42 protein-coding genes are annotated in these 40,606 nt (G+C 64.4%); 17 read left to right on the top strand and 25 right to left on the bottom strand.

Going from position 1 to position 40,606, the window contains the following annotated elements; all coding sequences use genetic code 11:
- A partial coding sequence (locus WAN02_RS13485) for an alcohol dehydrogenase catalytic domain-containing protein (protein WP_422264693.1) occupies positions 1-477 on the bottom strand: 477 nt, incomplete at its 3' end.
- A 69-nt stretch (positions 478-546) separates the two neighbouring features.
- Here WAN02_RS13485 and WAN02_RS13480 point away from each other — a divergent pair.
- Genes WAN02_RS13480 through WAN02_RS13470 form a run of 3 tightly spaced genes read left to right on the top strand, consistent with a single transcriptional unit; the run spans position 547 to position 3,394 of the window.
- Positions 547-1,749: a thiolase C-terminal domain-containing protein gene (locus tag WAN02_RS13480; protein ID WP_422264692.1), complete on the top strand. Its 1,203-nt coding sequence runs from the start codon at positions 547-549 to the stop codon at positions 1,747-1,749.
- 8 nt (positions 1,750-1,757) lie between these two features.
- Positions 1,758-2,180, top strand: coding sequence for a Zn-ribbon domain-containing OB-fold protein (locus WAN02_RS13475; RefSeq protein WP_422264690.1), 423 nt, complete (start codon positions 1,758-1,760; stop codon positions 2,178-2,180).
- Complete coding sequence (locus WAN02_RS13470) at positions 2,177-3,394, top strand: CaiB/BaiF CoA transferase family protein (protein WP_422264689.1); 1,218 nt, start codon at positions 2,177-2,179, stop codon at positions 3,392-3,394. Before WAN02_RS13475 ends, WAN02_RS13470 begins: the two co-directional genes overlap by 4 nt.
- Positions 3,395-3,423: 29 nt before the next feature.
- Here WAN02_RS13470 and WAN02_RS13465 read toward each other — a convergent pair whose 3' ends face one another.
- From WAN02_RS13465 to WAN02_RS13450, 4 genes are all read right to left on the bottom strand, one after another.
- Positions 3,424-4,893 (bottom strand): aldehyde dehydrogenase family protein, encoded by a 1,470-nt coding sequence (locus WAN02_RS13465; RefSeq protein ID WP_422264688.1) that lies wholly within the window; start codon positions 4,891-4,893, stop codon positions 3,424-3,426.
- Between the two features lie 35 nt (positions 4,894-4,928).
- Positions 4,929-6,101, bottom strand: coding sequence for an amidohydrolase family protein (locus tag WAN02_RS13460; RefSeq protein WP_422264687.1), 1,173 nt, complete (start codon positions 6,099-6,101; stop codon positions 4,929-4,931).
- Between the two features lie 107 nt (positions 6,102-6,208).
- The gene (locus WAN02_RS13455) at positions 6,209-6,505 is read right to left on the bottom strand and encodes an acyl-CoA synthase (protein ID WP_422264685.1); all 297 of its coding nucleotides are present in this window, start codon (positions 6,503-6,505) and stop codon (positions 6,209-6,211) included.
- Positions 6,502-7,329 (bottom strand): mycofactocin-coupled SDR family oxidoreductase, encoded by an 828-nt coding sequence (locus WAN02_RS13450; RefSeq protein ID WP_422264684.1) that lies wholly within the window; start codon positions 7,327-7,329, stop codon positions 6,502-6,504. Before WAN02_RS13450 ends, WAN02_RS13455 begins: the two co-directional genes overlap by 4 nt.
- Before the next feature lie 123 nt (positions 7,330-7,452).
- On the opposite strand from WAN02_RS13450, the gene WAN02_RS13445 reads away from it, so the two are divergent.
- Positions 7,453-8,253, top strand: coding sequence for a FadR/GntR family transcriptional regulator (locus tag WAN02_RS13445; protein WP_422264683.1), 801 nt, complete (start codon positions 7,453-7,455; stop codon positions 8,251-8,253).
- Between the two features lie 2 nt (positions 8,254-8,255).
- On the opposite strand, the gene WAN02_RS13440 is transcribed toward WAN02_RS13445, so the two are convergent.
- A complete protein-coding gene (locus WAN02_RS13440) occupies positions 8,256-9,935 on the bottom strand; it encodes a class I adenylate-forming enzyme family protein (protein WP_422264696.1) in 1,680 nt (559 codons plus the stop codon).
- Positions 9,936-9,967: 32 nt separating this feature from the next.
- Positions 9,968-10,831, bottom strand: coding sequence for an SDR family oxidoreductase (locus tag WAN02_RS13435; RefSeq protein WP_422264682.1), 864 nt, complete (start codon positions 10,829-10,831; stop codon positions 9,968-9,970).
- A gap of 146 nt (positions 10,832-10,977) precedes the next feature.
- Here WAN02_RS13435 and WAN02_RS13430 point away from each other — a divergent pair, with 146 nt between their 5' ends.
- Positions 10,978-11,541 (top strand): TetR/AcrR family transcriptional regulator, encoded by a 564-nt coding sequence (locus WAN02_RS13430; protein ID WP_422264681.1) that lies wholly within the window; start codon positions 10,978-10,980, stop codon positions 11,539-11,541.
- 56 nt (positions 11,542-11,597) lie between these two features.
- Here the strand turns inward: WAN02_RS13430 and WAN02_RS13425 are convergent, their stop codons facing one another.
- The 3 genes from WAN02_RS13425 to WAN02_RS13415 all read right to left on the bottom strand — a co-directional run bounded on the left by WAN02_RS13425 (position 11,598) and on the right by WAN02_RS13415 (position 14,768).
- Positions 11,598-12,239: a TetR/AcrR family transcriptional regulator gene (locus WAN02_RS13425; protein ID WP_422264680.1), complete on the bottom strand. Its 642-nt coding sequence runs from the start codon at positions 12,237-12,239 to the stop codon at positions 11,598-11,600.
- Positions 12,240-12,288: 49 nt separating this feature from the next.
- Complete coding sequence (locus tag WAN02_RS13420; RefSeq protein ID WP_422264679.1) at positions 12,289-13,029, bottom strand: hypothetical protein; 741 nt, start codon at positions 13,027-13,029, stop codon at positions 12,289-12,291.
- Positions 13,030-13,109: 80 nt separating this feature from the next.
- Positions 13,110-14,768, bottom strand: a complete 1,659-nt coding sequence (locus tag WAN02_RS13415) for a phytoene desaturase family protein (protein WP_422264695.1) — start codon at positions 14,766-14,768, stop codon at positions 13,110-13,112.
- A 130-nt stretch (positions 14,769-14,898) separates the two neighbouring features.
- Here WAN02_RS13415 and WAN02_RS13410 point away from each other — a divergent pair, with 130 nt between their 5' ends.
- Positions 14,899-15,612 (top strand): hypothetical protein, encoded by a 714-nt coding sequence (locus WAN02_RS13410; protein ID WP_422264678.1) that lies wholly within the window; start codon positions 14,899-14,901, stop codon positions 15,610-15,612.
- 61 nt (positions 15,613-15,673) lie between these two features.
- Positions 15,674-16,519 (top strand): hypothetical protein, encoded by an 846-nt coding sequence (locus tag WAN02_RS13405; RefSeq protein ID WP_422264677.1) that lies wholly within the window; start codon positions 15,674-15,676, stop codon positions 16,517-16,519.
- A gap of 16 nt (positions 16,520-16,535) precedes the next feature.
- On the opposite strand, the gene WAN02_RS13400 is transcribed toward WAN02_RS13405, so the two are convergent.
- The 9 genes from WAN02_RS13400 to WAN02_RS13360 all read right to left on the bottom strand — a co-directional run bounded on the left by WAN02_RS13400 (position 16,536) and on the right by WAN02_RS13360 (position 24,838).
- Complete coding sequence (locus tag WAN02_RS13400; RefSeq protein WP_422264676.1) at positions 16,536-17,732, bottom strand: acetyl-CoA acetyltransferase; 1,197 nt, start codon at positions 17,730-17,732, stop codon at positions 16,536-16,538.
- Positions 17,725-19,083, bottom strand: a complete 1,359-nt coding sequence (locus WAN02_RS13395; protein WP_422264675.1) for a zinc ribbon domain-containing protein — start codon at positions 19,081-19,083, stop codon at positions 17,725-17,727. Before WAN02_RS13395 ends, WAN02_RS13400 begins: the two co-directional genes overlap by 8 nt.
- Positions 19,080-20,291 carry an acetyl-CoA C-acetyltransferase gene (locus WAN02_RS13390; protein WP_422264674.1) on the bottom strand — a complete coding sequence of 404 codons (1,212 nt, stop codon included), beginning with the start codon at positions 20,289-20,291 and terminating at the stop codon, positions 19,080-19,082. Before WAN02_RS13390 ends, WAN02_RS13395 begins: the two co-directional genes overlap by 4 nt.
- Positions 20,288-20,533: a hypothetical protein gene (locus WAN02_RS13385; protein ID WP_422264694.1), complete on the bottom strand. Its 246-nt coding sequence runs from the start codon at positions 20,531-20,533 to the stop codon at positions 20,288-20,290. Before WAN02_RS13385 ends, WAN02_RS13390 begins: the two co-directional genes overlap by 4 nt.
- 6 nt (positions 20,534-20,539) lie before the next feature.
- Positions 20,540-21,070, bottom strand: coding sequence for an aromatic-ring-hydroxylating dioxygenase subunit beta (locus WAN02_RS13380; RefSeq protein ID WP_422264673.1), 531 nt, complete (start codon positions 21,068-21,070; stop codon positions 20,540-20,542).
- Between the two features lie 73 nt (positions 21,071-21,143).
- Positions 21,144-22,415: an aromatic ring-hydroxylating oxygenase subunit alpha gene (locus WAN02_RS13375; RefSeq protein ID WP_422264672.1), complete on the bottom strand. Its 1,272-nt coding sequence runs from the start codon at positions 22,413-22,415 to the stop codon at positions 21,144-21,146.
- A gap of 70 nt (positions 22,416-22,485) precedes the next feature.
- Complete coding sequence (locus WAN02_RS13370) at positions 22,486-23,271, bottom strand: enoyl-CoA hydratase/isomerase family protein (RefSeq protein ID WP_422264671.1); 786 nt, start codon at positions 23,269-23,271, stop codon at positions 22,486-22,488.
- Positions 23,268-24,071: an enoyl-CoA hydratase/isomerase family protein gene (locus WAN02_RS13365; RefSeq protein WP_422264670.1), complete on the bottom strand. Its 804-nt coding sequence runs from the start codon at positions 24,069-24,071 to the stop codon at positions 23,268-23,270. Before WAN02_RS13365 ends, WAN02_RS13370 begins: the two co-directional genes overlap by 4 nt.
- On the bottom strand, positions 24,068-24,838 hold the full coding sequence (locus tag WAN02_RS13360; RefSeq protein ID WP_422264669.1) for an enoyl-CoA hydratase/isomerase family protein: 771 nt from the start codon (positions 24,836-24,838) through the stop codon (positions 24,068-24,070). Before WAN02_RS13360 ends, WAN02_RS13365 begins: the two co-directional genes overlap by 4 nt.
- A gap of 197 nt (positions 24,839-25,035) precedes the next feature.
- On the opposite strand from WAN02_RS13360, the gene WAN02_RS13355 reads away from it, so the two are divergent.
- Positions 25,036-25,833: an SDR family NAD(P)-dependent oxidoreductase gene (locus WAN02_RS13355; protein WP_422264668.1), complete on the top strand. Its 798-nt coding sequence runs from the start codon at positions 25,036-25,038 to the stop codon at positions 25,831-25,833.
- An 18-nt stretch (positions 25,834-25,851) separates the two neighbouring features.
- On the opposite strand, the gene WAN02_RS13350 is transcribed toward WAN02_RS13355, so the two are convergent.
- Both WAN02_RS13350 and WAN02_RS13345 read right to left on the bottom strand, forming a co-directional pair.
- Positions 25,852-26,268, bottom strand: coding sequence for a DUF732 domain-containing protein (locus tag WAN02_RS13350; protein ID WP_422264666.1), 417 nt, complete (start codon positions 26,266-26,268; stop codon positions 25,852-25,854).
- A 164-nt stretch (positions 26,269-26,432) separates the two neighbouring features.
- Positions 26,433-27,230, bottom strand: coding sequence for an enoyl-CoA hydratase/isomerase family protein (locus tag WAN02_RS13345; protein ID WP_422264665.1), 798 nt, complete (start codon positions 27,228-27,230; stop codon positions 26,433-26,435).
- A 68-nt stretch (positions 27,231-27,298) separates the two neighbouring features.
- On the opposite strand from WAN02_RS13345, the gene WAN02_RS13340 reads away from it, so the two are divergent.
- Positions 27,299-28,102, top strand: a complete 804-nt coding sequence (locus WAN02_RS13340) for an alpha/beta fold hydrolase (protein ID WP_422264664.1) — start codon at positions 27,299-27,301, stop codon at positions 28,100-28,102.
- Here WAN02_RS13340 and WAN02_RS13335 read toward each other — a convergent pair.
- The 3 genes from WAN02_RS13335 to WAN02_RS13325 are packed head-to-tail and all read right to left on the bottom strand — an operon-like array spanning position 28,089 to position 31,307.
- Complete coding sequence (locus WAN02_RS13335; RefSeq protein ID WP_422264663.1) at positions 28,089-28,661, bottom strand: TetR/AcrR family transcriptional regulator; 573 nt, start codon at positions 28,659-28,661, stop codon at positions 28,089-28,091. The two genes, WAN02_RS13340 and WAN02_RS13335, sit on opposite strands and share 14 nt — an antisense overlap.
- 12 nt (positions 28,662-28,673) lie before the next feature.
- Positions 28,674-29,813, bottom strand: coding sequence for an acyl-CoA dehydrogenase family protein (locus tag WAN02_RS13330; RefSeq protein WP_422264662.1), 1,140 nt, complete (start codon positions 29,811-29,813; stop codon positions 28,674-28,676).
- Positions 29,814-31,307 carry a carotenoid oxygenase family protein gene (locus tag WAN02_RS13325; RefSeq protein WP_422264661.1) on the bottom strand — a complete coding sequence of 498 codons (1,494 nt, stop codon included), beginning with the start codon at positions 31,305-31,307 and terminating at the stop codon, positions 29,814-29,816. It lies immediately after the preceding gene.
- Between the two features lie 279 nt (positions 31,308-31,586).
- Between WAN02_RS13325 and WAN02_RS13320 the strand changes: the two genes are divergently transcribed.
- The 5 genes from WAN02_RS13320 (at position 31,587) to WAN02_RS13300 (ending at position 37,255) form a co-directional block, all read left to right on the top strand.
- Positions 31,587-32,750, top strand: a complete 1,164-nt coding sequence (locus WAN02_RS13320) for an acyl-CoA dehydrogenase family protein (protein WP_422264660.1) — start codon at positions 31,587-31,589, stop codon at positions 32,748-32,750.
- A 205-nt stretch (positions 32,751-32,955) separates the two neighbouring features.
- Positions 32,956-34,200: a cytochrome P450 gene (locus tag WAN02_RS13315; protein ID WP_422264659.1), complete on the top strand. Its 1,245-nt coding sequence runs from the start codon at positions 32,956-32,958 to the stop codon at positions 34,198-34,200.
- Positions 34,201-34,226: 26 nt separating this feature from the next.
- A complete protein-coding gene (locus WAN02_RS13310; RefSeq protein WP_422264657.1) occupies positions 34,227-34,421 on the top strand; it encodes a ferredoxin in 195 nt (64 codons plus the stop codon).
- 5 nt (positions 34,422-34,426) lie between these two features.
- Positions 34,427-35,617 carry an NAD(P)/FAD-dependent oxidoreductase gene (locus tag WAN02_RS13305; protein WP_422264656.1) on the top strand — a complete coding sequence of 397 codons (1,191 nt, stop codon included), beginning with the start codon at positions 34,427-34,429 and terminating at the stop codon, positions 35,615-35,617.
- A 72-nt stretch (positions 35,618-35,689) separates the two neighbouring features.
- Positions 35,690-37,255: an aldehyde dehydrogenase family protein gene (locus WAN02_RS13300; RefSeq protein WP_422264655.1), complete on the top strand. Its 1,566-nt coding sequence runs from the start codon at positions 35,690-35,692 to the stop codon at positions 37,253-37,255.
- A 21-nt stretch (positions 37,256-37,276) separates the two neighbouring features.
- On the opposite strand, the gene WAN02_RS13295 is transcribed toward WAN02_RS13300, so the two are convergent.
- Positions 37,277-37,915 carry a TetR/AcrR family transcriptional regulator gene (locus WAN02_RS13295; protein ID WP_422264654.1) on the bottom strand — a complete coding sequence of 213 codons (639 nt, stop codon included), beginning with the start codon at positions 37,913-37,915 and terminating at the stop codon, positions 37,277-37,279.
- Positions 37,916-38,048: 133 nt separating this feature from the next.
- On the opposite strand from WAN02_RS13295, the gene WAN02_RS13290 reads away from it, so the two are divergent.
- The 3 genes from WAN02_RS13290 to WAN02_RS13280 are packed head-to-tail and all read left to right on the top strand — an operon-like array spanning position 38,049 to position 40,604.
- On the top strand, positions 38,049-39,104 hold the full coding sequence (locus tag WAN02_RS13290; RefSeq protein ID WP_422264653.1) for a hypothetical protein: 1,056 nt from the start codon (positions 38,049-38,051) through the stop codon (positions 39,102-39,104).
- Positions 39,097-40,143: a phosphotransferase family protein gene (locus WAN02_RS13285; protein ID WP_422264652.1), complete on the top strand. Its 1,047-nt coding sequence runs from the start codon at positions 39,097-39,099 to the stop codon at positions 40,141-40,143. Before WAN02_RS13290 ends, WAN02_RS13285 begins: the two co-directional genes overlap by 8 nt.
- The gene (locus WAN02_RS13280; RefSeq protein WP_422264651.1) at positions 40,140-40,604 is read left to right on the top strand and encodes a hypothetical protein; all 465 of its coding nucleotides are present in this window, start codon (positions 40,140-40,142) and stop codon (positions 40,602-40,604) included. The genes WAN02_RS13285 and WAN02_RS13280 overlap by 4 nt, the downstream gene beginning before the upstream one ends.
- The last annotated feature ends 2 nt before the right edge of the window (positions 40,605-40,606 follow it).

Below are 40,606 nucleotides of genomic sequence, written 5' to 3'. Positions count from 1 at the left end.
GGTCTGACCAGGCCTGATCTGCGCTTTCCGGTACAACATCGAGTAGGCGGTCAACCACGCGGTCGGCAGACACGCCGCCGCAGTGAAGCTGAGTTCGGCCGGCTTGTCCACCAGGTTGCGGTTCGGCACCGCCACATGTGTCGCGCATGCTCCGGTGGTTGCCTCGGCCAGCATGACCCGACCGGGATCGAGGAGTTCACCCGCCGCGCCGGAGGCATTGGGAGCGACGAGTGCGTGCACCAGCACCTCCCGACCCTCGGTGGTCACCCCGGCCACGTCGGAGCCCAGGCCCAATGGGAACCGGTCGGGACTCACGCCGCCATCACGAATCGCCCACAAGTCGTGGCGATTCAACGCTGCGGCCTTGACCTCGACGACGGTCCATCCGGGCCGAGGCGCCGGATCATCCTCGGCAATGACCTCGATGACGTCAGCCACCGGCCCGTTCGCCACCCGGGTGGCTACTGCTCTTTGCACGCTGCCTCCTATCGCCCCACCCGAGTCAAATACTGGCATATTAGGTCCATTTGACGCTACGCTGTCTCGGTGAGCACTGTCGGCCTCCCGCCCGCGCACCCCCTGCGCGACCGGTGCGCCATCGTTGGCATCGGCGCCACCGACTTCACCCGCAGGTCTGGGCGCACGGAGGTGGCGTTGGCGGCGGAAGCCGCATCGGCAGCGATCACCGATGCCGGGCTGGCCCCGGCCGACATAGACGGCATCGTGCGGTGTGAGCAGGACAACGTCCGCCACAACGACCTGGCCGACGTCTTGGGCCTACCCGCATTGAACTACTGGGGATCCACCGGCACCGGGGGATCAGCGCCGGCCGGAATGATCGCTCAGGCATGCGCGGCCATCATCGCCGGCCTGGCCAGTAGCGTGCTGGTGTTCCGCTCGCTAAACGGGCGCTCCGGAGCACGCTACGGGCAGGGCCGTCTCGCCGACCTGCCGGTGGGCGGAAACGGATCGTATGACGAGTACTTCCTCCCGTACGGTCTGCTGGCACCCGGGCAGATGTTCGCGCTGATAGCACGGCGGCACATGCTGGAGTTCGGTACCCAGCCCGAGCAGCTGGGCGCCATCGCGATGGCGTGCCGGGACCGCGCCAACAACAACCCGGCTGCGCAGATGTATGGCCGGCCGATGGGCCTCGACGACTACCTGTCGTCGCGGCCCGTCACCGACCCGCTGCGGCTGTTCGACTATTGCCAGGAGACCGACGGTGCATGTGCGGTAGTGGTGACCGCGGCCGACAGGGCCGCTGACGGTGCCGCAACGGCGGTGCTCATCCGCGCTGCCGCACAAGGAGGTGACGCCGAACAGCAACCGGGACTGGTCTTTTCCGCGCTGATGCGCGACAGCCTGACAAGCCAGCCGTCGGCGCGGGTGGCCCAGACGTTGTACCGCCGCGCCGGTCTTGGCCCTGCCGACGTCGACGTCGCCCAGTTCTACGACTGCTTCACCATCACGGTGTTGCTGCAACTCGAGGACTATGGGTTCTGCGCCAAAGGACAAGGAGGGGCCTTCGCCGCCAGCGGTGCCCTTGGCCTCGACGGTGCGTTGCCGATCAACACTGCGGGCGGGAATCTCTCGGAGGGTTACATCCACGGCCTCAACCACATCGTCGAGGGGGTCCGACAGATCCGCGGAACCTCGACCAACCAGGTCAGCGACGCCGAGGTGTGCCTGGTGACCTCTGGTCTGCCGACGGCAACCGGCGCGCTGCTGTTGACGGCGGCCAGATAGCCGTTGTGATGACTGCTGAGCTGACGCCCGTCGTCGACGACCCCGACACCGGTGGCTACTGGCAAGCGGCCCAGGTTGGCGCGCTGGCGATCCAATTGTGTTCCAAATGCCACCAACCCATTCACCTACCCCGCCCGCAGTGCCCCCGCTGCGGTTCGACCGATACCTGCTGGCGCGAGGTCGAGCCTGCGGCCACCGTGTACTCATGGGCCGTTGTGCGCCACGCAGTGCATCCGGCATTCCCGGTGCCCTACACCTTGGTGCTCGTCGCGCTGCGCCAGTATCCGCAGGTGCGGCTGCTGGGACGACTCGACGGCGATCCCGACCTCGTCGAGGGCCAGCAGCTGCGAATTCGGTTCGACCACACTGCAACCGGGATCGCACTGCCGCAATGGGAGCCGGTATCCCATCACAAAGGAGAGAAGCAATGACCAAAGTGCTCAAGGGAGTGCGGGTTTTGGAGGTGGCTCTGTACGGGTTCGTGCCGGCAGCGGCCAGCGTCCTGGCCGACTGGGGTGCCGACGTGGTCAAAATCGAGCACCCCGAGACCGGTGATCCGATCCGGGGGTTGACGGCATTCGGTGTCAAACCCGGCGACGGCGGAGTGACCATGCTGTGGGAGGTTCTCAATCGCGGAAAGCGCTGCGCCGGAATTGATATCGCACACACGGAAGGTTACGAGGTGCTGATGTCACTTGTCGATGAGGCCGACGTCTTCGTGACCAATTTCCTCGGGCCGGCCCGCAACCGGCTGCGGATCGACGCCGAACACATCCACGCCCGCAACCCCGACATCATCTATGCCCGCGGGACCGGCCACGGAGTTCGCGGCGCCGACGCGGACCGCGGCGGCTTCGACGGAATCTCCTATTGGGCGCGCACGGGGTTGGCCATCGCGGCCATGCCGAAGGACTACGACTACCCCATCAACTTGCCCGGGCCGGCCGTCGGCGACATTCAGGCCGGTCTTAACCTCGCCGGCGGGATCGCCGCTGCCCTGTTTCACCGGGAGCGCACCGGCAAGGGGTCGGTGGTGGACGCATCGCTGCTGGCGGCTGGATTGTGGGCCATGCAGTCGACCATCGCCGGCAGCTACGTGATCGACCGTGACCATCTCCCCAAGGCGGACCGGCGCCGGCCCGGCAACCCGCTGGCCAACGTCTACCGCACCGCAGACGGGCGGTTTATCTTCCTTGCCATGCTCGAGGCCGACCGGTATTGGCCAGGCTTCTGCGAGGCGGTCGCGCGTCCCGACTGGGTGGCGGATCCCAGCCTGGCCACAGCCGAGGTCCGCTTGGCCAACGTCGAGAAGACCGTGCAATTACTCGATGAGCTGTTCGCTGAACATCCGCTGACTCATTGGACGTCGGCGCTGTCCAACCAGGATGGTCAGTGGAGTGTCGTGCAATCACCGCGCGAGGCTCTGAATGACCAACAGGCTTGGGACAATGGCTTTTTCACCATGGTGGAGTACGACAATGGCGCGCGGCTACCGCTGGTTCCAGCCCCGATCCAGTTCGACGGCACCGCAGCCGAGCTGGCCCCGGCGCCGGATCACGGCCAGCACACCGATGAGTTGCTGCGCGCACACGGTATGAGCGACGAGCGGCTACTGGAGCTCAAGATCAGCGGCGCCATCATCTGAGTCTCGGAAGGGTTCGACCACCAGTGCCGCTACCGCGCGCTCCACTCAATTGTCTTGTGCTGCAGGTACTCCTCCATGCCCCACGCGCCGAACTCCCGCCCCAGTCCGCTCTTTTTGTATCCGCCGAATGGCCCATGTTGAGACAGACCCACGCCGCCGCCGTTGATCTGGACCCCTCCGGTGTGCAGTCGACGTGCGATCCCCAGGGCGCGCACGGTATCCGCTGACCAGACGCCGCCGCCAAGGCCGTAGTCGCTGTCGTTGGCGATGCGCACCGCCTCGTCGTCGTCGCTGAACGGGATGATGACGTTGACCGGACCGAAAACCTCCTGCTGCGCGATGCGCATGTCGTTACTGACGCCCGTGAACAGGGTCGGCTCGACGAAGAAGCCGCGCTCGAGTCCGGCGGGACGACCACCGCCGTAAGCGATTTCGGCACCTTCGTCGACAGCCTGGCTGATCAGTGCTTCGACGCGGGTGCGCTGCTGCTCGCGAATCAGCGGGCCCATCATCACGCCCGGGTCCGCGGGATCGCCGATGCTGACGTGGCGCAGTGCCTCGCTGACCGCGCCGACCACCTCTTCGTAACGCGACGCGTGCACCAGAGTGCGCGACAGGATCGCACACCCCTGCCCGCAGTGGGTGATGGTGTTGGCCACCACGTTCGGTATCACGGCCTGAAGATCGGCGTCTTCGCAGATGATGTTGGCTGACTTACCGCCGAGTTCGAGGACCACCTTTTTGAGGCTGTCGGCGGCCTGGGTGTACACCTTACGTCCGACCGCATCCGAACCGGTGAAGCTGACGATGTCGACCATGGAATTGCGGGTGAGTTCGGCGCCGGCCTCCAGGTCGCCGGTCACCACGTTGAGCGCACCAACTGGCAGGCCGGCCTCCTCGGCGATCTCGCCGAACACCAACGCTTCGAACGGCGTGTAGGGCGACGGTTTGAGCACGGCGGTGCACCCGGCAGCCAAGGCGAATGCCACCTTGAACACGTTGAGCAGGAACGGAAAGTTGAACGGGGTAATCAGCGCCGCGACGCCAAACGGCTGACGCGCGACGATGCCCTGGCCGATACCCAACCCGGCAACCACGTTGGGCGCCAACGGTTTTTCGAACTCATACTTGGGCAACACGCGGGTCGCAATGTCCATCCACACCGAGACGGGGATGCCGACCTGCAGGTGGTGGGCAAGCATCCGGGTCGCGCCGGTCTCGGCGACGTTCAGTTCGACCAGTTCGTCATAGCGGCGTTGGATGCTCTCCCCCATCCGGGTCAACACCGCCGAGCGGTCCTGGGGTGACATCCGTGGCCACGGTCCGTCGTCGAACGCCGCGCGTGCGGCGCGCAGCGCCTCCTGGACGTCGGTGACCGTTCCCTGCGGCACCGTTCCGATGACGGTCTCGGTGGCCGGGTTGATCACCGAGATCTGTTCGGAACCGGTTCCGTCGGTCCACTTTCCGTTGATGTAAAGACCACTAGCGCGTTCAGCCACAGCAACGGTCCTTTCTCGACAAGCCAGGGTGGTAATCAGGCACTGCGCGGAAAGCGCAGCAGCCCGCGAGCGTTGGTTTCGGCGATCCTGGCCACCTCGTCATCGGGAACCATGGCCAGCACCTCGGCCGCACGCTTGCGGGTGTTGGGCCAGTTGGAATCTGAATGCGGAAAATCGCTTTCAAGCATGATGTGGTCAACGCCTACCTTGTCGCGATTGATCAGACCGTGCTCGTCGTCGATGAAGCAGGTCCAGAATTGCCTGTAGAACAATTCTGATGGCCGGGTATCGAAGTCGATGTCCTGGTAGTAGCGGTGACGTTCCCAAGTGAAGTCGATGCGCTCCAACATGTAGGGCACCCATCCGATGCCTCCCTCAGCCAGGGAGAACTTCAGGTTCGGGAACTGCTGCAACTTGCCAGAGAACAACAGATCGACGGTGGTCCACCAGGAATTGGTCGCGAAAACAGCGATCGCCACTGCAAAGGGTACGGCGTTGCTTTGCAGCGTACTCGCGACGAACGGAGCACCAGAAAAGGAGAATCCGGGCACATAGCCCCCGGCCCCGAAGTGCAGTGACAACGGGATATCGGCATCGGAGCACAACTGCCACAACGGGTCCCAGTGATCGGTGTGGAAGGACGGCAAGCCGAAGGGCACCGGCGTGTCCGGGAAGGAGATGGTCCGGGCACCCATCGACGCAAGGCGTTCGGTCTCCTTGACCGCCAGATCGATGTCCCAGAACGGGACGATGCCCATCGGAATGTAGCGGTCGGGAGCCGCGGCGCACCATTCCTCGATGTAGAAGTCGTTCCATGCCTGCACACACAGGACCGCGAGATCACGGTCCGTGGCGCGGAAGAAGGTGCTGCCGGCGAACCCCGGGAACGACGGGAAGCACAGGGCGGCCTGCACGCCATCGACGTCCATATCCTTGACGCGCGCCACCGGGTCGTAGCATCCCGGGATCATGTCCTCGTAGCGCAGCGGATCGACGCCCCATTCCTCGCGCGGCTTGCCCGCCACGGCATTGAGGCCCAGCGTCGGATACGCGTCGCCGTTGTAGTGCCACAACTGGGACCCGTTGACTTCTTTGATCTGGGGAGCCACATCGTGCAGGCCGCGCGGCAACCGGTCGAGCCACACTCGCGGGTGCTCCACGAGGTGGTCATCCACGGAGATGATCTGATGGTGATCCTGCAGAGGCATCGTGGTCCTCCAATCGTGGGGCTAGCCCCACATGTGATCGGCAATACTACAAATATACCTATATTTAGTAGTCGGTCAACTCACGCCGCCATTTGACCCGACCGCGGTCAGGTGCCGCGTCGAGCCGTGCCGCGATAGCCGAAGAACCGCTCGAAGTTCGCGTCGTTGATGGGCTGACGAGCGTTGCGTTCGGCGGTGTCGAGCAACAGTTTCAGACGCTTCTGGGCTTCCTCGACCCCAGGGGCACCGTCGGCCCGCAACCGGGCCAGGTGCTGTTGTTGCAACTCGATCTCCTGATGGAGCCGTGCCCCGGCCTCGCCGTAGGTCAAAAGGTCGTGATCGTCGTCAGAGCGTTCGGGGGCGCGGTCCCGTGGGCCGGGAGTCGACTTCGCTTCTCGGCTCATGCGTTGCAGAATCCAGCGTCCACCGGCAGGCATACACCGGTCACCTGCCGCGCCTGATCCGAGACCAGCCAGGCGAGCGCGTCGGCGACGTCACTGGGATCGATAAGCGTTACGCCGGGCAGCACGTTGCTGAGATTGCTGATCGGGTTCGCCGCCGCTTCGCCGATCCAGTTCTCGAAAGCGGCGTTTTGCACCATGCCCGAGTTGACGCCGGTGGGCAGGATGGCGTTGACCCGGATGTTCTGGCGCCCCAGGAGGTTTGCGAAAACCCGCATAAGGCCCAAGATTCCGGCCTTCGCCGCGGTGTAGCCGTCCAACCCGCCCCACCCGCCGGTGAATCCCTTGACTGCGGCGGTCGAACTGGTCATCACGACCGACCCGCCACGTCCGGCCTCGACCAGCGCCGGCGTGGTGACCTTCACGGTGTTCCAGACTCCGACCAGCATGACGTCCAGTGCGTCGCGAAAGGCGCGAACCTCGTCGACCTCCGATGGGTAGGCGCATCCGCCGGCATTGGCCACCACGATGTCGGCCTGCGCCACACCCAGCGCGGTCGTGCCATCGTGAAAGGCCCGACGCAGTTGCTCGATGTCGCGCACGTCAGCGACCTGAGCGCTGGCGCGGCGGCCCTCCTTCTCCACGAGGCGACACGTCTCATCGAGTTCTTCGCGACTACCCATGTCGTAGGGGATGGTGTCGATGTTGGCACAGATATCGACCGCGATGATGTCGGCGCCGTCGGCGGCCAGTCGCACTGCGTGAGCGCGGCCCTGCCCCCGCGCGGCTCCGGTGATGAACGCAACGCGCCCGGACAACGAAGCCACTACACTCCCGGAGTATCCTAATGTTCGAGTATTTGAGGTCAACGTACGTGGCGGGTCGACATAAAGTCAAGGCACCTGGAGTTGGCCCGCCATCGACGGCCACCACCGAGGAAGATGAGGCATATGCACCCGGCCACCACCACCGCGGCCAGCCACGAAATCGTCGACCGGATCCGGCGCGGCAAGATCTCGCTTGGCGTCGCTCAGTCGATCGTGCGGCGCATCGCCATCGACAACTTGTCGCCGGGCAGCCCGTTGCCCACCGAGCAGGCGATGGCGACCCAATTCGGCGTCGGCCGAGCATCGATCCGCGAGGCCCTGCGACTCCTAGAACTGCAAGGCATCATCGAGATCCGCCGCGGCAACGGCGGAGGCCCCATCGTGGGATCCTCGGCACCGCAACGTTTTGGCGAAACGATGACAATGCACCTGCAGGTCCTGCACGCCACTATGCGCGACGTCACCGAGGCCGTTATCTACCTCGAGCCGCTGGCCGCTGAACGCGCAGCCCTGCTGGTCGGCGAAGGCCTCGCGAGCAAAGAGGCCATTGCCGAGATGGTCGAGGAAAGCCGGCGCGGGATGGCCCGGGTCAGCGAGGGCCCGCTGTCCAGTCAGGCCTACGTCGATTCGGGCAGCCAGTTTCACACCCTGGTGCGCGAGATCAGCCCGAATCCGGTACTGGACCTGATCTCCGAATCCGCCAGCCACATCTATAGCAGCCGCACCGCCCACGGCGGGGCCAACCTGTTCACCCCCGAGACCCGCATTCGGCTGCACCTCGACCACATCAGGATCGCCGACGCGATCCAACATGGGGACCCCGATTCCGCGCGGCGGCTGATGCGCGAACACATGGCTTCGGCGTCCGAGGCCATCTTCGACGCATCCCCCGAATTGGCCGACGAACTGGTCGATTGGCAGTAACTTCAACGCCTCGTCGCTGTGAGCTGCTGGATGAGCTTGTATTTCTGAACCTTGCCGGTCGGCGTGGTTGGCAGATCCTCTGCACGGTAGAACACCACGCGCTTGGGCACCTTGAAGCGCGCCAGCTTCGCCCGGCACACATCGAGCACATCGTTTTCGGTGAGCGTCGCATCAGCTACCGGAACGACGACGACACAACCGATCTCACCCCAACGGTCGTCCACCAAACCGACGGCGAAGACCTGGCTGATCTGGTCATGCGCGGCCAGCAGGTCCTCAATCTCCCTGGGCATCACCAGCTCGCCGCCGCTTTTGTACAGCTCCTTGCGCCGGCCGGTTACCTGGAGATAGCCGTCGGCGCGCACCCGACCGAGGTCTCCGGAGAAGAGCCACCCGTCGCGCAGGGTCGCCGCGGTCTCCGCGGGCCGATTCCAGTACCTCAACATCGCGGTCGGTCCTGATGACACCAACTCGCCTTCCTCGCCGCTGGGCAGATCTTCGCCCGTTTGCGGATCCACTGCCTTGTAGACAACGAGAGCGTCGGTTCCCGGAACCGATGCGGCACCGGCCATTTTCGGCTTTCCGGCGGTTTCGGATGTCAGGTCCAACGGATCTTCCGGCCGCGTCAGTGTCATCGCGCCACCGCACTCGGTCATCCCGTAGCCGGTGACGATCTCGCTGATGCCGAAGTCTTCTTCAATCTGCCGCCACAGCCAGATCGGCGCCGGCGCCGATCCGCACAAAATCGCGTTCAGGGAGTCGAGGTCGTAGTGGTCACGGGCCGCACTTTCGATCATCGCGACAGCCATTGTGGGAACACACAGGATGTCGCTGGCCCGGTAGCGCTCGATGCCCGCGAAATAACCCTCAGCGCTGAATACAGTCAGCGGGATGATCGCCCCGCCGGCGAACATGATCGACAGCAATCCTTCGATATAACCGAACATGTGATAGCAGGGCAGCGAGAACAGGATGCGCCTGCCGTCCTCGTAGGCACGCGTCAGCGCCGATGCGTACGCGGTCCGCAGCACTGCGTCGTGGGTGACCAACACCCCCTTGGGTGAGCCGGTGGTGCCGGACGTGTACAACATGTCGCTGCAATCGAGGGAATCAACGACCAAACCGGCGCTGGTGCCGCAATTCTCGTCTCCGAGAGCGGCAAGGCCGGCCACCGTTAAGCAGCCCGGCCGCGCCCGGCCATCGGTGTCGAGCAGGACGACGGTCCACGGCGTGTCCGGCGTCGATGAATCCCAGCCCGGCGCGATCCCATCCAGCATCGATTGGTAGTCGAGGCCGCGGAAACCGGTCATGGTGACCACTACCCGGCATGCCGAGTCGGCAAGGACGTAACGCAATTCGTCCTGCCGGTAGAGGAAGTTAAGCGGGACCGCGATCGCCCCGGCTCGAGCGATCGCGAATTTCACGGTGACGAACTCCGGGTAATTCGCCATGACCATGCCGACCCGATCGCCCGGGCGGACACCGAGTGCGACAAGACCGTCGGCCAGCCGCCGGGACTCGGCTGCCACGTCCGAGTAGCCAAGCTGCCCGTCGTCGCTCAGCACTAAAGGGCGGCTGCCATACCGGCCGGCGCAGGTGTCAAGCCACCCGGCAAGTGTCTGCGCTGTCCACACCGGGAAGCGCTGGCGCAGTGCATCTCTTCGCGCCTCGATGTCGGTGATCAACGGCGGGACCGAACCATGTTGGGGCGTTGCTATCCCACCGGATTGCTGCCGAGCTTCGCGTCGGACATGTCACTGATTTCCGCCCAGCGCTTGGTGATCTCTTCCAGACTCGGGGGGTCACCGAACGTGACACCGTCATTCTGAAACTGTGCCACCCGTTGCACCAAACCGCCGCCAACGACAAACACCGAGCCGGATTCCTGATTTTCTTCGGACACCAGGTAACCGACGGTCGGCGCGACATGGTCCGGGTCCAGTTTGTCCAGGACTTCCTGGGGCGCGATATCGGCCGTCATCCGGGTGGCCGCCATCGGAGCGACCGCATTCGCCGTGATCTGATAGTTGGCACCTTCGATCGCCAGAGTGTTGACCAGACCGACCAACCCCAGCTTGGCGGCTCCATAGTTGGCCTGACCGAAATTGCCGTATATCCCGCTGGTCGAGGTCGCCATCACCACCCGCCCGAATTTCTGCTCACGCAGGTATGGCCACGCCGCCCGAGTAACCTGGTAGCCGCCGAAAAGATGCACTTTGAGCACGGCATCCCAGTTCTCGTCGGTCATTTTGTGGAACGCGCCATCCCGAAGGATCCCCGCGTTGTTGACCACTCCGTGCACGGCCCCGAAGTGCTCGATCGCGGTCGCGACAATCGCCTCGGCGCCTTCCCGGGTGGCCACGCTGGAGTAATTGGCGACTGCCCTGCCGCCGTCACCGCTGATCTCCTCGACCACCGCGTCGGCCATGTTGCGACCTGATCCAGAGCCGTCTCGAGCCCCGCCGACGTCGTTGACGACGACGAGTGCGCCGTTGGCGGCAAGGAATTTCGCGTATGAGCGGCCCAGCCCTCCCCCTGCTCCGGTGACAATCACGACCCTGTCCTGCACTCCAGACACTTCTGCTTCCTCCACCGGTGTTGACGCGCTGACGGCCCAGTTTAACCCAAATTAAAATATCGATGGGCGTCAGGCACCCCGGCGTTCTCGCGCAACGCGTCTGGCAAGCACTTTTGACACTCCGATTACCAGCTAGAGTCCAAGCCATGGTGAGCGGTGCGTCCCGGCTGGCCTACTTGGAGACGGGCCTAGCGGTGCTCTCCGACCTTGGTTATGGCGGGCTCAAGTTGGCCGAGGTGTGCAATCGGCTCGGGGTCACCACCGGCTCGTTTTATCACTACTTCGACAATTGGCCGACGTACACGAAAGATCTGGTGGAGCACTGGCGGCAGGCCAACACGGTCCGGCTGGTCGAGTGGATTCGAACAGAACCCGATCCACGACAGCGCATCGGCACCATCATCGACGTCGGCTTGAATCTGCCGCACCGCGCCGAAGCCGCGATCCGGGCTTGGAGCAGCGCGGATTCCGATGTGCATGCGGTACAAGTGGACGTCGACAAGGAGCGCCACCAAATCCTGCGCGAGTCCGCGTTGGAGATCTTGCGCGACGAACGGCAGGCGCAGCTATTCGCCGACTGGGCGGTCTACCTGCTCGTCGGCTACGAGCAGGCGACTCTACCTCCCGACCAGGCCGCTCTGGAGTGGATCGTCGCTCAGCTGCTCGACGCGCTCGATGCCGGCCGATTCACCTCGGTCCCCCCCAGTTGAGCTTGATGCGCCATCCCCTTGCCGCCGTGCAGCGCACCTCGAAGCCTGAAGCCGGGTCAGCCTTCGTCTGCCGGCACGCGCAGGCCGCGGACGGTGAGTCTCGTCATGGCATCGATCATGCGCTTGTAGGAGACTTTCTTACCGAGTCCCATCCAATCCCCGTGCAGGGCAGCTGAAAGCACCATGGCGAACATTGCGCGCACCGTGGGGTGAAGGTCGAAGTCGGAAAAGTGGCGTTCTTTGGCCTCGGTGGCGACGACTTCTTCGACGAGGGCCAGTAATCGGTCGAAGGCGGCGTTGATCTGGGCGGAGGCATCGGTGCTGAGCTCGCCGTACTGATGTGCCGACATTACGGTGAGCAGGAGTTCACGTTCGCCGTGGAGTACGTTGAATAGCCCGGTGTAGAGCGCTATTCCTTCCTCTTGGGGGCTTAGTTTTCCGTGTTCCCGGGACCGGTAGTCGCTGATGTAGTCGTCCATGAACTCGGTGAAGGGCGTGATCACCGCCTCGTGGAAGAGGTTGGCTTTGGTGCCGAAGTGGCGGAAGATCATCACTTCGGTAAGTTGGGCACGCTGGGCGATGTCCCGGGTCGAGGTGCCTTTGAATCCCTTTGCGGCGAAGACTTCTCGTGCGGCATGCAAAATCAGCGTCCGGCCCTGCCCGTGAACGCTGGTGCGGGCGCGTTCGGTGCTGCTCACCGGTTCACGGTAATCCTCGCCGCGGCGTCCGGTGGTGAGGAGCGGCGTGTCAGCCCGCTCCGGCTGTGGACTCGTAGCTGAGACGGCGGTGCAGCAGCCCGGCATTCATGCACGTTCCGGCGACAAAGACCAGCGTGGGGATCCAGAAGCCGAAAATGCCGTTCCAAGAGAACGGGCCGGTCTTGAAATACACCGACAGGACGCCGCCGGCACCGGTAACTGCGACCCATAGGTTGCCGTAGGCGGCCCACCGCGGCCAGGCCGGTTGGCGACGGTGGTCGATAAACGCGGCGATGGCCATGCAGACGTATTGCATCGAGTAGGTCGGGATAAAGATGGTCCACACCAGCCAGCCATAGTCGTTGAAGGCGCGGATGATCTCCGGGCTGATGTCGGGCCGGAAGCTGGCCAGCAACCAGAACAGGCAGATGATCTGGAAGATCACCGTCAACATCACCGCACCGCCAAATTGGATGGGCGCCAGCAGGGCGTTGGGGCCCTCGATCTTTCTCATTTCGGCCGACACAACGGTATAAAACGGCAACAGCAGCGCGGAACCGAACATCGAGCCGATCAGCCCGGCGCGGATCCCGGTGCGGTTGTTCGCATAGAACTCGGCGATGTGGACTGCGCTCCACGACTCGCCAGGTGGAGGAATGAACCCGGCGACGACGACGAAAAAGAAGCCGAAAGTGAGCAGGCACACCGGCCATGCCCAGATGCAGGCGAGCCAGATGCGGTGCCGGTACACGTCGTGGTGTTGTGCCGTGTCGCTGGTGTTGGTGGTCATAGGATGATTCCTTTCGACGAAACGCCTTGTTGGGCAGGGTTTTCAGGTGAGCCTTCCGTCGAGACGTGGCGCCAATGTGATCATCGGCCGCCCCCGACCCGGCCCGTCAGACCGGCGCCTCGCCGGGTGCGCAATACCGCGCGAGCCGCCTGCTGGCCGGGGATCCCGCAGATGCCGGCACTGGGGTGAGTGCCACCGCCGGAGATGAACAGTCCGTCGATCGGGGTGCGATACCCGGCGAATCCCGGTGCGGGCCGCAAGGGCCCGAATCGGGTCGCGACCGGGTCGACGTGATAGACGTTGCCGTCGGGAGAGCGGAAACGCGCGGCGATGTCCTGCGGGCTCTGCTGGCGGCGGTCGATTTGGAGTTCGGACAGCCCGTCGATGTATTTGGCAGTGTGCTCGAGGACCTTGTCGGCGGTGGGCCCGGCAAGTTCCGACCACGGCCGCGTCGGGTTGGCCGGGGTGATACCCGACCAGAACCAGAACGTGTCCTGGCCGTCGGGGGCCTGGGTGGGGTCCATGCCGGTGGGCAGGATGGCAAACCCCGGCACAGGGTCGGGGACCTCGCCGCGGGCGCAGGCGTGCCAGGCCTCGACATGGTCGTCAAAACTGGTCAGGCACAGCGCGGGCTTGCGCAGGTCGACGCGGTCGCGCCGGTTGGCCTGGTGGGCCGAGACGGCGGCGCGCCCGCCCAGCGCCACATCGATCTTGAACGACGACGCGTTGGTGGATGCGGTGGGAATGTGGCGCACGCGGTGAGCGAGTTCATCGCTGAGCACCCCGTCCGGCACCCATTGCGACAGGGTCACCTTGACGTTGTTGGTGGTGATCACCTGGCCGGCGGTGATGTGCTCGCCGGTGTCCAGCCGCACACCTGCCACCCTGCCGCCGCGCATCAGCAGCCCGTCGACCACCGCGCCGAACCGCAATTGCCCGCCGGCGGCGGTGAAGCAGCGCGCCATAGCGTCGGTGATGGCCCCGGTGCCGCCTTCAAACCGCCCCACACCCGAACGGTGAATCAACCCGAAGTAGATCAGCACCCAGGCGGTGCCGTCGGCGAAGATCGGCGCAAAACACGGCACGGCGGCAAGCAGCGCCTTGACTCGCCGGTCCCCGAATCTGCTGTCGATGAACTCGGCCTGCGAAGCAGTCAGGAACTGACCCAGCGGGCCCACCCCGCTCGGGTGCCGGACGGATTTCAGCGCACCACCAATGATCCCGCCCAGCCGAGGGCGCATTGGGTTGGAGTTCATGTAGGGCACGACCACGTTCATCGCCGTGTCCAGCGCATTGGCCAGTTCGAGATAGGCCCGCGCATCGGTTGGCGAGAATCGGCGGATCTCGTCGGCGGTGCGGACCGGGTCGCGGTGAATGCACAGCGAACTGCCATCGCCGTCGAGGTATGCGTACGGGGTTTCGATTTCCAACTCCCGCAACCCGAATCGGTCCAACTGTAGGTCCTTGGCGATGGTGGTGGTACGCCACAATGACGAATCCATTGCACCCTCGTTCACCAGGTGGCCGGGCGCCTGCGCCAGCACCGGTCTCGTCGAGGTCATCCCGCCGACCGCATCGGCGGCCTCCACCACCAGTACCCGCAGTCCGGCCCGGGCCAGATAACAGCCGGCGGTCAGTCCGTTGTGACCCGCCCCCACGATCAACACATCCGGAACGGCAGCATCGAGAGCCATCACCTGATCCTTTCGCGCAAGCCTTCTCTGGGCGCTTGCGGAGATAGTTATATAGTGCTTACTATACTAAGCGCCATCGGGTGTGGTCTGTCAACCAAGCCACCCACGAGCCGGTGAGCGGAAATGTCGAGGGTTGCGACGGCGACTGGACGGAAGTGGAGACATGAACCCACAAATGACCTTTCAGCGCGTCTGCGCCGTCAGCGGCATCGTCTGTCCGCTAATGTTTTTCGGCGCATTCGTGGCAGCGGGTTTCATTCCGCCATTGCCGCCGTCCTGGTCGGCGGCCCAAATCGCGGCGCACTACCGCGACCATGCCGGCGGGGTTCGACTCGGCGCGGGAATCATGCTGCTCAGCGGCGCGTTCTACGCTGCATACAGCGCGGTCATCTCCGGGCAGATGCGCCGCATCCCCGGCGTGCATCGCACCGTGGTCAACACCCAGTCGATCGCCGGAGCGTTCGCCTGCCTGACCTTCTTGGTTCCTGCGATGTTCTTTGCCATCACCGCGTTTCGCCCAGACCGGGCCGACGACTCCACCCTCCTGCTCAACGACATGAGCTGGATCCTGCTGGTGATGCCGTGGCCGCCGTTCATGGCCCAGAATTTCGCCTTCGCCTTTGCCATCCTCAGCGACCCGCGGAGCACCCCGCTCTTCCCGCGCTGGTTGGGCTATCTCAACATCTGGGCACCAATCGTGTTCACCCCGGCGGCGATTCTGCAGTTCTTCAAATCCGGACCGTTCGCCTGGAACGGGATCTTCGTGTTCTGGATCCCCGCGACCGTGTTCGTCGTCCAGTTCACCGTCAACGTTATCTGGCTGCTCAAAGCGATTGATGCTGAAGCACATGAAACCGCTTCGGTCCCAATCGCGTCCGCGGCTACCTGAGCGGCCGACGATAAGGAGAAAGGAGCAGTAGATGAGCCCGCCGGTAGATGCCCCGATCGATATGGTGGTCAACCCGCTGTGGCAGTGGATCTTCGGGGTGCTGCACTTCGGCGTCGCGGGTTTGACGATCTACCTGGCGCTGCGCAGTCCGATACGCCACCGCGACTGGTGGGAAGTGTTGTTCCGCAGCGTGATTCTGTGCAGCGCAGCTTTAGGAGCTGTTATTTTCGAAGGCGCGGTCGATCGGGCCGGCAAACTTTGGTACGCCGAGCACGGGGCATGGCCACTGGTACAGTTCTGGGGCACCCATGTTCCGCTTTGGGTCGCGCCCGTTTATCTGTGGTTCATCGGCGGCGGGTCGCTGTTCATTATCCAGCGCGTGCGCAACGGTTGCCGCCCCCGGGACTTCCTCTACATCTTTGGCGGGATCGCGATTGCTGACCTGCTGCTTGAGATTCCGATCATCAAGATCGCCAAGCTGTATACCTACTATGGAGACAATCAGCCGTTTTTCAATCAGCATTGGTTCCCGCTTCCGCTGTGGTTCATCAGCACCAACCGCCTGTTCGACCTGGTGCCCGCACTGTTGATCCTGTTGCTCATGAGTTTCCGGACCAAGTGGGTGATTTCAGCGATCCCATTCGTCATGTTCGGTTCGATGTATGTGTCCTACGCGTTTGTCACCTGGCCAACAGTGTCTGCGCTTCATTCCGGCACCAGCTCTCGGGTCGCCGCCCTGGCCGCCACGTACACCATTGTTGTTGGTGTTGCCGCGACCTTCGCCGGTGCACAACTGGCCCCCCGAATGACGAATATCATGATCCACCACGACGGTCCGTCGGCACGCTCAAGGCGGTCAGCTCAGCAAGCCGCGGTACCACAGTTCGCGACGACAAGGGCGCCGTGACGCCACAGGCGCTGCCTTAGCGACCGGCCTCGCGGCCCACGACCGACACGAATGAGACACAGCTGCCGGGCCGGCCGCCCAGGTTGTGGGTGAGCGCGGTGTGCGGGTCGGGCAGTTGCCGCTGGCCGGCCTCGCCGCGGAACTGCAGCCAGGCCTCGTAGAGCATCCGCAGACCGCTGGCGCCCACCGGGTGCCCGAACGACTTCAACCCTCCGTCCGGGTTGATCGGCAATCGTCCATCGACGTCGAAATCGCCGGCCAACACATCTTTCCAAGACTGACCGGGATCGGTGAAGCCGAGATCTTCCATCAGGACGATCTCGGTCGGGGTGAAGCAGTCGTGCACCTCGGCCAGGGAGAAGGCGGTGCGGGGATCGTCGATTCCCGCCTGCTGGTAGGCATCCCGAGCGCAGCGCACAACTTCGGGAAAGCTCGTGTAGTCGTAGCCCGGGTCCATCGCGCCCCGACCCGAGCCCGCGACCAGCGACAACGCCCGCACGTACATCGGCGTTTCGGTGTAGTCACGCGCGCGCTCGGCGGGCACGATGATCGCGCACGCGGCACCGTCGGACACCCCCGAGCAGTCGAACACGCCGAGCCGTCCGGCCACCTTGGGCGCCTTGTCGATGGTCTCCTTAGCGACGGGAGACCGGAACTGTGCTTTGGGGTTATGAGCACCGTTGGCATGGTTCTTCCATGCCACGTGTGTCATTGCTTCGCGCATCTGCTCAGCGTGGACGCCGTACTTCGCGCAGTAGGCCGGGTCGAGCAGCGAAAAGGCAGCGGGTGCAGTCATCGACAGTTCGGGCGCGGTGCCATCGCCGGGCGGGTCCTGGCGCAGCAGCCCCGAGAATCCGGAGTCTTTCAGCTTCTCCACCCCGACCGCCATCGCGACGTCGTAGGCACCGCTGGCCACCGCGTAACACGCGTTGCGGAACGCTTCGGATCCACTGGCGCACATGTTCTCCACCCGAGTGACCGGCTTGTCCCCGATGCCCAATGGCCGGCTCAGGGTCAGACCCGACATTCCCGAACTCAGGGTGCCCAGCCAGTACGCATCGATGTCGTCCGTGTCCAGCTTCGGGACCGACGTCATACACTCGGCGACCGCCTCCACCAGCAAGTCATCGGCAGAACGGTCCCACCGCTCGCCGAACCGCGAGCAACCCATGGCCACCACCGCGACCTTGCCGGTTATTCCGTTGCTAGCCATCGTGTTTCCCGTCCAATCGAGCCTTCCAGAAGTAGTTGTGCACGTGGCCCGCGGTGAACAGCCGCCGAAAGGTGAATCCCACGGTCGAGCCGACCTGGATTCGTTCGGATTCGGCGTCGGCCACCTCGCAGGTGAATCGGCCCCCACCGGTCACGTCGACGACGGCTTGCACGACCGGCGGCGACGGTGAGTACGCCAGGTGATCAACGGTGTAGGTGGCGACGATGCCGTGCAAGCCCGCGACGGGTACGACGCTCATCCGGTCGGTTGCGCCACAGCCCTTGCACACCCTCGCCGGCGGCAAGTGAACGAAACCGCAAGCGTCACAGCGTGAACCGGAGAGGCCGAACTTCCACGGCGTGGATCGCCCGGCGGCCGGCCCCGACGTCCGGTCCGGCTCGGGACGGCGCGGCGGTTCCAGCTCGACCAGCCCGCGCCATGATAGGTATGTCAAGTGCGCGACTGGCAAGCCGCCGGCCCGTTGCACAGTGACCGGCCGCGGTTGGCGCGCCTTGGGTAGCGCAGTGGTGGTCCGCAGCAGCATCGCGTCACAGCCATCGACCGCCGACAGCACCAGGATGCTGTCCCCCGCATCGGCGATGTCCAGCACACTGCACAGTGCGAGTGCGGCGTCGCAGGCGCCCGAGAAGCCGATCGGTGAGGTGACCACCGACTTCTCCCCCTTCACCAAGGTCGCCGCTCGCTTGACGATCCCGCTGTTCGGGCAGGTGAGCACCACGTGGTCGGCACCGGCCAGCCCGGCGGTGTCGAGCACGCGCTCGACCGCCGCACGGATGAGTGTTGCGTACCGCTCGGCGCCGAACCGTTCCTCCCACTGCTCTCCGGTCACCGAAGTCGTTGCGCGCCAACGGTCCAGGAATTCCGCCGTCAACGATGCGGTGGCAATCACCTCGGCGATGGCGGGACCCGCATCGCCGAACAGCAGGGCGGCCCCGCCGTCGCCGCCGAGCTTCTCGTCGGCCGATCCGGGCCGGCCCACCCGGACGTCAGCGCTGACCGCGAGGCCACCGGTGTTCGCGGCGGCGAGAAGAGCGGCAAACCCGCTGCGGCCCGAACCACACAAGTCGACCGCCAGACAATCGTCGGGCAGACCGAGCGCGGCGTGAATTGCGGTGGCGTTTGTCTTGTCGGCGTAGGCCGGCGTGCTGGTAGCGAAATACAGCCCGGCCGCGGCGCGGACACCAGGTATATCGGCGGAGGCGGCCACCGCCATGGTCGTGCTGTCCTCGTCGAACGCTGCGACGACCCGATCACCCCGGCGCAGCCCGATGTCGACGCCGGCCAGCCGATAGCGGGGCAGGTAGCTGGCATAGCCGACCAACGGTGTCATGACGGGGCGCCGCGGAAGATCGCGGCGATGCCTTGACCGCCGCCGATACACATGGTCTCCAGCGCCAGGCCGCCGCCCCGCCGACGCAGCTCATGGAGCATCGTCGCCAGGATCCGCACCCCGGTGGCGCCGATCGGATGTCCCAGCGAGATGCCGGAACCGTTGACGTTCAACCGGTCCTCGACGTCGTCGAGCTTGACGCCCCAACCGGCCAGCACGGCCAGCACCTGCACCGCGAACGCCTCGTTAACCTCGATCAGCGCCAGGTCGTCCAACCCCAAACCCGTTCTCCGCAAAAGCTTTTCCACGGCGCCGACGGGTCCGATGCCCATCCGCGACGGCTCGCAGCCAACCGCTGCCCAACCCTCGAGGTAGGCCAGCGGCTCCAGGCCGAGATCATCGAGCCGGTCCTCGGCGACCACCAGGCAGGCTGCCGCGGCGTCGTTCTGCTGACTGGAGTTACCGGCCGTGACCGTGCCGTCCGCCATGACCGGGCGCAGCCGGCTCAACGTCTCCGGCGTGGTGTCCGGACGGATGCCCTCGTCGCGCTCGAACACCACCGGCTCAGCTTTGCGCTGCGGCACCTGGATGGCGACTATCTCGTCGTCGAACCGGCCCGCTCGCTGAGCTGCAGCAGCCCGCTGGTGGCTGCGCGCCGCAAAACTGTCGGCGGCCTCGCGGTCGATACCGTAGTCGTTCGCCAGGTTTTCGGCGGTCTCGATCATGCCGCTGATCGCGCCGAACCGCCAGGCCGGCTGCGATAATTCGCGGCCGCGATCAAGCCGGTCATAGAGCATCTGGTTGCCGGACCGCGACCCCCACCGAGCAGTGGTGGTGTAGTGCTCGATATTGCTCATCGATTCGACACCGCCGGCCAGCACGACGTCCGCGGCACCGGTTTGCACCATCATCGCTGCGGTGAGGACGGCCTGTAGTCCGCCGCCGCAGCGCCGGTCGATCTGCAGTCCAGGCACGCTGATCGGCAGGTTGGCGTGCAGTGCGGCCCACCGTCCGATGCACGGCGCCTCGGAATTGGCGTAGGACTGCGCGAAGACGACGTCCTCGATGGCAGCTGGATCGACAGCGCTGTGCTCGACCACCGCCTCGATAACCCTCGCAGCGAGATCCTCGGCGCGTACCGGACGCAGACTGCCACCGAACGCCCCGACGGCAGTGCGAAGCGGGGAGACTATCGCGGCCCGCTTCACTCGTCGCCCCGCCAGCGTCCGGCGGACGGATCCATCAGCTCGGTCAGACGCTCTTCGGGCAGCCAGATGATCGTTTCCAGCTCCAGCGCATCGAGGTAGCGCACCCGACCGGACCGCAGGTCCTCCAACCGTAGCCGTGGAGTATTGGCTGAGGTATCGAACTTTACTGCAACTTGGGCGAATTCATTGCCGACTACGTTCGGCACGTCCGCAGAATCAGCGTCATCGAATTCAATTGTCATCATGGCTCAGATCAGGAAGCCCAGCGTGGGAATCGGCCGGTCATTGTCCACCAGGACGACCTTCTTGTACGCCAAGCGCAACTCACCGTCCCGGCGACGCAGCCGGTAGGTTACCCGGCCGCCCCACAGGTGGGTGCCGCGGGCACGGGATTCCAGCACCATGAAGTTCGCGCCTACCTCAAGGTCGACTCCACCGCTGGAATTGGCCCGCCCGCCGAGGAATTCGATGTTGGATAGCAATCGCCGTAGGTTGGACGGCGGGGACTGCGCGTAGCGTTTTCCGGTGCGGATTTGCTTGAGTCGGGTGGCGATGCGGCTGCGGTTGTCATAGATCACCGACATCTCGCGCGTCGGGTCGTTGGTTGAGGCCGCGGGGACCCAGTAGAGCGCATCGTCGGTCCACAAGGCCTCCCAGGCGTCGTAGTCGGATTCGTCGGCGTGGCGCGCTTCCCGGTACAGGAACTGCTCCACCTCCCAGCGGTCGAAGCCGTCGGGTACCGGCCCCGGTGCGGTGGCATTGTTCAGCGCTCGAGTCATATGCGCCGCTCCTCCTCGTCGCTTCGTCCCTCGCAAGCGGGAGGTGCCCCCACTGCATCGTCGCCGGCGGCGGTCACGCTTGCGTCTCCATCAGAGTCTTGTAGTGCGACCAAAAACCGCGCATCCCGGTCTCATCGGTGGCGCCGCCGATGGTGAAGCCGTTCTCGTCGAGCCGTTCCCTGTTGAGGCCGCGACGTACGTCCAGCCACTCGGGCGTCAGGGCCTCGAGGCCGAGCTGGTTACGCTCATACATCTCGGTGTCATCGGCCAGCAACATGCCGGCAGGTCCCACCGAGCCCATGCACTGCGAGACCATCCGCTTGTTCAACTCCGCCGCGCCAGCCAGCTGGACGGCCGTGGAGTACTGCACGCACTCACCGACCGCCACCGGTTGGATGTTGAATACCTGGATCTCGGCGATGAACAAGTTCGGAAATATCATCACGTGGGGGCCGCCCTCAACGAGGATCTTCTCGGCCTCGGCGCCGTAGCGTTTTCTTATCGCCGCGACGTAGTCCGGTACCCGGTCCTCGGTGGTGCCGAACCAGCGCATCGGCTCGCCAAACTTCCGGAACTCTGGTCGCAGGTCGTTTTCGCTATGACCATTGCCCAGGTCCCGCGTCACCGCAATCGAGGAATCGCTGTACAGAGCACCGATAGGACTGCCGGTGACACCGAATATTGATCCATGCACGAATTGCGGGTGATACCCGTCGGTTTCATTCTCCGCCAACAGTTTCCAGTTGGCTCGCGTCTGATGCTGCAGCCAACCGGCGGTGAGCTCGACTTCACCTTCCGGCGACAGCGCGGCCAGCCGATCGATCTCGCCGGCGGCCGCACCGAGATGCTCAGCAAGGCTGGGTCCGTCGGCGGCAAAACTGCCGAACACAAAGCCACGGTAGGTGTCCATCCGCGGCACCCGCCCCAGTCCCAGGTCCAGCTCGCGCTGGCCGTAGCCCTTGAAAAACGGGAAGCCGACGAGCTCGCCGGTATTGCGATACGTCCACCCGTGGTACGGGCAGCGGAAAGTCGACGAGTTACCTTTGGCATCGGCGCAGACCTGATTGCCGCGGTGCGCGCAACGGTTGAGCAGCAAGTGCAGCTGCCCGTCCCGGTCTCGGGTCAGGATGACATCCTGAAGCCCCAGCCGCTTCCGCATGTAGTCGCCCGGTTGGGACACTTCACTTTCATGGCCGACGAAAACCCACGTCCGGTACCAGATCTTGCGTAGTTCCTCGGCGAAGATGTCAGGGTCGGTGTAGAGCGACCCGTGCACCTTGTCGTGTTTGATCAACCGCTCGTAGCGACTGCCGGCGGCAGCGCTCGAGTCGATCAGTGACGTCACTGTTATGGCTCCTCTCGAGACAACTCGCGCGAAACACGTTGCGCGATGATGCCGTTGCAAGGCTTTGCGGTCATTGCCGCACCGCACCGAACTCCGGACGCCGCTTTGCGCGAAACGCCTCGACGCCCTCGGCGAAGTCATCACTACCGAACAGCCGTGCCTGGTTCTCGGCCTCGCGGTCGAGGATCTCCAAAGGGCTGAGTGAGGTAGCCACGGAGAGCAACGATTTGATCGCCCCGTAGGCTCGCGCAGGGCCGGCGGCCAGGCGCGCGGCATCGGTCAGCGCAACCTGTAACGCCGTTCCCGGCTCAGCGAGCGCATCGACGAGGCCCATTTCCAATGCGGCGGGCGCGTCGATAGGGGTTGGCATCATCAGCATCTGGCGAGCGCGGGCAATACCGACCCGCGCCGGCAGTGAGGCGAATATTCCCATGTCGCCGCCAAGGCCGACATTGGTGAACGTCGTCGCGAAACGCACATCCCTCGCGGCGACGACACGGTCGCACGCCGCGGCAAGTGCGACGCCCGCGCCGTATGCAGAACCCTCCACCGCGGCGACGACGGGCTTGGGGGTGTTCCAAATCGCGCGAATTACATTCTGCGCCAGCTGTACCCGCTTCAAGGCCGGCTCCAGCGCCATCGGCTCCATCGACGCGATGTCACCGCCCGAGCAGAATGCCGGGCCCGCTCCCGTCAGCACGATGGCCCGGATCGAACTGTCCGCGTCCGCAGCCTCCAGCAGTTTGGCAAGCTCGAGGCGAACCGGGATGTCGATCGCGTTGCGCTTGTCGGGCCGGTTCAGCGTGACAACCCTTACCGCACCGCGGTTTTCGACCAGAACACAGTCGGCGCTCATTGGCCGGTGAACTTCGGTTTGCGACGTTCGATGACAGCCCGTAGGCCTTCGAGTGCGTCGGCGGTCCCGGATAGCTCCGAGACGGTGCGCGCCTCTTCGGCCAGACGCTGCTCGACCGATGAACCTATTCCGCTCCAAACCAGTCGTTTTGTGGCGGACAGCGCCTTTGGGGGCATCGCTGCCAGCTCAGTCGCGAGTTGTTCGGCACGGCTTGGTAACTCGTCATCGTCGACGACCTCGGTGATCAACCCGATCTCAACCGCCTCGGTGGCCGTCAACGTCGGGTTGGTCAGCAGAATTCGCAGCGCCTGACGCAGACCGACCAGCTGGGGCAACGTGACCGACGAGCCGCCGTCTGGTGCCATGCCGACCCGGACCGCACCCGAGAAGAACTTCGCCGATCGCGCCGCGATGACGATGTCGGATGCGCACACCAATCCCAGTCCGCCGCCGCCGGCGGCGAAACCCTGCACCGCGGTCACCACTGGCGCCCGAAGCTGAATCAATGCAGCGGTGGCCAATTGCAGCCACGCCGTCGCCTCGCGCAGGTAGTCCGGGAGACTCGAGCCCTTGGACTCGAAAGTGTGGATATCACCGCCAGCACAGAAATTGCGGCCCTCACCGGTAAGCAGAACCACTCGTACCGCGGGATCTGCGTGACACGCCAGTAGCTGCTCGTGCAGCGCCCGGAGGAGTTCGACGTTCATCCCGTTGGACGCCTCGGGTCGATTGAGACGCAGCCGAGCGACGCCGTCGGCGACGTCGAGCGCGACTGGCGCGGTGGTTGCTGCAGCACTCATGGCTTCACTCCTCGCTGCCGAAATGCGGCCACCCCGTTCTGTCCGGCGTGTCCGCAGATATGGTCCACCACGGAATCGATTTCGGCTTCCAATCCTTCGGCTAACGCAACCTCGAGACCGCCATACACCAGCCGCTTGACGGAAGTGACGGCCTCGCGCCGGCGGGTAGCCAGATCGGCGGCGAACCGTCGCACGCCGCCATCGAAGTCGGGCTGGGGAAAGCTGCGATATGCCAAGCCGAGACACACCGCGTCCGCGCCGGAGATCCGGTCGCCCGATAACAGCAGACCCAGCGCCTGCTGGCGGCCGACCAGCCGAGCCAACCGCTGAGTGCTGCCACCGCCGGGGATCCACCCGAACTTGATGTGGTTGTCGGCAATTCTGGCGTCCTCACTGACCAGCGCGACGTCGCAGGCCTGCATCAGCTCGAAGCCGCCTGCCATTGCGACGCCTTCGACCGCCGCGACCACCGGGACGTCGACGCGGGCGATGGCTTCGCAGGCGCGACGGAACGCCGCGAACAGTTGGCGCAATGCATCAGGCCCTTGGGGGCGCAGCAGCTCCACTTCATCGAAATCGCCTCCAGCGCAAAAGTTTCCCCCCGCACCCCGGATGATGACGACGTTGATAGCAGGGTCGTTGCCCAACTCGACGATCGCGTTTTCCAGTTCACGGCTCAGCGCGACGGTGATGGCGTTCATCCGTTCGGGTCGATTGAGCGTGATCCACGCGATCCCATCGGCGGCATCGCTGAGCACAAGTCTCATGTGCGCTGCCCCTCGTTGAGACCCGCACGCGGCGCACGGATGCCGCGCTCAGCCAACGATCGAGCAGCCTCGCGCTGGTCAAGCAGCGACACAGCCATGAAATAGCCCTTCCCTACCGGAATCGAAATCACGATTTCTAATCCACGTTAAACTAACTTGACGGCGGTCACAACAGCCGCCCGGACGAGGAGCAGAGAATGGACCTTGGATTGGCAGGGGCCCGGGTGGTGGTGACCGGAGGCGCATCCAACATCGGGCGTGGCATCGTTCACGTGTTCGCTGCGGAGGGCGCCCGAATCGTGATCAGCGATATCGACAAGCCTCAGGCGGAGCGGGTGCGCGGTGAAGCGCAGGCCAACGGCGCGGCGGAAGTCGATCTCGCGATTGATGACTTGACCGTTCCCGGCGGGGCCGCATCCGCGATTGGTACCGCGGTGGACAACTGGGGCGGCATCGATGTCTTGGTGAACAACGCGGGGTGGAGCGTGCCCGGCTTCATCGCCACCGACACCGATCGTGACAAATGGCAGCGCACGATCGAAATCAATCTTTTTAGCGCTATCGCCGCCACCCAGGCCGCCATCGGCCCGATGCGAGAGGCCGGCGGTGGAGCGATCGTGTTCATCGCCAGCGACGCCGCGTTCGGACAGATCCGACAAGGCGTCTACGGCGCGTCCAAGGCTGCGGTGGTAGCCCTGGCTCGCACCGTGGCGCACGAACACGGCCGACACGGGATCAGGTCCAACGTCATCTGCCCTGGCCTGGTGATTCCTGAGGGTCCGGAAGCGGTCGGCGAATCGAGTCTGTGGGCCGTCGGCCAGGAGAACGTGTTCAACCAGGACCAGATCGACTACATGGTCAAGGGCACCCCGCTGCGCCGCCTGACCAGCGCCGAGGACATCGGCCGGGCCGCTGCGTGGTTCTGTTCACCGACCGCGGCTCGCCAGGTGACCGGGCAGCTCATCTCGGTCAGCGGCGGCTACACGATGCCGTAAGTCAGGGTGCAAGGCGGCTCACTCGGCGCCGGGGCTACCGAAATACTCTTGACCTGGCGGTGGGCGGTATCCCTGCGCCGAGTTCCGCAGCTGCGAGATGTGCTCAGGGCACAGATTATCGACGGCATAGGAGACCAGGTAATTTGCCGCGAACTCGTCGTTGGGAGTCACATCGCGTTTGACATCACCCATCACCTGGGCGTAGCCCTCGCCCGCGCCGACCTTGCCGCAGATCCCATAGCCATAGCCGACCGCGTCATTGTTCGGAAACCAGTAGTACCGCCGCACCTGCACGTTGTACACGAACTCCACTTCGGGCGCGGGTTTGGCGTGTGCCTTAGGTGCCAGTGCCCCCGCGCCTCCGCCCACGGCGACGGTGGCGACGATCAAGGCGCCTACCGAGGTGCGACGCTTCATGGCTGACATCCAACGCATGGGTTTTCCTTTGTGCGGCAGCGACCGGTTGTAGCGGGTCTATTTCCAAGGAGATCAACAAATTCCTAGAGAATTGTCAAGACCTGGCCGGATGGGCGTGCCCCAGGCCGCTTAACCGCGGTTTATTGCGGCGTCGTGCCAGTGGCGGTCGTGTCATGGGGCCCTCATCGTCCGACGAAGTTGGCTATCCGGCCTTCCTTGAACGCGGCGATGCCCTCCAACAGGTCGTCGCTGGTCAGGGTGTGCTCTTCGAGTTCGAAAGCCAGTCGGACCACTTCGTCGGCCCGAAGCGAAGTAACGTGGTTCAGCGCGCGTTTCGTGCCCTGGACAGCCAGCGGTGCCAGAGCCGCAATGCGGTATGCGATTTCGCGAGCGCACGGCAACACCTCGTCCGGCTCGTCGACGATGTCAGTCACCATGCCGAGCTGGTAGGCGGTGGTCGCGTCGAGTGGATCACCGGTGAGCAGGTGACGTCGTGCTCGCAGCATGCCGGCCGCCTGCGGCCACACCAGGCAGCCACCGTCGCCGGCCACGAGGCCCACCTTGACATGGGTATCGGCCAGTTCCGCGGTCTTTGCTGCGACCACAACGTCGCACATCAGCGCCACGGTTGCACCCAGGCCAATCGCCGGGCCCTGCACCGCAGCGACGATGGGCTGCGGCAGGTCCAAGAAGGACTGCAGCAACCTCGCGCCCGCTTCGACGGTTTCGCGTCGCGAGCGAGCATCGTCATGCGCGGCCTGCATCAAAGCAAAGTCCCCGCCAGCCGAGAACGCCCTTCCGGTGGAGCCCAGCACGATCGCGCGGACGCTATCGTCTTTGGCGAGCTCTTCGAGCGCCGTTGCCAGTTCTATCTGCAACCGATTGTCGAAGCGATTCAACAGTTTTGGACGAACCAGCGATATCTCGCTGACACCCTCGCCGCGGGAGCTTATGGATAGGGCTTCGAGGCTGGTGCTCATGAGGCCTTTCCCGGTATTATTAAGACTTCCAAGCTCATAAATCTACATGATCGAAGGTGATACCCAAAGTGGCATTTGTCGACGTCGATGATGGCGTGCGGATTCACGTGCAGGATCTCGGCGATGGGCCCGCAGTGGCGCTAATTTCCGGCTTCGGCCTCGACCACGAACTGTGGGATCGCCAGGTGCGTGTGCTCACAGACCGCGGGCTTCGCGTCCTGTGCGTGGACCAACGCGGCCACGGGTTCTCCGATAACCCATTGCATGGCTACGAAATCGAGCGCCTCGCGGCCGATCTCGTCACCCTGCTCGACCGACTCGAAGTTGGTGGCGCGACGGTAGTCGGTCATTCATTCGGCGGGCAGGTGGCATTTCGCGCCGCCGCGACCGCGCCCGAATTGGTCACCGCGCTGGTGCTTGTCGGATCAAACGGCGTTCGCGCCAGCCGAAGCGAAAGCTTTCCGTTCGGGGGGCCGCCCGGCCCACTGTTGGAGAGCATGCTGGCTGACGAGCACGCTGACCGGGTGCGGGCGCGGTACCGCACGATCGCGTCGGCTTTCGCCCACGAGCCGGATCCGAGAACGGTCGATTGGCTGGTCCGCTGCTCGCTTCGGATGCCCTCATGGGCCGCGGTGGCCAGTTATCGGTCGCTGCTGACGACCGATCTGCTCGCCGACATCCCGCGGGTCATCCAGCCGGTGCTGCAGATCGTCGGTGCCGCCGACCCGGTGCATTCGGCTAAGGGCGCCCGTTGGCTACAGCAGCAACTATCCGATGCCACCCTCGTTGAAATCCCCGACAGCGGGCATTATCCGATGCTCGAGACACCGGATGCATTCGAGTCGGCGCTGTTCAAATTCATCGCCGCTTAGCAGCCGGCTCCAGCTCCAGCGCCCCTACCGATGCTAATGCCATCTGGGCCAGCAGCTCCTCGGCCTGCTTGGCACGTCGCCCCCCCGGCGGGCGCAGCGCTTCGGAGAACAACAGCAACTGGACGCCCCGCGTGGCGGTGATGATCTCGTCGGTCGAACGGTTGGGGTAGCACCGCTTCAGACAATCGATCCACCGTTGGGTGATGCGACGTTGCCGACGGTCGTGTTCCCGGCGATAGCGCTCGGCCAGTGAGCGCTGCTCGCGGAGCCAGATTGACACCAATCGCTCGTGGCTCCTCGCCAAGCCCACAAACGCGCGCACCAGTTTGTTTAGCTCAGTGTTGGGATCCTCTTCGGGCTCCCCAAGACGCACCAGAATTGTGTCGAGAGTCTTATCGAACAGGGCCGCCAAGATCGCGTCCTTGCTCGGAAAGTGTCGATAGATGGCCGACCCTGCGGTACCGGCGGCCTTGCCGATTTCGTCGACGCCGACACCGTCGAAACTGCGCTCGAAGAACAGCTTCTCGGCAGCAGCCAGGATCTCTTCGTCGCGCGTCACCTCCGCAGCTTCTCACAGGCCGAGGCTCTGTCCGATGATGACCTTCATGATCTCGCTGGATCCCCCGTAAATCCGGCTCACCCGGCCGTCGAGGTAGGCATTGCCCAACCGGGAGTCGCCCCGCAGCACGGTCGACGGGTGCGACAGCGCCAGACATCGGTCCACAACCCGGCCTTGCAGCTCAGTGCAGTACAGCTTGGCGATTGCCGCGTCGTTGCCGCTGAGCCGGCCCTGGACGTGGCGCAGTAGCGCCTGATCGACAAGTGACTGACCGGCCGCCACCTCGGCCGCGCACTGCCCGAGCGTGAACTTGACCTCCTGGCCGGCGCGGGCGCCGTGCCGGTGATCCTCGACTGCCCAAGAAAGCGCTGCGGTGGCTGCTGCCTGCGAATTCACCGCAATCGACAAGCGTTCCTGCGCGAGGTTCGAGGTCAGATAAGTGAAACCTTCGTTCTCGACTCCGAGGAGGTTCGCGACCGGGATCCTCATGTCAGTGAACGAGATCTCGGCCAGGTCCTGTGCCCGAAGTCCCAGCTTGTCGAGCTTGCGGCCGCGCGCGAAGCCTTGTGTCGAGCTGTCCACGAGAAGCAGGCTGATGCCGCGCCGGCCCGCGTCAGGGTCGGTCTTGACCGCCAGGATCACCAGATCAGCGGCGACACCGTTAGAGATGAACGTTTTGGCGCCGTTGACCACATAATGATCCCCGCAGCGACGAGCCCGCGTCGACATCGCCTTGAGATCTGACCCGGCACCCGGCTCGGACAGTCCCAGCGCGACGACGACATCACCGGTAGCCATCCGCGGTAGCCAGGTCGCGCGTTGTTCCGGCGAGCCGTGATTCAGCAGATAGGGCAAACAAATGTCGGTCTGGACACGCAAACCGCCGATGGCCAGGCCGAGCGCTTGGATTTCTTCGGTGACAACAACACTGTGCCGGTAGTCCGAACCGGGCATGCCGCCGAACTTTTCGGGCAGACCAATCCCGAGAATGCCGATGTCGGCCGCGGCCCGCCAAAAGGACCGCGACGGCTTCCCGTCGACCTGCCAAGTCGAATACTCCGGTACCACATAGTCGTTGAGGAACCCGCGCACCTCTTTGCGGAACTGCTCTTGCTCCTCGGTGAAAACCGACCGGGTCTGCACGGTCTTCACTTACCGGAAGTCCATCCAGTGACCGTGCGGGGTCCATCCGAACGCAAACGGCAATTCGATGGTGCAGATCGGTCCCTTGGTAATGTCATCGGTGTCGAAAATCAGGTACTCGCTGCGCTTGTCGGCCCACCAGGACACCGGGACGATCACGTAGCCGTCACCCTCCGGCGAATTTTTGTGGCGTGGCGCGAAGCTGGCTTCCAACACCGCGGCCGGTTGCCCGTCGCGGATCTGGTACACCTGGTCGGACAAGGTCTCCATGTCGGTGACAACCAGGCTGTTCATCGACATGCCGTTGCGCTTGACCACGCCGCCGACCTGATAACCCCACCGGTAACCCTTGCCGAAAAACCGCTCGTCGACCTTGGGAAGTTCGCTCGGCCGGTCCGACAAGAGTTCGCTGGTCGTGTCGCCGGTGGCCAAGTCGACCGTCCAGCGGCCCAGCCTGCTCGAGGCGATCGAGAAGAACAACTTGACATCGTCGCCCTCCGCAAAGTCCTGCTCGAACGGAAACGGCGGCCGGTTGAAGATCGGGGCGTCCAACAGCAGCTTGCCGTCGCGGATATTCGCCTGCATGGTGTGCATCACGTACTGCGTGGGCAGACCGGTCGTGATCCAGCGAATGTCAGCTTCCATGTCGTCGCGCGGAATGAGCGCAAGCGTGATAGGCAGGTCCGTCTCCCAGCCCCAGATGCCCAGGCCCTTGGCGATACGCTCCTTGCCTACCGTGAAGGGCTGAAACGGCATCACAATCCATTCCGGAGTAAGCCAAATATCGTGAGCGACAGTGTTATACGGTGCGTCCCACACCTCGCGGGAATCGACGCGACCATCGGGCGCAACGGTGTGCAAGGTGACGAACGGCGCGGTGTCCCGGTAGGTCCAGCCATACAGCACGCCAGTGTCGTGATCCCATTTCGGATGGGCGGCAAAGGCGCAGTCGCCGAACACTACCGGCTCATGCAGGCCCGACGACAACGCCGGCGACCAGTCCACGATCCCCTTGGTCTCCAGTGTGATCGGGTCGATGGCAATCGGTGCCCCGCCTTGCTCTCCGGATACCACCATGTGACCCGCGAACGGGAACACGTTGATGTTGTTCACACCCTGCGGGGTGTGACGGTTGTACTGATCCCGTTCTACGTCCCCGTACGCGAAGTCTCGCCAGTCATGGAAGCCTCCGTCGCTCCAGGCAAACATGCCGCGCCCGTGCTTTTCCTCGAGAAGATACTTCGGCGTCCGCACCCATCGGTTCCGGAAGTCCGCGCGCCCGTTTTCGAACGTGATGCCCTGGACCATGCCGTCCATACTCAGCAGCGGGTTGGTGCCCTGTTTGGTCGGACGCTTCCAGGTCGGGCCCACGCGGTAGTAGCCACCGGCAAGATCTTTGGGGATCTCGCCCTGGCTGACGATGCATTCTTCGACGGTGGCCTCGAATCGCATCGGCGCGAACGGACCTCGAAGCGCCGTCTCCTCCGGCAGTGGATATCCCATAACGCTCCTCGTGAGTCTTGGGCCGTATCAGCGTGGCACCACCATCGTAAACGTTCGTTATCTCGATCGCCTGGCCGAGGGCTCTGCGTTATCACGATGTCGGCCACGCGCACGGCATCCCCCGAACCTTCGGCGCCGCCGTAGTGCCTTTTGCTGGCAATGTTGACCAGGTAGAAGCTCCGCACATACCATTCGAGACGAATCGACTCATAATCGCTGCGAGTATCGCGGGGGCTTGCCTGCGAATCTCGCGAGCGGTCGTTCCGCTAAGGAGCTGAGATGGACGCGGTGGGACTTACCGAGGAGCAACGGGACTTCGCCCTTGCCGTCCGCGAGTTCTGTCGCAGGGAATGCGGCACCCGCGAGCAGCGCGATTCGTTGACCGACAATGGCGCCGAGCAACACCATCCCGGCCTGTATCAGAAGCTGGCAGACGTCGGCTATCTCGGCGTCTCGATTCCCGAAGAGTATGGCGGTAGCGGCGGCGGACTCACCGAGCAGGTCATCTTGTTCGAGCAACTGTGGCGAGGTCTGGCGCCGGTCCACGGAGCCGGCAGCTCGCATACCGTAGCCGGCATCTACAAGCGGTTTGCCACCGAGGACCAGAAAAACGCCGCACTGGGCTCGATCTGCTCGGGCAAGGTGATGTCGATCAGCATTTCCGAACCCGGTGCGGGCTCGGATGCCGCGGCGGTCAGCTGCAAAGCCGAGAAGGTCGAGGGCGGATGGCGCGTACGCGGACAGAAAACATGGTGCTCCGACGCACAATTCGCGTCTGCGATCCTGGTCGTCGTGCGGACTTCACGCGGTGTCCGACCGCACGACGGTCTGACGCTGCTGGAGGTGCCCGCCGACGCCGACGGCCTACAAATCCGTCCGATCGCAACGATGGGCGGTAGCGAGGTCAACGACCTTTTTTTCACTGATGTCTTCGTCCCGGAATCAGCCGTGGTAGGCACCGAGGGCAACGCGTGGAAACACGTCATGGCCGGACTGAACGGCGAACGACTGGTGTGCGCGGCGCAGGGCCTGGGCATGGCGCAGCGCGCCTTCGACGACCTGCTGGCATACGTGGCCGAGCGTGAACAGTTCGGCGCACCGATCGGGTCGTTCCAGGCGCTCCGGCATCGCATCGCCGACCTGGCCATAGAGATCGAAGCCGCACGGGCGCTCACTTACGCGACCGTGCACCACATCGAGCATCGAATCGGCACACCTGAGGAGTGGGTCCGCGCGACGTCAATGTCCAAGGTCAAAGTGACCGAGACAGCCAAAAAGGTTGCGCTGGAGGGTGTTCAGATGATGGGCGGCTACGGTTACAGCAACGAGTTCGACATGCAGCGCCACCTGCGACTGAGCATTGCTCCCACAATTTACGCGGGCACCAACGAGATCCAGCGCGACATCATCGCGTCCACATTCGGCCTACGCCCAGCGCGCTGACGGCAATCGCCACGCGCGACCTTGACAGGGGCCGCGGGACCAATTTTAATTGAGACGGTCTGACTCATAATCACGACAGGGGGCGGGAGAAGACGGACGCTGTCGTCCGGAACTTGAGATTCCAACAAAGGCATACATTGGTTCTCTGGGACGGTTCGGCTCTGCCACACACCTGACCAGCCATCACATATCGATAGGACTCGACATGACAGCCACCAAACCCGTCATCAGCGTGTTCGACTCAGAGACCTACGCCAACGGCGACCCGACCACCTTTGGCCTGCCGCTCGACCAGTACACCTACTTGCGCGATGAACAACCCTGTTACCTACACGAGTTCAACGACCCGATGCTGATCGAACGGGCATGGGTAATCAGCCGCAACGAGGACATCTGGGCTGTCGATAAGAATCAGGAGCTCTATTCGGCGGCCGGCGGGTACGTCAACATGTGGCGGGTCGCCCCGATCTCGCCAAAGCCGGAGTTGGGCGGCAAGCCCGCGATGCTGGTGATGGACGGCGAGAAGCATCGCGGCCAGCGTGCGGTGATGAGCAAGGGCCTTGGTCCGACGATGGTGAAGAAGCTCGAAGACAAGTTCCGCGAATACGCGGTCAACATCGTCGATGCCGCGTTGGAGAAAGGCACTGTGAACTTCGTCGAGGACATCGGCCACGCCATGCCGATGGAGGCGCTCGGCGATGTGCTCGGTGTGCCCAAGGGCGACCGTCCCCAGTTCTTCAAGTGGGTCGACACCTTCGCCGCCCCGTTCGACACCCGCATCACGCCGTCGTTCGAGTACGTCCTCACCGCGATCATGAGCCTGTTGAACTACTCGACGGAACTGGGCGAGCAGAAGCGGCTGGAGCCGGGCGACGACGTCATCACCAAGCTGGTGCAGGCCGGCGCCGACGTGATCTCGGCCGACGAGTTGCAGGGCAACGTCGCGCTGCTGGCCAGTGGTGCCGCCGAGAGCACCAGGACCGCTCTGTCGCACGGGATGTGGGAGCTGATGCGCCGCCCGGACCAGATGGCCTGGATGCGCGAGCGCGCCGACGACATCCCCGCCACCGCCATCCAGGAGATCGTCCGGATCGCTTCGCCGTTCACCCACCTGGTGCGCACCGCGACCGCCGACCACGAGTTGCACGGCCAGCACATCAAAAAGGACGACATCGTCCTGATGCTCTTCGCCGCAGGCAATTTCGACGACCGGGTGCTCGACAACCCGACCGATTTCGATCTGTCGCGTGAGAAGAACCCGCACGTCAGCTTCGGCCGTGGTCCGCATCAGTGCCTCGGCAAACACGTCGCCTCACTGGAGATGAAGATTCTCTTCGAGGAGCTGTTGCAGCGCACCAAGGACATCAAGCCCGCCGGCGATATCGTTTACCTGCGCGATGCCTATTCGCGCGGCGTCTACCAGCTACCGGTCACTATCACACCGGCCTGACGGCTAGGCCAGGGAGGCCAGAAACCATGAAAGTCATCGTTGAATTCGATCGGTGCGAGTTGCACGGGGATTGCGTGCTGGCCGCGCCGGAGGTCTTCGATATCGGTGACGATGACGAAGTTGTATCGATTTTGAATGACGAGCCCGGCGAGGAGTTACGCGCCAAAGTCGAAGAGGCTGTGCGTAACTGTCCCGTCACCGCGATCCGGCTGCAGGACTGAACCTCGTGCGGTCGATCGTTGTCGCGGGTGCCGGCCTGGCTGGCTTCCGTGCCGCTCAGTCGCTCCGCAAGAACGGCTTCACCGGCGAGCTGACGATCATCGGCGACGAGGTACACCGGCCCTACGATCGACCGCCGTTGTCCAAGCAGCTGCTGTCGGGGACCTACACCCGCGATCAGTGCATGCTGCCCGGTGAGGTCGAGGAGGTGACCTGGCTGCTCGGCCAGCCGATAGCCGGCCTGGACCGCAGCCGCGGGCTGATCACCATGGCCGACGGAACCGAGGTCGGCTATGACGGCCTGGTCATTGCCACCGGACGGCGTGCAAGGCCGTGGCCCGGTCGCACGCCGGCCGACGGAGTCATGGTCCTGCGCTCGTTCGACGACGTCGACCGTTTTCAGGGCGCGGTGGTCGATGACGCCAAGTTGGTGATCATCGGTGCCGGTTTCATCGGCTGCGAGGTGGCCGCCACCTTGCGCCAGCGAGGCGTTGACGTCACCATCGTCGACATTTGCGAATACCCGATGCCCGCGATCGGCCCGGAAGTCGGGAAACGCGCTATCGAACTGCACACCGCGCACGGGGTGAAGTTCCGCCTCGGCCAGGGCGTCGCATCGATCGACGGCACCGATCGGGTCACGGGGCTGACCCTCGCCGACGGCGAACGACTCGACGCCGACGTGGTTCTCGTGGCGATCGGCACGGTGGCGAACTCCGAGTGGCTGGCCGGAACCGGCATCGCCCTCGACGGCGGCGCGGTGGTCTGCGACATCTACTGCGGCGCGCTGGACAGCGTGGGCGAACCGATCCCCGGTGTCACCGCCGCCGGCGACGTCGCGGCATGGCCACACCGACACGGCTCGACACCCGTGTGCATCGAGCACTGGTCGAACGCCAGAGACATGGCGGACTGCGCGGCGGCGAACCTGCTTGCGGAGCCGTCCGAGCGGCGACCGCTGAATTCGGTACCCGCCTTCTGGTCCGATCAGTACAACGTCAAATTCAAGTCCGCCGGATATCTACGCGCGGCCGACCGCTTCACGGTGGTCTCTGAAGAGTGGGACGACAGCGAGAAGCCCTCGCTGTTAGTCGAGGCGCTACGCGGAGACGAAGTCGTCGGGGCTATTGCGATGAACAAGAACAAGGCGATTCTTGGATATCAGCGCTCGCTGGCGGCTTCTCCGGCGGCCCAGTGACATTTATGTATTGAGATGGGCATACTCACAATATTCGTTACAACCGACAAAGTCAGCGAGGACCGACACACCATGACAACTACCCAGGATAAGGCCGCAGGCGCCGCCGCCCTGCCTGCAGGTGGGTTAGTCGAGGTCCGCAACCCCGCCGACCAGAGCCTGGTCGGCACCGTGCCCGACCAGACCGCGGACGAGGTGCGCGCACTCGCCGATCAACTGCGATCGGCCCAGCCCGCCTGGGAGGCGCTCGGGCCGGAAGGCCGTGCGGTTCATCTGCGGCGGTGGCTGGATTGGATCGTCGACAACCAAGACCGCATCCTTGGCCTGGTGCATCGCGAGGCCGGCAAGTCCTGGGGGGATGCCCAGCTCGAGCTGCTGGTCTGCATGGAAGTGATCAACTACTACACCAAACACGGCGCAGAATTCCTGGCCGATGAAGCCCGCCGCCCGCATGGACCGGCGTCGGCAACCAAGAATCTGCGAATCCGCTATCGCCCTTACGAACTCGTCGGCGTGATCACGCCATGGAACTATCCGCTGGGGATGCCGATGCTCGACGTGCCGCAGGCGCTGATGGCCGGGGCGGCCGTGCTCACCAAACCGTCCGAGGAAACCCCGCTGGGCTGGGCCGAAGTCGTGCGCGGCTGGAACGAGGAGATCGGCGCCCCGCCCGTGCTGGGTTGCGTGACGGGCCGGGGCGATACCGGTAAAGCGGTCGTGGACGTCGTCGACATGGTGCAGTTCACCGGCTCCACCAAGACCGGCCGCCAGATCGGCATCCAATGCGCGGAACGGTTGATCCCGGTCAGTCTCGAACTGGGCGGAAAAGACGCGATGATCGTGCTGTCCGATGCACCGTTGCAACGGACCGTCCGTGGAGCAATCTGGGCTGGACTGTTCAACTCGGGCCAGTCATGCGTCGCCGTGGAGCGGATCTACGTCGAGGAGTCGGTATACGACGAGTTCACGTCACGGCTTGTCGACGAGGTGAACAAGATCCGCCAGGGTCATGACACAGCGGGCAGCTTTTCCACCGACATCGGAGCGTTGGCAAACGAGGCCCAGATGGCGATTGTCGAACGCCAGGTTGACGACGCGCTGACTCGCGGAGCACGCATCCTCACGGGCGGAAAGCGAGCCGAACGCGGGCTGTTCTACCCACCGACTGTGCTGGTGGATGTCGACCACACGATGGCTTGTATGCGCGAGGAGACGTTTGGGCCGCTGCTACCGATCATGAAGGTGTCGAGCGAAGACGAAGCGATCACCCTGGCCAACGACAGTAACTACGGATTGGGCGCCAGCGTCTGGACGGCCAGCAAGGAGCGCGGCGAGCGGGTCGGCCGGCGGATCGAAGCCGGTGGCGTCAACATCAACAACGCGATGATGCACGTCTTCCAGTTTCCGCTGCCGATGGGCGGCTGGAAGCAATCTGGTCTTGGTCACCGAATGGGCGGGCCCGACGGCATCCGGAAGTACTGTCGCGCGCAGGCGGTCGTCAGCGAGAAGGTAAACCTGCCCACCGAGACACAGTGGTACCCCTACTCACCGCGCAAGGCTCGCGTCACCGGCGCAGTGCTTCGGCTGCTCGAAATGCACGACTGGCGTCGTCGGCTGGGTCGCCGCCCAAAGAGGTAATCGACTTGAGCGCCGAATGTCTCAGGCGAGCGCCGAGATCCCCGTGAGCACGGCCGTCAGCCCCGCCTCGTAGTCGCGGAGTTCGTCGTCGTCGTTGTCGTCCGACGACGCGCGGTCCGCTGGCCAACCCGCCGGCGTGCGCGCGCGGGCGATGAGTTCTGGCAACCCCGGCGTGCGGTGCTGTCGCGCAGCCTGGTGCTGGACGAACCCCGTCGTGTAGGACGCCAGCACCTGGTAGGCGGTCTGGATCTGGCGGTCATCGAGGCCGAGCGCGACCAGGGCCGCCAGTACCCGCTCGAGTAAGTGCAACGCCGCACTGCCCGGCACTGGCTGACCCGCCACGATCTGCACCAGTTCCGGGTGGCCCACCAGCACTTGGTAGGTCGCCCGAAAGATGTAGGCGATCTCGTCCTGTGGGTTCGCCCATGGCGTGTCGGGTACGCCGATCGCGCCTAGCAGCCTGTCGGCGAAGAGCCCGAGCAGCTCGTCTTTGGTCCGTACATAGCCGTAGATCGAGGTCACGGCCACCCCGCACTCCCGTGCCAGGCGCCGCATCGTTACCGCTTCGACACCGCCGGAGTCGATGAGCCGCGCGACGGCGTCGACGAGGTCATCCACTGTCAGCCGACCTGACTCGACGGCACGGCGGCGCGGTGGCATGAGCCGATCATACGGATTCCCTAACACGTACCGAGCATGTACGATCTGGGTTCGAACATGTTCGGAACATGTTCTGAGGCGAGCTTGGATGTCCGGATCGCATATCTGTTTCTCATCGGAAGAGGGGTGTTGAATGGCGTGGTCGAACACGGTTTCACCCGAAGATGAACGCCTTCATCCGCGCAACGCAGATCCATGGTGGAACGAAAGCTCGTTCACCACGTTCCGGGTACCGGAGCGCAAATTATTCGGCATCCTGTACCACTACATGCGGCCCAATCAGAACACCGCGATGGCCGGACCGTGGTTCGTCGACCCCAGCGGTGACGAGATGTCCACCTGCCTCTACAACGGGTTCGACTGGCATATGTCGCTGCCTGACGGCGCCGACATGTTCGACTTCACCCTGGATAACAGCTACTCGGTGCAGACCCTCACGCCGCAAATGAGCTACCGGCACACCTACAGCGCCCCAGGGTGTCAGTTCGACCTGACATATCACGCCGATCGGCCACCGGTGGCAATGCGGTCCGCAGGTGAGCGCGTCAATGTCGGCATGCGCGATTTCGTACAGGATGTCGCGGCCAAGCACACCGGTCACTATGAGCAGACCGGCGTAATGGAGGGTGTACTGGACATCGAGGGTGAGCGCATCGTCGTCACCGACGCGGCGGTGATCAAGGACCGGACCTGGGGGCCCCGGCGGATTCTCATCGGACAGCCCAAGCCGCGTGGTTCCTACACGTTCGCCCGCGCAGACCGCGACAACTCCTTTCAGGCGTTCGCTATGAGCGCGCAGCCATGGGAGCGGGATCCCCTGGTGGGCGCGGCAGACCCTGTGGCACACGGTTTTTACGTAAAGGACGGCGTGCTGGGTCATCTGGTCAGCGGAACGCGGACCGTCTTGGAACGCCACGGCGACGGCCGTCCAGTCCGCGAATGCATCAACGCGGTGGACGAGCACGGCCGGCGGCTCTACGCCACCGGAGAGGTCGTCTCGTTGCTGAAGTGGCATTCGCCCTACGGTGGGGTCATGACCTACTGGTGTTACGAGAACTGGACATTCGACGGCCACGACGATGCACCCGGCGAACTACAGGATTGGATGATGGGCAGGCAATTCGCGTCCTGGATGCGTTCCGCGGATAATCGGCTGCTGCGCGTCGATGCCCCGCTGCGCCATGTCTGACGCCGACCGGTCCGCGCTCACTCGCAGGCTCGAAGCCTTTCTCGCGCAGCGGCTTCCGGATGTCCACTCGGTATCGGTCGGCGACCTGGTCACTCTGCCGGGCGGCTATAGCCGACAAATGACGCGGTTCACCGCGGTGCTCGACGGCCGGCCGCGCACCCTGGTACTGCGGGCCGACGCCGACGACGGCTCCGCGCCGATCGAGACCGACCGGGCGCTGGAGTGGGAGCTCTTGAGTGCCCTCACCGGTCAGGGCGGCGCGCCGATGCCAGACGCGCTTTACGCCGACCCGACCGGCGACGAACTGGGAAGCAAGGCCATCATCCTCGACTTTGTGGCCGGCGGCCCATTCCTGTCGCGGGTCAGGGCCAGCGCGCAGGTCGAGATTGCCGACCATGGCCGTGCCCTATGCGATTTGGCTGCCGATATCCACGGCGTCGACATCGCGAATCTGCCTCCAAGCGTGCGCCATCCGGCGGATTGGGACGCCTACGTCGACGAGCTGATCGAGCTGTGGCGGCGCACCGAGATGGACCTGAGCGAATCCATCCCGATGCTGCGCTACGTCGCGGCCTGGCTGCAACGGAACCGGCCGCCGGAGGTACCGATGACGCTGGTGCACGGGGAGTTTCAGCCCGGGAACGTGATGCTTGGGCCCAATGACCGACTGGTGGCAGTGGACTGGGAATTCGCCCACATCGGGGATCCAAGAGAGGATCTCGGCTGGGCACTGTGGGTCGAATCGATACAACCGCCAGCCCTTATCGGAGGCGATCCGGACGGATTCTGCGCGAGATACCGCGGACGAACCGGACTTAGCAGGCAACAGGTCAACCCTCGGACGGTCTCATACTTCTCCATCGTCTCTGCGATCCGTGTGTTTGCGGGTCTGCTGCGGACCCAGCAGACCTACGCTGAAGGCGCCAACACGGATTTGCGCACGGCGTTTCTGTTCAACGCCAATATCACCGCGTTCGAAGGCTGGTTCAGCGCGACGCGAGCGCTCGAAACGGCTGTCGCAGTGGAGGCTTCGGCATGATCGCCCGTCCGAGCGCCCGGCAACTGCTGATTACGGTGCGGACCGAACTCCAGACCTCGGTGCGGGCCGCGATCGCCGACGACGACGTGCTGGCCAGGCTCGACATGATCGATTCGATTCTGGCGAGCGTGATCATGCGTGCCGACGACGAAGCCGCCTGGATTCATGAGGAGATCATGGCGATCACCGGCGCGGCAGAGGCCGTCATCGCCGCAGGGGCTGATGCCGGCGGTCGTGTCGCCGACGCGCTGGAAATGCTGCGCTCGCATCCCGCACGCGGTGACCGGCTACCCGATCTGCATAACGAGTACAACCTCGCAGGCGAGGTGCTCTCGCGGGCGATTGAGGCCGCATCGCGGGCGGGCGGAGCGTTGCGCGCCAGCGTCGAAAGTGTGCTCCAGGACCGTCTGCGACGGGAAGTGTTGATCCGCGGCGACTTCTCGCTGGCCGGACGCATCTGACC

Source organism: Mycobacterium sp. (assembly GCF_049281135.1).
GTDB lineage: Bacteria > Actinomycetota > Actinomycetes > Mycobacteriales > Mycobacteriaceae > Mycobacterium.
The sequence above is the reverse complement of the archived record's forward strand: the minus strand, read 5'-3'. Positions and strand labels throughout refer to the sequence as shown.

Coding starts and splice junctions, on each gene's coding strand:
- WAN02_RS13320 (WP_422264660.1), top strand. CDS start 31,587: ATGGACGCGGTGGGACTTACCGAGGAGCAACGGGACTTCGCCCTTGCC.
- WAN02_RS13350 (WP_422264666.1), bottom strand. CDS start 26,268: ATGCGTTGGATGTCAGCCATGAAGCGTCGCACCTCGGTAGGCGCCTTG.
- WAN02_RS13325 (WP_422264661.1), bottom strand. CDS start 31,307: ATGGGATATCCACTGCCGGAGGAGACGGCGCTTCGAGGTCCGTTCGCG.
- WAN02_RS13400 (WP_422264676.1), bottom strand. CDS start 17,732: ATGGCTAGCAACGGAATAACCGGCAAGGTCGCGGTGGTGGCCATGGGT.
- WAN02_RS13455 (WP_422264685.1), bottom strand. CDS start 6,505: ATGAGCCGAGAAGCGAAGTCGACTCCCGGCCCACGGGACCGCGCCCCC.
- WAN02_RS13430 (WP_422264681.1), top strand. CDS start 10,978: ATGGTGAGCGGTGCGTCCCGGCTGGCCTACTTGGAGACGGGCCTAGCG.
- WAN02_RS13420 (WP_422264679.1), bottom strand. CDS start 13,029: ATGACCACCAACACCAGCGACACGGCACAACACCACGACGTGTACCGG.
- WAN02_RS13295 (WP_422264654.1), bottom strand. CDS start 37,915: ATGCCACCGCGCCGCCGTGCCGTCGAGTCAGGTCGGCTGACAGTGGAT.
- WAN02_RS13385 (WP_422264694.1), bottom strand. CDS start 20,533: ATGACAATTGAATTCGATGACGCTGATTCTGCGGACGTGCCGAACGTA.
- WAN02_RS13285 (WP_422264652.1), top strand. CDS start 39,097: ATGTCTGACGCCGACCGGTCCGCGCTCACTCGCAGGCTCGAAGCCTTT.
- WAN02_RS13345 (WP_422264665.1), bottom strand. CDS start 27,230: ATGAGCACCAGCCTCGAAGCCCTATCCATAAGCTCCCGCGGCGAGGGT.
- WAN02_RS13300 (WP_422264655.1), top strand. CDS start 35,690: ATGACAACTACCCAGGATAAGGCCGCAGGCGCCGCCGCCCTGCCTGCA.
- WAN02_RS13460 (WP_422264687.1), bottom strand. CDS start 6,101: ATGCCTCTGCAGGATCACCATCAGATCATCTCCGTGGATGACCACCTC.
- WAN02_RS13370 (WP_422264671.1), bottom strand. CDS start 23,271: ATGAGCGCCGACTGTGTTCTGGTCGAAAACCGCGGTGCGGTAAGGGTT.
- WAN02_RS13470 (WP_422264689.1), top strand. CDS start 2,177: ATGACCAAAGTGCTCAAGGGAGTGCGGGTTTTGGAGGTGGCTCTGTAC.
- WAN02_RS13290 (WP_422264653.1), top strand. CDS start 38,049: ATGGCGTGGTCGAACACGGTTTCACCCGAAGATGAACGCCTTCATCCG.
- WAN02_RS13410 (WP_422264678.1), top strand. CDS start 14,899: ATGACCTTTCAGCGCGTCTGCGCCGTCAGCGGCATCGTCTGTCCGCTA.
- WAN02_RS13365 (WP_422264670.1), bottom strand. CDS start 24,071: ATGAGTGCTGCAGCAACCACCGCGCCAGTCGCGCTCGACGTCGCCGAC.
- WAN02_RS13315 (WP_422264659.1), top strand. CDS start 32,956: ATGACAGCCACCAAACCCGTCATCAGCGTGTTCGACTCAGAGACCTAC.
- WAN02_RS13360 (WP_422264669.1), bottom strand. CDS start 24,838: ATGAGACTTGTGCTCAGCGATGCCGCCGATGGGATCGCGTGGATCACG.
- WAN02_RS13475 (WP_422264690.1), top strand. CDS start 1,758: ATGACTGCTGAGCTGACGCCCGTCGTCGACGACCCCGACACCGGTGGC.
- WAN02_RS13405 (WP_422264677.1), top strand. CDS start 15,674: ATGGTGGTCAACCCGCTGTGGCAGTGGATCTTCGGGGTGCTGCACTTC.
- WAN02_RS13310 (WP_422264657.1), top strand. CDS start 34,227: ATGAAAGTCATCGTTGAATTCGATCGGTGCGAGTTGCACGGGGATTGC.
- WAN02_RS13395 (WP_422264675.1), bottom strand. CDS start 19,083: ATGACACCGTTGGTCGGCTATGCCAGCTACCTGCCCCGCTATCGGCTG.
- WAN02_RS13445 (WP_422264683.1), top strand. CDS start 7,453: ATGCACCCGGCCACCACCACCGCGGCCAGCCACGAAATCGTCGACCGG.
- WAN02_RS13355 (WP_422264668.1), top strand. CDS start 25,036: ATGGACCTTGGATTGGCAGGGGCCCGGGTGGTGGTGACCGGAGGCGCA.
- WAN02_RS13280 (WP_422264651.1), top strand. CDS start 40,140: ATGATCGCCCGTCCGAGCGCCCGGCAACTGCTGATTACGGTGCGGACC.
- WAN02_RS13380 (WP_422264673.1), bottom strand. CDS start 21,070: ATGACTCGAGCGCTGAACAATGCCACCGCACCGGGGCCGGTACCCGAC.